The sequence below is a fragment of the Rhodoblastus sp. genome (assembly GCF_019449565.1).
GTDB lineage: Bacteria > Pseudomonadota > Alphaproteobacteria > Rhizobiales > Beijerinckiaceae > Rhodoblastus.
Genome location: NZ_JAGRPM010000070.1, coordinates 1 through 57671, shown reverse-complemented (window position 1 = coordinate 57671; position 57671 = coordinate 1). Strand labels below are relative to the sequence as shown.

Here is a 57671-nt window from a genome sequence, read left to right as displayed (position 1 = left end):
GCTCGAGGGCGGCTTCCTGTTCAACGCCAAGGGCATGCTGATGATCGAGCTGCCCGGCCCCCGGCTGCTGATAATGATGAAGGCGACGCTGATGCTGCCCCGGCCGCCGGTGGGGGGAGACAGCGAAGGCCTGCTGCTCGCCGTCATCGAGATCAGCAAGGATCGAATCAGCCTCGGCCTGGTGCTGGAATATGGAATCCCATTCCTGCTTGAGCTGCGCGCGCCGCTGGACTCGGAGTTTAATTTTAACGATCCCCCAAACTGGCGCCTCGACGCCGGATCGGTGGAGAAGCGCAACTTCATCTCGGTGCGGTTCATGTCGTCGATCCGCGCCGACGGCTATTTCATGGTCCACGGAAACGGCATCAAGTCGCCGCTCGGCGAGCTCGGGGGCTTTGCCGTGGCCGCGGGCATCCAGGCCGCCCTGACCTGGGGGCCGGAGCCGATCGGCCTTTACGTCCGCGTCGGCGTCGGCGCGGATGTCGGCATCAGCTTCAAACCGATCATGATGATAGGCCGCCTGGTGCTGGAAGGCGAGCTGCATCTGTTCGTCGTCAGCGTCGGCGTCAAGGCTGAGGCGCTGCTGCGCATCACCGAACTTTCCTTCTATGTGAAGGCGCGTGTCGAGGGGCACGTCGATTTCTTCTTCTTCGAGGTGAGCGGCGGCGTCACCTTTGAACTCGGCGATGCGGATCTGCAGCCGCCGCAGCCGGCCGATCTGATCCGCGCGCTATCGCTGCACAGCCGCAGCACGACGCAGCTGCTGCCGGGGCAAGCGGCCGATGCCCAGGTCGATGGGAGCCTCGGCGAAGCGCTCCCGGACGGCGCGGCGCCGAATTTCACCGTACCTATCGACGCCGTTCCCGTGCTGCAGTTCGAGATGCGCGCCCATGTGCGGCCAGACGTGGAATTACTGGGAAATCCCGTCCACTCGCTGTTGCCGCCGCAGGAATGGGTCCGCCGGGGGCCGCGCCTCTACCGTTACGAAGTGACCGCAATCAGCCTCGCCTGCGACAAGCCGGGGGCGGCGGTGCAGGGCGGCGACACGCCGATCGTCTGGTGGGACCGGTCGGGCAATCCGAGCTTCTCCGACGACAGTGCAGTGCAGCTGGCGCTGCTCGACTGGATTCCCGACGCCACGCCGGCCGCGGCCCTGCGCACCGACAGCCGCGACAAGCAGATCGTCGACCGCTGGGGAACCGCCTGCGCCGAGGCGGCGCCCGAGACCGGCGTGCTGTGGACCTTCCTCGCCTGCGGCCAGGGGCCGTCGGAGAGGGGCTGGACGCTCACGGGCGTGCCCTATCCGGACGATCCGGGGAAGGTTCGGTCGCAACCGGCGCCGCTGGTGATGAAAGTGACCGAGCCCTGGCGCACAGGCGAACTCACCGACGGCTTCCTAGAGGTCCAGCCGGCCATCGTGGCCGTCTTCGGCGCGGGCGGCGCGCGCTATCTGCTGGCGCCGAAGACGGGACCCGAACTCAGGAAATGCGTCGACGGCAATAAATTCGTCGATGCGTTGTTCGAACGCCATCCTCCGGCTGACATCCGCGGCCTCGCCGACGCGGTCCGCCTCGATGCGGGCGAGGTGCGGCAGTTACGGGCGCTCACGGTCGCCGACCCGGAAGCGGGCAAGCTGATCCTGCGAATATTGGACGCTGGCGGCGGCGTGATGTCGGAGGAGTCGCCTCCCGCCTCGCCTATGCCCTCCCGTTGGCAAGATCCGGCGGGGCCATGGTGGGGCGTCGTCCAACCGCTTCTCAACGCCGCCGCCGACATGCGAAAGTTTTTCTTCGACGCGGAATTGCCGGAAGGCGCGGCCTTCATCGAGATCGGCTTCTCCTATGCAAATGCGCAGGCCCAGCAGGAGCCGCGAAGCTATTGGGGACTGCTCGCCTGCGAAGCGGTGACGGCGGCCGAAATCGCGCGAAGGGACTGGGACGAAGACCGCCAGCGCGAAAAGCGGAAAGTCATCGAGGGCGCGCTGACAGGCGACCAGAGCAACCGGGCGTTGCTACACCCGGACGCGGTCTACACCGTCACTGTCGACTACGAAGTGACCGCCGCCACCGCGGACAACAAGGGCCAGCCGATTGCCCAGACGATCGCGACCTCCCAAGGCCATCAGACATTCTGCTTCAAGACGGACGTCAGCCCGCCCGAGCGGCTGGAGCCGCGCGTCATGGCCTCGGCGCCGGCCGAGGCGGAGGAAGGCTTCTTCTACAAAGACCTCGTCCGGCTGGTCTTCTCGGGCGGCGAAGTGCGCAAGCTCTACGCGGCTTACGGATGCGGCCTGTACGCCGTGGTCAAGGCGGCGTCGGGCAGGCATCCGCCCTCGAACGACCGTTTCGGCGCTGGCGTCTTCTCGTTCGCCGGCGGGGCCGTCGCCGCCGTTCCCATCGCGACGCTGGCGATGAGCCCGTTCGAGGATTCGCTGCGGGACGCGCTCGCCGACATGCCCTGCATCGACGCCGCCAACGACGCCTCGCGGCACGAAGTCGTGACCATCGACATTCCGCTGGAGCCGAGCACCGGCTATGTGCTCGACCTCGAGGCGCGCATCACCGACGCGCCGCCAGCACCAACTCCCTACCCGATGTTTCGCCGCTCGTTCCGCACCTCGCGCTACGCCGACGCGGCGGCCCTCGCAGCGGACCTTGCGACGCGCAAGGCAGGGCACCGGTTCCTCGCCAACGTGGCGGCGCTGACGAGCCTACCGGCCGGAACGACGCCCGACGTCGGTTTCGAGGCGGTCTTGAGGGCGGCCGGCTGGGGCGAGTTCCGCCGCGGCGGCGAGCCGCGCACGACCGTGATCTGGACCGGCGGCGCGGGCGGACTGGCGCAGCCCGTCGCGATCTTGATCGAGTCGGCGGAGGCGACATGGCGGCGGCGGCGGGTTCCCGTCAAGCAGGTCAACAACGGCGTCACCTCCTACGTCTACGACATGCAGACCTGGCTCGACATCGTCGAGGCCGGCGGCCAGCCGTCGGTGTCGAAAATCGTGCAAGCCAGCGACGGCGCACGGACGCTCGCCATCCTCGGCCCGAACGCCCGCGGCAAGCGGGTCGTGCTGCAGCTCAGGCGGACGCAGCACCCACTCTACGAAGGCGGCGGCGGTCACTCGTTGGCGACGCTGGCCGACATCCAGTTGATTGCGCCGTGGGAGGGCCACGCATGAGCCAGCGGATCGTCGTGGACGGCAGGCTGCTGACGCTGCGCGCCGCAGCGCTGCAATGGGGCGAGGAGCCCGGACGGGGCGACGCGCGCGGAACCAGCCCAGTGCATCTGCGCTGGATGATCCACCGCATGCTAGGGCTACCGCTCCAGCCGTTTCAGATCTGGCGCATGTCCTATCCGGGCGGCGCGCGCAGCAAGCAGGACCTCGCCGACAACGGCGATTGGAAGTTGGTCGAAATCGTCGGCCTGCCGATCAACTCCGACGAGTGGGCCGTAACCGGCTATTCGCGCGATCCGCAAGGCCTGGTGGACGCCGGGCTGCTAGACCCAGTCGAAGCGGCGCGACAGAGATTGATCCGCGGCGCGCCGCCGAAGGGCTGGCCGCCCTTCGGGCCGGATGGCGACTCCGTGCCGGCCTGGGAGAAGCCCGACGAAAACGGCTACCTCGACGCGCTGCTGCGCGGCGAGTTGCTCCCCGGCCTTCGCGACGTGCTGTTGGGGGAGCCCGTGCCGGAGCGGCAGCAGACGATCCATGTCGACATCGAGCGGCCCGTCGACGAACTCCGGCCGCGCCTGCTGCTCAACAATGTGGTCGGGTCTTTCTCCGGCGGCGACAAGCCCCGCGGCTCCTGGCGGCCGTTGAGCGTGATGGCCATGGCCGCCGGCTCCGACCCGCTGGCGGCGCTGGCGCTGGGCTTTGGAACCGCCATCGACACGGAGATGTTCGGCGAGGAGATTTACATGGTCACGGTCCGCTGCGCCGACGGCCAAGGGAACGAGGCCGAGCTGGCCGACATCGCCTTGGGCGGCGCGCTGATCCAGCGCGTGCCAAAACCGGCCGGACTCGCGACGCATCTCGCCAGAACCACGCGCCCGCAGCGGCTCGATGGCATCCGGCAGGAGTCCATCGGAGTGACGTGGGATCGGCCCCCGACGCAACTCCCGCCGCCCGCGCTGGCCCCGGAGGTCCCGACCGCCGTGGCTTATGCGGTCGCGCGGGTCGATCGGGGGCGCCTGTTGCTGACGCGCCGCCCGCCGGACGTTCAAGGGTGGCTCTCCTTCGTGCCCGGCAAGCCGATCAACGCCGACCCTATCCTCTTCCTCGACCACAATCTCCGCGGCGACATCGACAGCCACGGCGTCGAGCACGCCAATCCGTTGGCCTACAAGGCCGATTATGCGGTTGCCGCTCAGGACATATTCGGGCGCTGGAGCGACTGGGAAACCGTCTCCTATTCCACCGCGAACGAACCGCCGCAACGGCCGACGGTGATCTCCGTCACCCTCGACAACGCTGGCCGGCTCATGGTCGACTTTAGCTGGGACTGGTCAGACCGCAGCCCGCAGTTCATCGAACTCCAGGGCGTCTGGACCGACGCTCCCGGCGCCCCTGTGGCCTCGGTGAAGATCACATTCGCGGGCGGGCCGGTGGGCCAGGCCGTGGGCGGCGGCGCGGTCGCGCCTCTATCGGTAGAAAGGACGCCTTGCGGCTGGGGGGTGGAGCAAGACAGCGACGACGCCCCGCTGCCGTTCAGCTGGACCGGCGTCGTCGGCTCGGAGCCTGGAACCCGATACTATCGCTGGACGACGCACGTCGATCTCGCCTTTACGGACGCGCGCTGGCGGGAGTTCGGCGTCGCCGGCCGCGGACAGCAGCGGCTGCATTTCGCCTATTTCGGCAGCGGCTCGACGTGGAACATCAGCCCTTGGTCCGCTCCGGCGACGACGCGGGTGTGGGACGACCGGCGGCCGTCCTTGCCCGCCGTATCGTGCGAGGCGCCTCTCTGGGCGTCGCTTCCGGACGCGCTGGGGATCGCCCGGTTCGTGCTCGAATGGCCTGCGGCTCAAGGCGCAGCGGGCTACATCGTCTACGAGGCGACAGAGACGGCGCTCCTAAGCGCGAAGCGGCAGGACCAAGGGCCGGCCGAAGGTCCCGAGAAGGCGGAGCCGGACACGACGATCAGCTATGCGGATAGGCTGCGAGACCTCAAAACCGGCTTCAGCATCGGCGCACATCAGAAGATGTTCCGGCGGGTCACGAGCCCGCCACTCGCCGGACTCCGCCTTGAAGTGTCGCTGCCCCGCGGCAGCAAGGTGATCCACTTCTTCGCGGTCACGTCGGTGACGGAGAACCAGAAGGAGAGCGACTTCCCGGCCGCCAACAATCAGTTTTTTGCGGTCGCGGCGCCGCGTCTCTCCGATCCTCCGACGCTCGGGCTTTCGGTCGCGCCGGCGGCCGGCGACGCCGGCCATGTCGACGTGCGGCTGGAGCTGGCGGGCGGCGAAAGAGCTTTCGTCGAGCTCTATCGCACAACGGTCGCCGACGCCGCGGCCGATGTCGGCTCGATGGGGCCGCCGGTGGCGAAAATCGACGTCGCGGGAGCGTATACTTACGCCGACGCCACGGTGACGCCCGGCTGGTTGCCCCAGCGCTACCGCGCGGTCGCCTGGTCGGTCCGCGACGACCTGCTCGGATTGGTGGAACGCCGCTCCGCCCCCACGCCGCAGGCGGTCGTTCTCGTGCCGCCGCCGCCGGCCCTCGAAAACCTCGCGGGCAACCAGCCGCTTTCGACCCCCGTCGACTGTTTGGTCGTGTGGACCGCGCCATCGCTGGCTGCGCCCGCGCCGAGCGGCGCGACCGCCGTCGTAGAAGTTCGTGGGCCCGACGCGAGCCAGTCGCTACAGCAGCGCTTCTCCGCCTTGCTCAGCGAAGCGACGCGGCTTGGCTCGGTCAATGACCTTCCGGCCCCCGCCGTCGGCGCCGGAAAGCTCTTCGCTTTCGATAATGGCGTCTATCGGGCTTGGGTGAAGCGGCCGGCCGCCGACGCGAAGATTGCGGTGACCGTCAAAATGATCGATCCGCTCGGCGGCATGGCGCGTGGGACGGTTGTCGTGGATCCGATCCCGCCGGAGCAGCAGACCGTGATCGTGCCGGCGTGGCAGACGCTCGAGCAGGTCCTTAATGGCGACGATATGGGAATGGACATTCTGTCCGCGACGGAACTGGGATTGCGCGTCGCGTTCATCTACCTGCAGCAGGTTCCAGGCTTCGCGGACAATCAGGTCATAACGATCGCGCCGCGGCCCGGCGCGCGTGTGGTGGTCGGCAGCCTCGTCACAGTGAGCGTCAATCAGCAGGGCTGACCACGCAGGCGGTGTCTGCGACGGAGAGACGCCGCCCTTCGTCAGTTCACTTCCCAGTCGAACGGGGGAGGAGTGGTCGTGGGGGTAACGCCCGCCGCCAGGGCGCCCTGACCTGAAGAGGGGACCGTGTTGAAATCGAAATTATCGAGGTGCGCCAGGTAAATCGCAAACCCGGCGACGCCGGGGACCGGCACCCAGAGCTGCAGGATGAGTGCGCTCGCGTCCCAACGCCATTCGCCCTGACTGACACCTTGCCCTGAAAGCTGAGCGAAGTCGCCCGACCAGGCGCCTGTCGGCGAAGGGGCCGTCAATTGAGCGGTGTCCCAGGCGATGTCGATAAACAACGTGCCCGGAACCCAACTCGGCATAATCTTTATGGTAGCGCCCTTCTGCACAAATGCCTCCAAATTGGTCGTGAGTTGGAAAACAGCGCGCGTTTGGCCTGCTATCGGTGAATCACAATATACCGTTCAGACCGAACACATCAGGCATCAATGTTGTCATCCGTCGGCGGTGGTAGAATTACCCCGTAATACGTCTTTTTGGGCGCCGCGCCATCCGCCGCAAGCGCCCGACCTCATGGCCGATGTCAGCGGCGGTGAAGGCTCAAGATGATTAATCCTCCACCATTCGCGCATTCGCGAAATTGACGAAAAACCGCACCTGCGCATCGTGATGATGGGCGAACACGAACACGCGGCGTACTCGCAAGCTTCGAATGGTCGCCGCCCGGGGACAAAGCCGATCCGGGCGTGTTCAATCGAGGGCCGCCGATTGTGCGGCCGGCCCGTCCTTGTCCCATCCTTGCCGTTGCCGATGATTTCTACAAAATTCCACTTCCCGCCGTATTGAGACTTTTGGGGGGCGATCGGCGAAATGCCGCCTTGGGTCACGAAGAGACTTACGCCGCGCGCTTCCCGGGGGTCTGCTCGGCGCCACAAGCGGAAGTTTGAAGTTGCGTGAGGGAGCTCGCGCATCGTCAAGTATAGCGGAAGTTCGATCTATCGAGTTGCGGCGGCGCAGTCTGGCGAAGCCGCAACCGATCCCTCACAGTTCTGCGTGCTTGGAAATGCTGAGCGCGTCGTCCACCTCGATTCCAAGATAACGGCCCGGTTTCCGGCATCACCCCAAATAGCGCGCCCGCAAATGCTCTTCGAATGCATCGGCGTCCAGCGCCGAACCGGTGGCATGGCGCAGCAAGTCATTAAATCCGTAGCGGCTGCCCAAGGTATGAACCTTGCGCGTGAGCCAATCCTGCAACGGGTCCATGCTCCCCTCGCCCAAAGCCACATCGATCGTCGGCTCCTCGCGCCTTGCCGCGGCCATCAATTGCGCTGCGGCCATCGCGCCAAGCGTGTAACTGGGGAAATAGCCAAACGCGCCGTCGTACCAATGAATATCCTGCAAACAGCCTTTGGCGTCACTGGGCGGCACAATGCCAAGCAGTGATTTCATTCCGTCGTTCCACGCGGCAGGCAGATCATCCAGCCCCAGGTCCCCGCCAATCAACGCCTGCTCGAGCCGGAAACGCAAAATCACGTGCGCAGGATAAGTGACTTCATCGGCGTGCACGCGAATGAATCCGCGATGCACCCGCCGCCACAGCCGCGCCAGATTGCCCGCCTCAAACGCCGGATCCGGCCCGAACGCCGCCGCCAGCTCGGGGGCCAGAAAGCGCAGAAACGCATCCGACCGCCCCGCCTGCATCTCCACAATCAGGCTTTGGCTTTCGTGCGCGGCCATCCCCGCCGCCTCGCCGACCGGTTGACGCGCCCAGGCGGCTGGCAAATGCTGTTCATACAGCGAATGGCCGGTCTCGTGGATCACACCCAACACCGCGCCGGTGAAATCGGCCTCGTCATAACGCGTGGTGATGCGCGTATCGGTCGGCGTGCCGCCCGTAAACGGATGCGCTGAACGATCGAGCCGCGCATGCGCGTAGTCAAGCCCGATGCGCTCGGAAAGCTTTCGGCACAGCGCCTCCTGCCGATCGGCCGGGAAGGGACCGGCTGGCGCGAGGGGCGCCGGTCTGGCCGCCTGACCTCCCTCAATTTCCTCCAGATTTTCTCGCAAAAACGTCTCATACCGCGCAAACACCGGCGTCACGTCCGCCGCGCCAACGCCAGGCTGGAAATTATCCATCAACGCGTCATAAGGCGTGCAGCCAGACTTTTCGGCCCACAACCGGGCCGTTTCCCGCACCAGCTTCAGCACCTCGCCCAAATACGGCTTCACGCTGGCATAATCGGAATCCCGCCGCGCCTGGCGCCAGACTTTCTCGCATCTGGAATTGGCGCGCGACCGCGCCTCAACCAGTTCGCCCGGCAATGCCGTAGCGCGCGCATGGGCCCGGCATATCAGACGCAGATTGGCCGCTTCCCATTCGTTGGAAGGCTCCTGGGCGGGCTCTGAAGCCGCCGCCAGCCATTCTCCCGTCGCCGGATCAGTGAGCAGCTGGTGCGACAGGCCGGCAAGCGCCGCAAGCTGATCGCCCCGCGCCGCCGCCCCGCCTGGCGGCATCATCACCGAGGAATCCCAGGCCAGCACGGACGAGGCTTCATGGATGATCGCAATGCGTTCGAAACGGTGCTTGAGTTTGGCCAGAGCAGACACGATTTCAGGGCCTTTCGTGCTTGGAGGCAAGCATGATCACGTCGATCAGCCACTGGCTGATCCAGATGATGGCATAATTAAATGATTGTTAGGCGGTCCGGGAAACCGTTCGACAGCGCCGGGGGCGCGGCGCGTCGCCACCAGCAACGAAAGCTTCGGGTAACGCATGCCCTTCCCCCGGCAGCATCCACTGTAACGCCGGTGCGCCGGGTCGTCACCGATGCTACACCAATTGCGCTGATCGGGGCGATTGATTTGCGGTAGCGCCATAGCCATGAACAGAATGGAGACGGGCATGATCCGTGAGATATTGAAGATGGGCGATCCTCGACTTTTGCAGGTGGCGGGGCCGGTTGAGAACATCCATGATCTCACCCTGAGGGCAATTATCGCCGATATGTACGAGACCATGCACGCCGCGAATGGCGTCGGCTTGGCCGCGCCCCAGATCGGCGTCGGCCTGCGCCTGATGATCTTCGGCTTCAACGAGAACCCGCGATACCCCAACGAGAAGCCTGTTCCAGTGACCACGCTCATCAATCCATGGCTCGAAGTCCTGACCGAGGAGACGGAGGAGGATTGGGAAGGCTGTCTGTCGGCGCCTGGCATGCGCGGGCTCGTCCCGCGCGCGACGCGCATCCGTTACGGCGGCACGATGGAAGACGGCAGCGAACTCGCGCGCGAGGCTAACGGGTTTCACGCGAGGGTCTTTCAGCACGAATTCGATCATCTCAATGGCGTGCTCTATCCACAGCGTATTAAGGACATGACCAAGTTCGGCTTCATCGAAGCCTTGTTCCCCGAGAGCGAATTGGCTGCCCTCGAAGCGGACTGAAATGCGCTCTCTTCTATCGCGGTCGCCGCCCCGACAACGTCAAGAGATTTGATTGCTCCTGCACACAGACATCTGCCGTTCCAAATGGTGGCTGTACGCCGGCTCTGCGCCAGTTGCGGACCATTGACCAAAGTCGATTGGTTGAGCCGGCTCGTCGCTTAAGCGGTCGTTCGCTAAGGGGTGGATACCATGCGATTCCTTCCCTCTATGCTTTGCTTTTCCGGAGAGGAGTCGATCTCCGCGAAGTTAAATGCTCCGCGATGGAAGGGGCCGGCCTACGCGAGAGTCATTGCGATCCAATCATAGATCGGGGAGTATCGGGCGGCTCCGCTACGACATTCTCGGCGCAAGTATGAAAATGCGGAGGGGGGACGCCGAAGATACCATGAAAACCGGATTTTGGCGTTTTTACCTTTGGCTTGGCCGCCTCCTGCGCGGGCCGGAGCCATCTGCCTGGACCAGGGTGTCCGAAGGATCGAAAATCGGCGATATCGCGATCCCCGCGATCATCATCGCCATCCCCTTGCTCGCTTTCGGATACCTGATCCTGAACTGGCTCGATGCCGACGACGCGGTCAAGCGACGTGAAGCGCAGGAGCGAGCCAGCGCCGAGGCTCGCAAGGTTGAGACCGTCGCACGCACCGCGCTCGACGCCAAATCGCAAGCGATCTTCGAAAGGATCGAAGCCGTCCGCAAACAGGAAAATCCGATCGGCCAGTTGCGCCAATTGATCTATTCCCGAGAGATTTCCTACGTCCTGATCCGGCGCGGGACTGATCTCGTTTTTCCCACAAGCGAAGAATGGGCGTTTCCTTACATTGAAGATCAACGGCGTCAGTTGCTCTCGGTCGCGGCCGATCTCTATTCGCGGATGGACCCACCCCAAGGCTGGTATGCGGGCATTTCGGGCATCGTCTTTTTTCGGTGCAATCGCATCGAAAAGGAAAGCGTCTGCTTTGCCCTGGACGAAGCGGCCTTGCGCCCCGACCTCGTGTCCGCCCTTAATTCGGCCGCCGAGCAAGCGCCCGATTGGGCCATTTTTCTTCGCGACAGTTATAATCGCGATTTTTGGACCAACAGACCCGGTTTCGTCGGCGATGGCTATACCTTTCCCATGAGCGGCCCCTTTCAAGGATGGACGCTGCAAGTCAGCGGCCTAGCGCCGGCGAAGACGAGCCCCGGGCGCCTTGTTGCGATGAGCATCCCCTTCGCGCTTTTCTGGATCTATTTTGTCCTGAACCTGAGCAAGCGCCAGTCGGAGAAACTTGCCCTGGCTGAACGACGAAAGGCCTTCCTGGACAAAATCGCACATGACCTGCGCACGCCGCTCTCCAATTTGAAGCTCTATTGCGAACTGGTCGCGCAGGAATCACAGGGGAACCCCCAGGCGGAAGACCATTGCGCGATCCTCTCGGCGGAGGTCGACCGTCTCGACCAGGTCGCCGCCAATGCGATGGCCTTTGGCCGTTCCGAGCCTCCGCAACGGCGCCAGGCCGTACCGGATGATTTGGTGCAGCTTTCGCTCGAACGGTTCAATCTTCGCTTCGCGTCCTGCAAAACCATTTGCACGATCGCGGCCAGCGAGACGACGCCTCTTGTCTTTGACCTGAGCGCATTCGAACGGATCCTCGTCAATCTGCTCGATAACGCCTGCAAATATGCGCCCGGCGCCATTGTGGTGGCGACCCGTTACGAAGCAGGATTCCTTCACCTGGAGGTCTCGGATAAGGGGCCCGAAGTGACGCCATCCGCCGCCGCCGAGCCGTCGGGCTCAGGTCTCGGCCTGTCGATCGTCCGCGAACTCGCCGAGGCGAATGACGGCCACGTCACTTTGGTCAATGGACAGCCAGGTCTCCATGTGATCGTCACTTTGAAAGCAAACCGTGCGAAGGGACGACTCGCTTGACGCTGCTCGTGGCTGAGGACGATGTCCATCTCCTGAAAGGATTGCTTGAACTGCTGACTCGCGCGGGTTTCGATTGTATCGGCGTTGTGGATGGCGAGCGCGCACTCAAGGTTTTTCGGGAAAAAAAGCCCGCGCTTTGTCTGTTCGATGTGCTGATGCCAGGCATTGATGGCTTGTCGCTTTGCCGTGAAATCCGTTCCCTGGACCCACAGGTTCCCATTCTGCTGCTGTCCGCGAGGGACGCGGAGATCGATCGTGTGCAGGGGCTGGAAATCGGCGCCGACGACTATATCGTCAAGCCATTCGGTCCGCGCGAACTCGTGGCCAGGGTCAAGGTCGCCCTTCGCCGTCGAGGAAACGATGTCGCTGCGCCCGACGATCCAGACAAGCCGTTCGTCATGGGCGACATCCGAGTGGACGTCGCTGCCCTGCGCGCCTTTCGCGGTGAACATGTCATCGATCTCACGCGCCGCGAAGCAGTGCTGCTGAAAATTCTGTTCGAGCGAAGCGGCAGGCCAGTGCCGCGCAATGACCTGCTCGATCTGGCCTGGGGCGAGAATTTCATGCCCGACAGTCGCGCCCTCGATCAGTATATCTCCACACTCAGGCGCAAAATCGAGCGCGATCCCGCAAAGCCTGAGATCATCAAGACGGTTCACGGCGTCGGCTACCGTTACGATGCGGAGTCCTGATCAAAGCCAGGCAGGCTGAGAATTGTCTTACAAAATTTATGGGTCCGCCTGACCCCTTCCGCCGCGAACGCGATCATCCTCTTCATTGCTCGGGCGTGACATCGCCTCGACCTTTCCCGGCCCCGCCGAGGGAAGCCGTCGTTGATTTCCGCGCGTGCGTCGGAACTTCAAAAAATGAATCGCAGGGGAGGAAACAGGCAATGTGCGTGGCATGTCTCGGTCTGAGAAAACCGAAAAATGAAATCACGGAATCCGAGTTCCGATCAGGTTTCGCTTCGCTCCTGGCCAAGGCGCCGCCGGATACGGTGCGCGACTCGGCTTTCTTCTCGGTTCCCGCCAATCAGCCGCCCTGGTTCGATACCGGTCTGGAGCTTCAGGCTGGCGAGCGCGTGAGCCTTTTTCTCGTCGGAGAAGCGGTTCTCTCGCGCGACCTCAACCTGTCCTTTCATCCGGACATGCAGCTCTGGTATCGCATCGGCGACGCCGGGAACATTTTCAGGGGCACGCGCAACTCGCACACGTTTACGGCCGACAACGCCGGGCGTTTGTTTCTCGGCAGCTATTTTCCGGGCGAATGGGCGACACGCACCGGCGCCGTCTCGGTCGGAACGGAAGCCTATCGTCTGATGGAGGGCGGCCTTGGCGTCTTTATCGTGCGCTGGGCCGGGCAGCCCCTGGAAGGCCTGAAGCGGCTGGCCGCGCTCGGGGATGTTGGCGGTCTCCTCACTTCGGAGATCGACCGGCTGGAACATGCGGTCAAGCCGCCGCACGGCTGGGACTATCTCTGGTTCCTCGGCCCTTCCGAAATCTATTCCGTCGGTCAGATCGCGCCCAGCCAGCGCCCCTCTATCGCGTGCCATACGCATCGCGACGCGGCGATATTGCACAAGGACGTTTCCGTTCCTCTGACCAGCGACCTGCGGCTGCAATGGTCCTGGAAGGTCGACGCCCTGCCGTGCGATGGACCGGAAAACACGCTTGAAAATCACGATTACGTCAGCATCGCCGTCGAGTTCGACAATGGGCAGGATCTGACCTTCTTCTGGAGTTCGCAACTTCCGGTCGATTCCGGCTTCCGCTGCCCCATTCCCACCTGGACGGCGCGCGAGACGCATGTCGTCGCGCGATCCGGCTCCGGCGATCTGGGGCGCTGGTGCGACGAAGAGCGACCCCTTCATGCCTATTACGAGCGCTTTGTCGGGACGATCGGCAGACTCGACGACGAGCGGGATCCAAGAGTCGTGGCGCCGCCGACCAAGGTCGTCCGGGTTTGGCTGATCGCCAACACAATGTTCCGGCAGAAGGAAGGACGATGTGAATTCGGCGCCATCGAACTCGTGTCGGACAATGCTGTGGTGACCTTGAACTAGAGCCGACGCCGACGGCCGCTTCATGCGGTCGAAACCCGACCCGAGGCAGCCAGGGGAACGAGATGCCATTTCGCAATGCCGCGACTCGAACGCTGGCTGTTTCCGTTTGGGCGATCCTTCTCGCATCGCCATGCGTGGCGATTGACCGAGTGAAACTGCAAGAGTTTTTCGCCGCGCCTTACTCCGTCGGGGCGCGTGACGGCGAGCTTCCAATCTGGCCGATTTTCAAAAGAACACCGTCCCGAGACGAACTGATTGCCTATGTTTTCGAATTTACCGATTTCGAGGCCGCGCCGGTCTCGCCAGACGCAGGGATCGACAGGCTCGTTGCCGTTCGCCCGTCGGGCGAATTCCTCGAGGTTCAGGTGATCGGCGCGGAGCCGTCGCCGATATGGAATTGGTTCCGGAAAAAGTCTGCCTTCGACTTCATCCGGCGAGATCAGGCCGGCGCATTGAAGCTTGAGGCCGGCGCAGCTTCAGGCGCTTCTCCTCAAGAAGCTATCGAGCGTTCACGCGATTTCGTGCGCGCGCGGTTGTCGATTGCGGCGGAGTCGCCCGGGACTCCTCTCCCGGAAGCCATCTTCCGCGAGCCTTCGGCCGCGACCCGAATAGCTCTGACCGCTCTTGCCGTTTCCATCGTCTTGTTCCTGGCGGCGCTGTTTCGATGGCGCGCACTGGTCCTTTCGCCCGTCTACGAAGAGCGCCAAGGCGAGCTCGCTGCTGGGTCGCCATCTTCTCTGGAGTTCGACGCATGCAACCGAGCCGTCGCAACCTTTTGAAACTGGCGCTATCGGCATCGGGGCTTGGCGCAGCCGCCTCAACGGCGGCCCTCTCTCGCGATTGCCCCTCGTTGCGGCGCGCCGGCGTGGCCTTTGACACGGGCGTCGCGTTGACGGTCGTCGGTCTCGACGAGCGCGACGCCGAAGACGCCCTGGACGCCGGTTTTGCGGAAATTCGCCGGCTGGAGCAAATTGCGGGCCTGACGAGGCCGGGCAGCGACATATGCCGTCTCAACGCCAATGGTCGCCTCGCCAACCCCGATCAGGCGCTGCTGGACATGCTCGCGGTCGCCGACCAGGTCCATCGTGCAACCGATGGCGCTTTCGATGTCACTTTGCAGCCCTTGTGGATTCTCTATGACGCCTATGCGAAGCGCGGCGAATGGCCTAGCGACGCGCAATCGGCCCCGGCGCGCGCGCTGATCGGGCAGGCTGATGTGGCGTTCAATCGCGACGAGATCGCTTTCGCGCGCCCCGGCATGGCGATCACCCTGAATAGTCTGACGCACGGATACGCCGCCGATCGCGTCGCGCGCGTGTTCGCCGAACGCAGCGTCCAGCACGCCTTCGTCGATACCGGAGAAATGGAGTCGCTTGGTCACGGCGCCGCGGGCGGGCCCTGGAAAGCCGGAATCCAGCACCCGCGCCAGCGCGATAATCTGCTCGGCTCTCTCCCCGTCAGCGGGTGCATCGCGACGGCGGGCGACTACCAATATTATTGGTCGGAAGATTATTCGCGCAATCACATTCTCGATCCGCGCAGCGGCGCCTCGCCCAGCTCTTTCGCCTGCATTTCGGTCATCGCCCGGACAGCCGTCCTCGCCGACGCGCTGTCGACGGCGGTCTGCGTCGTCGGCCCGGACAAGGCGGTCGATTTGCTGCGGCGTTTCCAGGCGGAAGCCTACGGACTGACCAAAGACGGTTCGGTCTGGTCCTCGCCCGGCTTTCCGCGTGACAGCCTGGCGTGAAAACGCGCCGCGCGCTTTTCACGGCGCATCAAGGCCTTGGCCGGATTTTATCGAAGGGAAGAAGGGATGATCGGTCGCACCCTGGCGGCGGTCGCCGGACGCTGTTTCGGCAAAGCCATCGCGCTCGTTTTGGCGGCGGCCTGCCTCTCGCCGACCTGGGCGGGGACGCTCACGCGGGAACAGGTCCAGCAGCGTTTCAAACTTCCCTACGAAGTCGGCGAAAAACTCCCCGATCTTCCGGTCTGGCCCGTCACCAGCACTTTGGAGAAAGAGGTGGGCAATGTCGCTTATGCCTATGAAACCTTAGATATTGCGCCATTGCCCGGCTTCGAGGGCACGCCGATGAATTTCCTGGTGACCCTCGACCGCAAGGGGGAATTTGTCGATGTCGAATTGCTGTCGCAGCGCGAACCCGTCTTCACCTTCCGAGATCTCGGCGGCTATGGCGACACGTTCTTGCGGCAGTTCATCGCGCAATATACCGGCAAAAACCTCAACCAGCCCTTCATTATCGCGACGGATTCGGCACGAAACCCCGGCGGAGTCGGCAAGGATCGCGGCGGCGTCGCCATGCTCGACGGCGTCGCCAAGGCCACGACCTCGGTCCGCATCGTCAACCAGACAGTCCTGACGTCGGCGCTGGCGGTCGCGCGCGCAAAACTCGGCTTTGTCGATCGCGGCGCTCTCGGGCCGCCGGCCAAGGTTCGCCGCGATGAATTCGAACGGGTCACTTTTGCCGAAATGCTCGACAAAGGCATGATCCGACGGCTCGTCCTGACCAATCGCGACGTCGAAACGCTCTTTCGTGGAACCGACGGCGCCGGGGCCGACGAAGAGGCGCTCGCCCGGCCGGACGATAGTTATGCCGATCTCTATATCGCCTACCTCAATGCGCCAACAATTGGCCGCGCCCTGCTCGGCGACGAGGGTTACAAGGCGCTGACGGATCGGAATTTCGACAATCGTCACCTGTGGTGGATCGGTGTCGCCGGGCGCTACCAGATCGTCGACGACGACTTTGTTCCTGGCGCCCAATCGCCACGTCTTGCGCTGCGGCAAGCCGGCGGCTTTCTCGATTTCCGCGACCAGGGCTTTGAAAATCTCGAAACGACGGCGCCGGTAAAATTGCAAATGTCGCGGGTGTTTGGCTTGCGCGGAGACTCGGATGTCGATCCCGGTTCGCCGGTCGAACTTATCGCCACGCTCACCCGCGCCAAAGGGCAGATGCTGCCGATTTTCACCCATCAGCAGGTCGTGCTGACCTATGCGCCGCCGCCCTATCTTTTTTCTTTTCCGCCCAAACCGATTCCAGAATGGCTGGCGGCCTGGAAGGGTCGGTGGATCGATATTTCCGTGATCGCCTTTTCACTCGCGCTGTTGACGGCGGCGCTCGCCCGGCCGCGCTGGCTCGTGGCCAGGCCGGGGCGGCTGCGGGTTTTCCGGCTGGCCTTTCTGGCCTTCACGCTGGTCTTTCTCGGTTGGCATGCGCAGGGGCAATTGTCGATTGTTCAAGTCACTGGCGCACTCAAATCGCTGAGCTCCGGCGGCGGTCTGACCAGCTATCTCTATGACCCGGTGTCCTTGCTGCTCATCGGCTTCACCGTTCTGACTTTCGCGATCTGGGGCCGTGGAACTTTTTGCGGCTGGCTCTGCCCCTTTGGCGCCTTGCAAGAATTCGTCGGCCTGATCTCCGAAAAATTGCGCCTGCCGCAAGTCAAATTCCCGGCGAAATACGGCCGGCAACTCGGAAATTTGCGTTACGTCGTTCTGGCGCTGTTGGCGTCAGCGGCGGTGTTTGCGCCGACGCTTGGCGAAAGCCTCAATGCGGTCGAACCGTTCAAGACCAGCATCACGCTCGGCTTCAACGCGAGCTGGCCGTTCGTCGCCTATGCGCTGGCGCTGCTTTTGGTCGCGGCCTTTTATTTCAAGTTTTTCTGCCGGTTCATTTGTCCGCTTGGCGCCGTCATGAGCATCGGAGGCACGTTGAGGCTCTTCCACTGGATCCCGCGACGCCCGGAATGCGGGAAACCCTGCCAGTTATGCAAAATCGAATGCCGATATGATGCGATCAAACCAAAGGGCGACATCCGCTACGACGCCTGTTTTCAATGCCTCGATTGCGTGGAAATCTATAACGACGTACGTCGCTGCGTGCCTGCCGTGCTCTACGAGAAACGAAAGAAGACCTTGATCATTAAGAACGGCGCTTAGGCGACGCCGCCATACGCCTGTAAAGAAGCAGATGACCGCTTCGGCCGCGAGCGGCCCGTCGGCAACGCGTTTTTTGAATTTCCGCCTTGGGTCATGAGCGCTGGTTCATTTCGCTATCGGAACGTCCGCTGAGAGTGCGAGAGCCGCCGGCGGGTCGTAGGTTCGAGCCCTACAGCGCCCAAAATGCGCGACCTTTGACTTGTGCCCCACACTGTGACCCACTGCGGTCGAAGCGTGAGCTGAACCCCCAGAAGAACAAGGGATTTGGCTGAACGGATGAGTTTCCCTCCCTCTCCGCCAGCCTTGCCATTTTCCCAAGATTCTCCAGGATTGCTATAAAATCAGCATGTTCACGCCGCCAACTGTGACCCAGCGGGGTGATCGCTTTTTCGCGAGAAAAACGACACAGGAATTCAAGGTCGATTGCGATTCCGCAATCGAAGAATCCGACTAGATCCGGCGATCGCCCCGGAATACGGCGTGGAATGCTCTGCCCAAATCGACGATTGTGCCGGCCAGCGCCTCGAGGAAAACGCTGGGCCGGCGCACGGCCGGCCGCCGGTCCCTCGAAGCACTTCGACGCACCTCTGCCCGAATATCAGCTGCCGCGAGGGCTTTCTGCTTCATCCATTGCGGTGAGCGAGATGGCGGTGTGCGCATACGCGGCCCCAGCCCGCATTTCGACAGCAACCCAGATGGCCTCCATCATTTCCTCTTGCGTGGCGCCATGGCGGAGCGCCGCTTTCGTGTGCCCTTTGATGCAATAGGGGCATTGAGTAACGTGCGCCACAGCAAGAGCGATCAACTGCTTGGCCTTCGCCGGCAGCACGCCGTCAGCAAAGACCTGTTGGCTAAAGGCTTGGAAGGCTTTCTCCGTTTCGGGGCCGAGAGACCGCCGTTTCTGGGAGAGTTCACGCGACAACGCGGGGTACAAGGATTCAGACATTTCGATATTCCTCGCTGATGGGGTCCCCAAATGAAGCCCCGTGCCGGTGGTCAGGCGGTTGCGACCGCCTCCGCTTCGCCGGCTTGCGGCGGCCAAGCGCGCTCGGCTCGTTCTCAAACAGCCCGGCTGTAGGCGCCTCCGCTTGAGGTCAAGTAAGCGTCGAATGCTGAAGCGACCGTCCGAACGAGGATATGTGAATTCGACGCGATCCGAACCACGTTTCCGTCAAGGTGGACAATCCCGTCCGCGACCAGCGCCTGAAGCCGCGGCGCGGTTCCCATGAGCGCCTCGGGTCTTGTCTGATGACGAGCGCAGACCTGTGCGAGGTCCACCTCGAAATCACACATCAGGCGCTCGATCAAATCAGCCCGCAACCGATCGTCCGCCGTCAACCCATACCCCTTGGAAGTAGGGAGTTCTCCACGGAGCACGCGTTCCGCATGACGTCCCAGGACAACTTCATTTTGAACATAACCTTGCGGCAAGCGGCTAATGGCCGACGCCCCCAAACCGATCAGAACGTCGGATGAATCGGTCGTATAACCCTGGAAATTCCGATGAAGGAGGCCGGCGGCCTGCGCTTGAACCAGACTGTCGTCAGGGAGGGCGAAATGATCGAGGCCAATGCGCTCATATCCAGCGGCGACAAGAGCTTGCGCGATGGCCGCAGCCTGATCAAGGCGGGCTGCGGCATCGGGTAGAGCGGCTTCATCGATTTTCCGCTGATGCTTCTTGAATGTCGGGATGTGGGCGTAGCCAAACACCGCGAAGCGATCCGGCCGCAGGGCCACGCATTGCTCGACGGTTTCAACGCATGACTGGACGGTTTGGTGGGGAAGGCCGTAGATCAAGTCGAAGTTGACGCCACGCACGCCGGCGGAACGTAGGCCAGCCGTCGCCGTCGCGGTCTGCTCAACGCTCTGAACCCGATTGATCGCTTTTTGCACAGTGGGGTCGAAGCTTTGGACGCCCAGGCTTGCGCGGTTGACGCCGGCCCTGCCCAACGCCGCAGTCATGGCGCACGTCAACCGCCTGGGATCGATCTCGACCGCGATCTCGGCGTCAGCAGCGATCAGGAACTGTTCACGCAGCAGGCCGATAAGATCGGTGAATTCCTCAGGCGTCACGATGGTCGGCGTTCCCCCGCCAAAATGCACATGCCGGACAGCAAGCGGATTCGCAAGCTTGTTCGAGACAAGTTCGATTTCCCGGCGCAGGACGGTCAGGTAATCGGCGATCGGCGCGTCACGTTGCGCCACTGTTGTGTGACAGCCGCAATACCAGCACATGGATCGACAGAATGGAACGTGCAGGTATAGCGAGGCCGTCGCGGTTTTTTCGATCGAGGAGAGCCAGTCGGCGTGGATTGCGGCGGATACCACGCCCGTGAAGTTTGGCGCGGTGGGATAGCTTGTGTAGCGAGGCAGCCGCTCCTCGCGATAATGATCTGTCATTCGCATATCCAAATCCGATCTCCCCCGCAACGGCGCGCCCCAGGTTCATTGCCTCGTCGCGTTCGTGCGATCTCTCCCGACATTGACGGTTCGCATTCCCATAAAGCGGCCGGTTTCAGGGGTCTTTGTGCGGCGACAAAAAAACATGCATTTTTTCTGCTGCGAGGATTGCGGGGCCTCGGTAGGCGCGCAGACATGCGATTGGTGACATCCATCAATTTTCTTACACAAGGCGAAAGCAGAGCCTTAGTCCTTGAGCATTCGCCTTTTTTGCTTTGTAGCGGCGAACGCGCCCTGTAACCTTGCCTGCCGACAAACAGGCCGAGGTCGGAACTTACGCTCCGACCACGACGGCGCGCGAGTCGCCGCGGTGGATGATCGAAAAGCTCGATTCGGAGATTTTTTGTTATGGCGCAAATCGACCGCTCGCTCATCGCGGCTTTGCCGTCCTTTGTCGGCATGGGGCCTGAAGCGCTCGACGACGTGTTGGCTCAGGCGCGGCCCTTGCGCGCCCCAAAAGGCTCCGCGGTCTTCAACCAGGGACAAAACGCCGAGGAGTTTTTTCTGCTGCTGCACGGTCGGCTACGCGTGACGCGCATCACTCCACAGGGCGAGCAGGTGGTCGTGCGATTTGTCGGGCCGGGCGACATGTTTGGCGTCGCCATGGCGATCAAGAGCGAGATTTATCCCGGCACGGCCACCGCAGTCGTCGATTCCCTGGCGCTGGTTTGGCCTAATTCCGCCTGGACAGGACTGATCTCCCGTCATCCGGCGCTGGCGCTCAACACCATGGGGACGCTAGGCGCGCGTTTGCAGGATTCACAAACGCGAATTCTTGAAATGTCGACGCAGCAGGCCGAAAAGCGCGTCGCCCATGCAGTATTGCGGCTTGTCAATCAAGCAGGCCGCAAGACCGACGAAGGAATTTTGATCGATTTTCCGATTTCTCGGCAGGACATCGCCGAAATGACTGGCACGACACTGCATACCGTCAGCCGCATCTTCAGCGCCTGGGAGGAAAAGGGGCTGGTCAAGGGCGGCCGGCGACGCATTCTTGTGTGCGACCCGCATGGCCTGTTCATGCTGACGGAGAAAGCGGACTAGCGAGCAGTTCTTCGAGCAGCCGCTCCGCATCGACGCAATGTTCGCGAGCGGCGTCGGCGACGGTATGGAACTGTCCAATTGGACAGCCGACACATCGAAGCCTTCTGCGAAGAAACACCTTGATCGTCGCCGGACGCCATCGCATCACGTCGTCTACAAGGGTCTCGATATCTATCTCACGAGATTTCGGATCGGTTGACATAGGCGGAAGTCTGACCTGCTCTCGCTGGCGTTTCGTTGTGCTGGAGCAAGCATAACTGATCAAGCTCCTTCATCGCGACGTCTGCGGATCAGTCATGATCAGATCCACTTATTTGGTCCTGGCTATGGTTGTTCCCGATCCACGCCGCTTCGTATGACGCCGTAAAAAAACACATGGGATCGAGTGCATCCGCCCGGTCGGACCTCTTCACTACCTCTGGAGCGTTCGTCAGGCGGCGCCCATCCCCAAAAGCGTATTGCTGCGCGCGCCGCCGGCGGTCGCGAGACGCGTTACGATATTGCTCGCGCGATTTTGCGCTTCCGCGACCAGCGCTTCGTCATCCGATTTCTCGGCGATCGAAGCGTAGCGATCAAAACATTCTTCAAGGATTCGCAATCCGTCGGCGACGCTTCGTAGGACCGACGCCGAGTCAGCTTGGACGCCTGCCGAGCAGCGCAACTCATCTTCCGACAGACGCTGAAAAATCGCGGCGTCGGCATCCTCGCCGTTGGCGCGAAGAGCGTGCGCAAGCCCCGCATGCGCCGCCGCCGCTTCCGCGTCCCAAAGTCGAGCCAGCGCTCGCAATTCGTCAACATTCGTGGGAATTTCGAAAGTCGCAGGCCGTTTCTTATGAAAGGCGCGGCGACGATACTGACGAAGCAGCGCCGCGTGCTGCAATTCCTCAAGCGCGAAATTTTCAGCCATGGCTCGGATTTCGTCACTTTCCGCTTCGGCTGACAGATAGCTGTAAAAGGCGAAGGCGCGTTCCTCATTGCGGACCGCGAAAGCAAGCGCTTCATAAGCTCCCAGTTCGGCGCCGCGAGCTTCGTCCTGATCATAACCCGGCGGCGTCTCCCATTTTACATGTGCGATATCCGGTCTGTGGCCAAGCAGCTCCAGACTGCGATCGCCGATCTGGCTCGCGTGCCGATCCTCCATTCCGGCAAGGCTGTCGAACAGGGCGGTCATTTCCATATCGCCCTGCCGCGCCATCCGCGCCGACAGGCTGCGATAGCGGGCCGCGGCCTCGCGCTCCAAAGCTTCCGCCACGGCAAGGAGGTCATCGGCGGAGCGCACTCGAACGTTGACATGTCCCGTGTCGCCCATCATTCATCCTTCCGAAATTTAAGCCGCTGCGCCAGCCCGCTAACGCCTCTGTATGCTTACCCCTTCTGCACGAAGCGGGAACCGTCGGGGCGGACAAAATGAGCGACCAGTCCAAGTTTGCGCACAATGGGCGCCGTCGCCTCTTCCGGCATCAGAGCGAAAGCGGTCGAAAGCGCGTCCGCCTCGGTCGTCGTCGCGGCCTCGACCGAAACCGATAGCCAGCGCCAGCTGGTGCGGCCGGTTCGCGGCTCGAACAGATGATTGAATCGCCCGCTCGCATCGAACATCGTGCCATAGCCGCCCGACGTCGCCACGGCGCGATCGGCGAGCGGAATGCGCTGATCCAAATGCTCGGGGGCGCGAGGGTCCTCGAGTCCGACGGACCAGGGCTCGCCCATCGGATGAGTCCCCAGCGCATAGATTTCGCCCATATTGACCATTGCGTGCTCGACGCCGCCCGCACGCAACAGGTCGACGACGCGATCGGTAATATAGCCCTCCCCGATGCCGTTCAGAGTGACGCTCATCTCTGGCCGCGCCAAGCGGATGCTTTCCGCGTCCACCAACAGCGCGTCCTGTCCAATACGCGCAACGGCGGCGGCGATCGCCTCGGCGGGAGGACCTCCTGATGAGGCGTCGGGCCGAGAAAAATGCGCGGCATAGAGCGCCCACAGAGGCTGCACCGTCACATCAAAGGCGCCGCCCGTCAGTTCGCCATAGCGGCCGCTTTCGGAAAGAACCCTGACCAGATCGAACGGCGGATTTTCAATGTATCCGTCGCGATTGAGACGCGATAACGCGCTGTCGGGACGATAGAGGCTCATCACCCGCTCCAGGCGCTCGACTTCCGCCAGGCTCGCAGCGATCAGCCGATCCGCTACCGCGGGGTCGGGGTGGTGAATTTGCATGGTGGCGTCGGCGCCCAGAGCCGCGCCCGACCAGACGCGGAGGAAAGAGTTTTTCGAAGGCGCGGCGCGGGCGGCGGCGAAGGGAAGGAGAGGCAGTCCGCCAGCAGCGGCGGCGATGGCGATAAAGCGCCTGCGCGTGGCGTGCATCATTGTTCTCCCGAGTTTGAAGCCAGAATGTAATCGCGCGGCATGTCTTCGAACCCGACGATCCTGCCGCCCTCCGCCTCGACAAATTTTCTCGCGGCGTCGGCGGCCCCGAAGGGGATGGCCTCGTCGGTGTTCATCCCGCTGCGACGCCGGCTTCCGATCACAAATAGCGCCTTGTTTGCCTCGACCCACATTCCGGGTTCCGGTTGCTCCCAGTTTTTCACCCGCGCCATGTCGTTGACATAGATCGCTTCAATCGCCTTCGGCATTTCCGGCAACATGACAAAGGCGAATGCGTCCCGGACAGTGGCGAACCAATAGGGGTCCGGCAGGCCCCGAATGAAGATCTGGGCTTTGGGACCGGCATGTTCACTCAGCGACATGCCGCAGAACTGCGCGACCGAAGCATCGGAGATTTCACGAGGCGGCGGCGCGGCGGCGGCGTTCCGATTCTGCTTGCAGGAAGCAAGCAACGGTGCGGCCAGCAAAGCGAGCAAGACCGTGCGGCGTTTCATACCTGTCTCCGTGCAAACAAGGCGACGGACGCTGCCAACGGCGCGACCATCCATGCTGCAAGGGCTCCCATGAGCGTCCACGGGCCGAGGCCGGCGCCGGCGCCAAGCCCAGCGACTCCCGCAAAGCCGCTTACATCATTGCTCGTCGTCAGATTGAGCAGCCGATAAACATCGGCCGGGTTGAGAAGCAGCAAAACATTCAACATTTGCGGCGTCACATTGCGGCCTTGGTCAACAACCAGTCCGCCCAACAACGCCATATCGTAGAGCAACACAAAGAACAGCCAGACGCCGATGGCGATGCCGCCGGCCGTCCCACGATCACGGACCAGGGCGCTGATGAAATAGCCGATGGCGATGAACACGCCGCCGAGCAGGGCGGAGGTCCCGATCATGAATACAAAGGCCGACCAGGCGTCGGAATTGTCGTTTCCGGCCAGTTGCAGGGCCAAACCTGCGAAGCCATAGCCGATCACGGTCGCGAAACCCAAAATGGCGAGATGGCCGAAGAATTTGCCGAACACCACCTGCCAGCGCGCCACCGGATAGGAGAGCAGCAAGGCCATTGTGCCGCGATCAATCTCTCCGACAATGGCGTCATAGGAAAGCAGCAAGGCGATCAATGGAATTAGAAAAATCGTCAGGCTCGACAGGCTGACGATCGTCACGGCGAGGGCGCCGGTCTTGACCGCGCCGGTGGGAGCCGAACCCAGAAACGCCAAGGTTAGCGCCAGCGCCGCGAGCAAAGCCGTTGTCGCCAGCACCCAACGGTTTCGCATCCCGTCGCGCCATTCCTTGCCCATGATGATGAAAACCTGCCTCACTCCGCCCCCTTCTGGAATTGCGCATAGAGTTCATCGAGCGTCGGGCGCAGAATTTCGATCTGGCGCGCAGATTTCGGAAGCTCGCGCAAAATGGCGGCGACTTCGTCCTCGGCGCAGGCCCGCTCCAACCGTCCGTCGGGCGTCGACGCCCAACCAGCAAATTTATCGATCTCGGCGCCATCCGCACGAAATCGAATTCGCGGCTGGATCGCGGCGAGGCTGCGAAGCTCGGCAATGCCGCCGTCGGCGACCTTCCGTCCCCGATTCATCACCACGACGCGATCGACCTGCCCCTCCAGCTCCGCGAGGGCATGGGACGACAAGAGAATCGTCGCGCCATCTCGGCGAAGCTCGCCGACGATCTCGTAGAAACTTTGCCGTAACGCGGGATCGAGGCCAGTCGTCGGTTCGTCGAGCAACAAGGCGCGCGGATTGCCGAGCAGAGCCTGAGCCAGCCCGAGGCGTTGCCGCATTCCTTTGGAGTAAGTTCCGACGCGCCGATCCGCTGCCGCCGCAATGCCGACCCGTTCCAGCAAAGCCTTGTTTCCGGCGACCGGCTGGCCTTTCAGTCGCGCATAGAACGCCAGCGTTTCTGCGCCCGTCAGAGACGGATGCAACGCGACATTTTCAGGTAAATACCCCAACTCACGCCGGGCTGCCGCAGCCGCCCCGGCGGATGGATCTTCCCCAAGAACCTGAACGCTGCCGCGCGTCGGTCGAATGAGTCCGAGCATCATCTTGATCATCGTGCTTTTGCCGGCGCCGTTATGGCCGACAAGCCCGACGCATTCCCCGGCCCGCAGGTTCAAATCCACAGCGTCGACGGCCAGTTGCCGCCCATAAAGGCGTGTGACGGCGCGCAGGACGATAGTATCCCGGTTTACGAACTCGTGTCTCATGGCGTCAACCGCTCCATGGACGATGGCCGAGTCGGTTTCATCAGAGGCGCAGTGTCGATCACCCCACCCGGGTGAATCGCTGGAAATCGCGCCTGCGCCCAACGCACGATCTGAACAGCAGGACTGTTCAGCAGAAGCTTTGCGGTGGGCGCGCGCCAGATTACCTGGTCCATCAGGTTGTTCGGGCGGTAGGCCGTATCGGCGATACCGTCGCCATTCAGGTCAAAAGCCGGATTGTCGCTGTAATAATTGCCGCGCCCGCGGACCGACCAGTCAAGCAGTCTTGTGCCAACATACATCACTTGGGTGCGATTGTTGACGAAGGCGTTTCCGGTGATCTCATTGCGTTCGGAGCCTGCGGTGAAGTGAATGCCGATATTGCACCCCTCGAACCAGTTGCCTGCGAACCGGTTCTTGTTCGCGTTGTAGATAAAGACGCATTTGTCGCTGGCGCGCGTGACATTGTCTTCCACGCGCGAATTATTGGCATAGTTGAATAGGAAGCCGTGATCGCGATCCTTGTCGGAGACGTTTTCATGAACGTCCAGGCGATCCGAAAACATCAAGACATAGCCGACTTCATTGCCGGTCGAAAAATTCGCGACCACATTGCTGTCGTTGGTGTACATGAAGTGCACCGCGAAACGCAGATCGTGAAACGTGTTGCCGCGCACGATGTTGTTTTTGCTCGACACCGAAAAGACGCCGTCGCGGCCATAACGTATATCGTTGTCGACGATGGCGGAGCCGGGCGTGTTCCACAGCGAAACCGCCGGACCGCGTTCGGTTCTGCGTAACCGCTGCAAGCCGTAGATCTGATTGTGGCTGACGATCACGTCATGCGGCCCGTCCAGATAGATCGTGATCAGGTTATCGGTGAGATGATTGTCTTCGATCCGCGCGCGATCGCCCGTGCGATCGACGAAAATGCCGGAGTTCTTGCCGATCAGCGAAAGTCCGGATCGTTGAATGTTCAGGCCGCGAATGGTCGCTTCCGGGGCCACAATGGTAATGACGTTCCCCGTTTCATTTCCATCGAGCGTTGCGCCGGGCTCTCCCTCGATCGTCAGCCCGGGCTTGTCAATGACCAACCCGCCCTTGAAGACGCCCTTCGAGAGATGCAGCGTATCGCCGGGCGCCGCGTGAGAGAGCGCCTCGACGACGCTCTCTCCTTCGCCCACAGGAATAATCGCCGCCCGCGCCGCCGCCGCCGCAAGGACGGCAGCGGCGAAAAGCGCCGCCTTCAGCGGAATGCGCGAACGGCTCATGGTCAGCCCTGCTTCGGGTGAACCAGCATGCGCCCTGACATTTCCATGTGCAGGGCGTGGCAGAACCACTGACAGTACCACCAATGCACGCCGGGCCGGTCCGCCTTGAACGTGACCGACGCAGTCGCCAGTGGGCTGATCTCCATGGCAATGCCGTAGCGCACCATGGTGAAGCCGTGAGTCACGTTTTCGATGTCGTCCATGTTGGTCAAGAAGACCGTCACTTCATCGCCTTCGTTCACCTCGAACTTTTCGAGGCTGTATTTGGGCGCGTTCGAGTGCATATAGACGCGCACCTTTTTGCCGTCCCGGATGACGTCGGCCGCCGTCTCCAGCTTCACGCCGTCCTTGGCGGCCCACTCCCGCGCGTCCGCGAACATCGGATCGTCGCGTTTGTAGATGCTGATCGGGCTGAGCTTCGACTTGTGCACAATGTCCAGATCGTGCGGCTCGGCGAAGGCCGGACCGTCATGCACGATTTTCATTTCCTCGCCAGAAATGTCGATCAGCTGGTCATTGTTCGGCTTCAGCGGGCCAACGTTGAGGAAGCGGTCCTTGGAGAATTTGTTGAGCGAGAGCAGCCATTTGCCGTCGCACTCCTTGGTTTCGCCCATCGACGAGTGATTGTGTCCCGGCTGATAATGAACATCCAATTTCTGGATGATCGGATCGACCTTTTCGCCCGAGAAGGCGCGCCGCGCCTTGTCGAGGCTCCATTTGCAGACCTGGCTGTCGATGAACAGAGTGGTATAGGCGTTGCCCCTGCCGTCGAAAGCCGTATGCAGCGGTCCGAGGCCGAGTTCCGGCTCGGCGATGATGACGTCGCGTTCCTTGATCTTGCCCGCGAACAAATCATCGATCTTGCGTACGTCGATCACGCTGACGGTCGGTGACAGCTTGCCGTTGATGACGACATGGATGCCGTCGGGGGCGGTGTTGCAGCCATGTGGCGAATTGGGGATCGCTACATAGCGCGCATATTTCGCCCCCGAACCATGGCGGCCGTCGACGATTTTCACGCCATTGGTGACCTTGAAATCGCCGTCCTTGATGGCCTGTTCGATCGCCTTGATGTTGAAGATCACCGCCCAGGCCTGCTCGTGATCCGTCATTTCATCGGTGGTCACGCCCTTGTTCGGGTTGTAGCAGGTTGAGAAGGCGTATTTGCCCTGGTAGTCGGCGTCGGTATTGTCGAGATTGCCGTCGACCAGCACCTGCCAGGCGACCTCCATCTTGTCGCCGTCGACCGCCGTGAACACCGACCAATAATTTTTCGGATCGTCGAGCACCGAGCCGTCATTGGGGATCGGGATGATGTGCTCGCTATTGCAGAAGATATAGCCGGTGCGCGGATATTTCTGCGGCCGCAGGCCATGGATGTCGGAGGCGTTGGGGACTTCGATGATCTTGTCGACCTTGAAAATATCCAGCCTGATTCGGGCGACGCGGCAATTGGCCTTGTCGTTGACGAATAAATAACGCCCGTCATAGGTCCCGTCGGTGAACGAGACATGCGGATGGTGCAGGTCGCCGTTGTGATAGTCGCCGCCGCGGCTCTCAAGGAATTTCCTGGTCGCAGGCGTCAACCCCTCGGTCAGGATTTTCTTGCTTTCATTGGTGATGCCCCAGCCGGTGGCGCTGTCGCGGTTGAAGACCGGAATGCGGACCAGCTCACGCATCGACGGCATGCCGAACACGCGCACCTCGCCGGTCTGGCCGGAACTGCTGAATCCGTAATATTCGTCGAGATCGCCGGGCTTTACCTCGAAGTTGAGAGTCCCGGTTTTGGCGGCCTTGGCCTCTTGCACGAGGTTCAGGTAGGCGGCGCCGCCCGACAGTGCGGCGGCGCCGACTGCGGCGGTTCCTCCCAATATGCCGCGGCGGCTGACGCTCGGCGTGGGTTCCTCGCCTTTTGGATCGTTATGCTGCTCGGTCATGGTTTCCTCCCTGGGAATCGGTTCTGCGAGAACCACATTGAAAAAAGCGTCGCGGCGACGGCCGAGTCGTTCACGACGATGCGTGCTGGTCGGCGCTCTGCGCCGAGACCTTGGTTTTGGGTGGAAGAGAAACGTGCGAAGCGCCTGCGCCCGACGAAGCAGAATGCCTTTCGCGCTTGAGACGCCGCTGAATCATCACCGGGCATTTCTGGTCGTGGTGATAAAGCATCTGGCAATGGAGGCATTGAATGCATTCGTTGGGATTGATGTGTCCTTCCGGATGGATCGCCTGCACTGGACATTCGTTTCCGCATCTCTGGCAGGGAACGCCGCATTCCCTATAGCGCCGGAGCCAGTCGAACAGGCGAAGGCGCGCCGGAATGGCGAGGGCCGCGCCCATGGGGCAGACGTAGCGGCAGAAAGCGCGTTCGACGAAGAGGCTTGATGCGACCATCGCTCCCGCATACAGCGCAAACGGCCACTGGCGCGCGAACTTCAGGATGATCGCCGTCTTGAACGGTTCGACTTCCGACAGGCGTTCGGCAAGCCCGAGATCGCTCAGCGAAATGCCGAACAGCACCAGGAAGATGATGTATTTGAGGGCCGTGAGCCTTTGGTGGACGCCAAAGGAAATTTTCAGCTGCGGAATGTTCAGCCGGCGCGCAATTCGATTGGTCAGTTCCTGCAAAGCGCCGAACGGGCACAGCCAGCCACAATAGGCGCCACGGTTCCAGAATAGCAGTGAGGCGGCGGCCGCGAACCACAGGATAAAGATCAGCGGGGCCATCAAGAAATAGTCCCAGCGAAAATCGGTCCGCAACGCGCTCAGAAAGGCAAGGACGTTGACGATGGACAATTGCGCCTGCGCAATCCATCCGATCCAGACCAAAGTGAACACCAAAAAGCCCAGGCGAAGGCGGTCATAGAACACCGGGCGCCGCACGAGCCAATCCTGGAAGAAAAAGATCACGGTTAGCAAGGCGAGCGCCCCAACCAGTACGCTGATCTCGCCGGTCTTGGCTCTCCACATGGCGTGCCACATTGGCGGTTCGGTCGATTGCGCGTCTGTCGCCGCGGACGGCGCGGGCGCATTGACCGCGGCGGCGGCCGCAGTTGTGGGAGGCGCCGGCTTGAGATAGGCTTCAGGCAATTCATAATTCACATCGAAAGTCAGGAACGCCTTGTCACGGGACCCATAGGCGCGCTGCGCCAGCAATTGGAGCCGCCATGGTTGCGCGGGGTCGAGCGCCGTTCCCGCTGGCACGCGGAAAAGATCGACATCACGGAAACTCGGCGCGCCGACGGCGTGAATATCGCCGATCCGCGTGTGGTCGCGATCCCGGAAGCGGATGCTGCTGTCGCCCTGCAGAACCTCGAAACGATCGAATATTCCGCCGCGCACATAGCCGGAGCCCTTGAAGGAATAGGCGCCATTCGACGCGACCAGGATCGCCTGCTGGCCTGGCGCCAGCGTCTTTTGCAGCGACGCAAAGCCGTCCGCGCCAAGCAGGCTCTTTCCGATCGCGGGAATGGAAACGGGAGCGATATACAGATCAATGAAAGTAGTCGCCGGGTCTGCGTCCTCGGGGTGCTCGACGCCATTTTCATTGCCGGTGCGTCGGAACGCCTCCGTGACCTCTCCGACGGACAAGCTCAGCCGGCGCACCGCGCCCCCGCTCACGAGCGCATTCCAGTCGGCGGGAGCCGCATGAGACGGATCCAGTTCGCGAACAGCTGCAACGGCCGCAACCGGGCCGCCCATGCCTTCTGCATTCGCGACCTTGATCGCCGCCCGCACCATGCTCTCGGCGATCACGGCCACAGTCACGGTCGCGCCGCTGACAATATCCACCGCCGGGCGATCGGACGGCGCCGAATGGCTGATGGCCAGCACGTCCCGACCGACGTACCCGCGAATGAAGGTTTCGATACGCTCGGGAGGAATGCCGATCAGCACGATCGGTTCGTGATGCGCCATCAGACGCGCGCCGGAGATCTTTCCGTCCGTCGACAAGCCTTCGAGGATCTGGATCGGCTGGCCGGAATAGCCGGTCGAGTTGACCCAATCCGCGTTAACGAAAGCGTAGCCAAGCAGCCTGTCGCCCGCGAAGATTTTCGCGGTCGGCGGGCTACCTTGAACAGGTCCATAATGGTCCGCGCCTGGCGCGAACTCCGCTGCGGGAACCTGACCGATATATTGCTGAAGTTGACTGGCGAGAGCGAAACATGGGGCCGCCGCCGCCAGCCATAACAGCACACCCAAAATGATTCCGAAGAGCCTTGCGATTGCCAGCACGGTTCATTCCGCCTAATCGATACTATGCGCGCAACAACACTCGTCTCACGAACGTATCGCGCGAGACGTCTCTAAACAGTTGGCGAATGAAACCGCTGGTTACGCGCACAAAGCGAGCGCCAGCGACTTCCGACTTTATTTAAGAGTTGCGAGATAGGCGATCACGTTTGCGCGATCGTCCGGACTCGGAATACCCGCGAAGGCCATTTTGTTACCAGGGATCGCCGCTTTGGGATCGGTCAGATATGCGTTCAGCGCCGCCTCGTCCCAGGTCTTGTTGGCCGCTTTCATCGCATCGGAATAATTGTATCCGGCCACTGACGCCGAAGGCCTACCAACGACACCGAACAAAGACGGACCGAGTCCGTTTTTCCCCGCGACCGCCGTGTGGCACACCGCACATTTGCTGAATACTTTTTTGCCGGCGTCAGCATCGCCCGCCGCGTTTGCAGCCGTCGCGAAATTGGCGCCAAGGAGAACGGACGCGAAGAGAACGGCATATTTCATCGATGTGACCTTTCAGGAAACTTGTCGATACCCTTACATGCCGAAACGAATCCGCCTTCGGCGACGGACATTCGGAACGACATGATTTGGCCTCGTACTCTTGTCGCAGTGAGACGGCGGCGACAACTCCGTGGCACAAACTATTCGTAGTGGTATTTGCGAAACCGCAAACTCAGTGAAAAACGTCGTTCGCTGTCACCACAACCCCCGCATGACAATGTTCGTTCCGCGATTCGACGGAGCGATCACTCGGTTGCGGCAGCAGGATTTTCGAATCTGCTTGCAGATCGACACGTCCTACAAACCTTGCGAGCGCAAACCGAAACCGTCTGATCGGCGCAAACGGATACTGTTTGATCGACGTTTTCTTCAAGACATTGGCGATATCGTGCACGCTTTGTCATCATCGTCAACAATATTTGGAAAATCCAAGGATTAGTTGATAATAGTCAAGACTTAAATCGCAAGATGAAAACACGCCGCTGCATTTAATCACTTCTCGTTGCATGTGCGAAGCGGCCCGCCGCGCTTTCCCGGCGCCTTTAGGGGGCTACGAAAGCCGCGAATAGCGCGGCCGCCTCAACCTCAGTCCCAAAGTCTCCGGCGAAGGCTTGCCAAGCCGCTAGATTGCGGCGCGGTACGCCGATATAAACGGGGACCTCCAACGCTAGCGCATCGGAGATGATGCACCGGAAGCCGCCGCCTTCCGCTTCCGACTTGCCGAACTTGTTCAACAGGATCAGATCGCAATCTGGCAGGCTGGAGAGTACAAGGGCGCAGATCCGCGCCAGACCATCATGATCGAGGCGACAGCCGCGCGCCAAGGCGCCGCGTTCTTCCGAAATCTTGATTGTCTGACCCGTGGTCAGGTCTTGAAGATGCATGTCGCAGCGCCGTCCGAGCGCAGGCGCAGCGGCAGGCTTTTCCATCACCCCGCCGAGCCGGAATCCCGCGCCTCTCGCGTGTTCGGCGATCGCCGCGAAAATTTTGCCGATATCGAAACTTTCCTCATAGACCAACGCCGTGAGCGGATTGGACAGCACATCGACTGGAAAGCGAGCCGAGAGAAACCGATCGTTGTTTTCGATTGCGTTCATGGGGTTTCTCCGCCGCCAGTCCTATGCGCCGCACAAAATTTCGTTTCCTTTCCGTCGCGCGCGATCGCCCAGTCCATCATCCGCCGCAGGCAGACGACTCCGGGGTCTGCGGCGCGGTTGAGCGCCGACACAAGCGAGAGCCAATCTTCTTCCTGGGCGCCCGAAGCAAAGCGCTCGACCGACGCGCTGGCGTACTCGCCCAAAGCTTCGCCATGTTCGGCGGCGACAGACGAGGCGCGCTCCTGCCATTGCGCGTCGCCGAGTTCGGGAAGCAGTCGCGCGACGAAATTTTCGTCGTCGAATTGCCTCAGGATTTCGCCAAGGCTCACGACATGCTCCGTTGGTCTTCCGCCTTGTCCGGCGACAGGACAATCCCTTCGATTTTCGCCTGTTGGGCAAGATGGGCGATATAGCCGGCGATTGCCTGGCGAGCGCGCGTTTCATCGAGAAAGGCTGAGATGCGCTCCCGCACCAATTCGAACGGCAGGGTCACGCCTTCGATCTTCCGATCGAGCCGCAGCACGTGATAGCCGAAGCGCGTGCGCACGGGTTCGTCCGATATGTCTCCGGGCGCCATGGCGAAGAGCGCGCGCTCGAACTCGGGAACCATCTGGCCTCGCGTGATCTGACCCAGGTTGCCGCCGTTCTCGCGCGAGGGGCAGGCTGAACAAGCGCGCGCGGCGCCGGCGAAGCCGGACGGATCGCGCTTGAGAGCAACAATCAAGTCCCGCGCAGCCTCCTGCGCGGTGGCCTCGCTCTCTGGGTTTGCAGCGATGAGAATATGCGCGGCCTCGTAGATATCGGCCGAGCGGAAGCGCCGCAAATTATTATCGTAATAGCGGCGGCAACTGTCCTCGTCCGGCGCGTCCTGTGGCGTCGCGCGGGCGATCAGGGCGCGGATCAGCGCATCCTCATCCGTCTCCCGCCTGCCTTCGTCATCCTGTTCCGGCGCGAGCGTCACACCAAGCCGCCGCGCCTCTTGCAGCAACAATTCACGAATGGCGAGCGCGCGCCCTGCCGCCGCGAAAGCCTGTGCGGGCGTCCCGGCGCGATGGTTCTGCGCCTCTCGCGCAATCAGCTGATGCGGAATCGTCACGCCATTGACGCTAACGTTTTTACGGCGTGGGAACGCTTCCAATTTTTCGGCGGCGCAGGCGCTCATGGTCGTCACTCCCCTGCCGGCAGCGTCTTGCGGCTGCGCACGATTTGATAGCCCTGACGGCCGAAATACCATACGGGCGCAGACCAGATGTGTACGAGTCGAGTAAAGGGAAAGAGCAGGAAGATCGTCATGCCCAACACGAGGTGCAGCTTGAAGATCGGGCTGACGTCCGAGACATTGAGCCAGGCGTCGGTCTGCAGCGTCAACACGCCCTGCGCCCAGTTCATGAATTTCACCATTTCATGGCCGTCCAGATGACCGAGCGACACAAAGATGGTGGACAGGCCGAGCAGCAGTTGCGCGAACAGGATCAGCAGAATCGCGATGTCGCTGAAGGACGACGTCGCGCGAATGCGCGGATCGGTCAGCCGCCGATGCGTCAACAGCACGATGCCGACAAGGCACATCAGGCCCGCTGTTCCGCCGACGACGATCGCCAGCATCTGCTTGAAGGAATGCGAAATACCGAGCGCGTCGAAGATGGCGATGGGCGTCAGCAAGCCGACGCAATGGCCCAGGAAGATGACCAATATGCCGACATGGAACAGGTTAGAGCCCCACATCAATTGCTTGCGGCGAAGAAGCTGCGACGAGCCGGAGCGCCAGGTATATTGCTCGCGGTCGAAGCGGACCCAGCTCCCCAACAGGAACACGGTCAGGCAGAGATAGGGATACCAGCCGAACAGCAGGTGATTGACATAGTCAGCCATGACGACCGTCCTCCGTCGCTTGGTGGGAAGGGGAAAAAGTGAAATTTGTGCGCGGCGTCTTGTCCTGGACCACGCCCGGCGCAGGGCGACGGGCTTGGCGCAATTTCGCCGCGAGCGAGTCGTGGCCGCAATCGCCGTCCACCGGCGCGCCGAAATCCACCGGCGCGTCCTCATAGGCTTCGTCCAGCGCCTCGAAATCGTCAGGTTCGGGATCAGGCTCCGCGCGGAGAACCGCGAGCAGGGCCGCGTCGGGCTGAACCTGCGCCATGGCCGCCAGGGCGCGGAACACGGCCTCGTAGAGCGAGGCGCGCTTGCGCAGCCGTTCGGCCAGGGCCGCGAAGACATGCGCCGGTTCGCCGAGCAGAGGCAGCGCCTCGGCGGGTTCGAGCGTGGAGAGGAACTCCAGGAACAGAGGCGTGAAGTCGGGCAGTTCATTGGCCGCGCCGAGGAGGCCCTTGCTCTCATAGAGCGCGCGCAGATCCACCATGGCCTGGCCGCGATCGCGGCTTTCGCCATGCACATGCTCGAACAGGTGCAGCGATAGCGACCGCGTGCGGTCGAACAGCAGGATGTAACTTTCCTGCAAATCATAGAGATCGCGGCCGCGCAGATCGTCGACGAGACGAAGCAACGCCGCGCGCTCCGTTGCGGGCATGAATTTCTCATTTTCAATCGTCGCGCGGATTTCCTCCAGCGCCGCGACGAATTCCGCCGTCGGATAGGAGAGCAGGGCCGACAGAGCCTTGAAGATTTTCATCATTCGACCTCCATCGGCGTCTTCACTGACGGTTTTTTCGGACCGCCGAACAGATTGACCGGCGTCTCGCCGCCGGAGCAGCCGTTGCCGAAGGAGAAGCCGCACGAGCCGCGCAACTCCAGCGCATCCTCGCTCGATTCGCGATGCGCGGTTGGAATGACGAAGCGATCCTCGTAATTGGCGATCGCCATGATCTGGTACATCTCCTCGATCTCCGCGGGCGTCATTCCGACCTGCGCCGCGATCTTTTCATCGATGACGCCATCAATCGTCTTGCTTCGCATGTAAGCGCGCATCGCCAGCATGCGCTCAAGGCCCAGCGCCACCGGCCTCTCATCCCCCGCCGTCAGCAAATTGGCCAGATAACGCAACGGAATGCGCAGCGACCTCACGTCCGGCATGGCGCCGTCCATGCCCATCTTGCCGGCTTCGGCGGCCGACTGGATTGGCGACAACGGCGGCACGTACCAGACCATTGGCAGGGTGCGATATTCGGGATGCAGCGGGAAAGCGATCTTCCAATCCATCGCCATCTTCCACACCGGCGATCTCTTCGCCGCTTCCAGCCAGGCGTCCGGCACGCCGTCGGCGCGCGCCTGCGCGATCACCGCCGGGTCATTGGGATCGAGGAAGACCTTCAATTGCGCCTGATAGAGCTTTTTCTCATCCTTTTCGCTCGCCGCCGCCTCGATGCGGTCGGCGTCATAGAGGATCACGCCCAGATAGCGGATGCGGCCGACGCAGGTTTCAGAACAAACCGTCGGCTGTCCCGCTTCGAGGCGCGGATAGCACAGGATGCATTTCTCCGATTTGCCCGACGACCAGTTGTAATAGATCTTCTTGTAGGGGCAGCCGGAGACACACATGCGCCAGCCGCGACATTTGTCCTGGTCGATCAGAACGACGCCGTCCTCCTCGCGCTTGTAGATCGCGCCAGAGGGGCACGAGGCGACGCAGGCCGGATTGAGGCAATGCTCGCACAGGCGCGGCAGATACATCATGAAGGTGTTTTCGAACTCGCCGTACATCTGCTTCTGTACGCCCTCGAAATTATAATCCGCCGAGCGCTTGGAGAATTCGCCGCCGAGAATTTCCTCCCAGTTGGGCCCGCCCTCGATCTTCTCCATCCGCTCGCCGGTGATGAGCGAGCGCGGTCGCGCGGTCGGGAAGGCTTCGAGTTCCGGCGCCTTTTGCAGATGCTCGTAATCGAAGGTGAAGGGTTCGTAATAGTCGTCGATTTCCGGCAGGTCGGGGTTGGCGAAAATATTCGCCAGCACCCGCCATTTGGCGCCGATCTTCGGCTCGATCGAGCCGTCGGCCTTGCGCGTCCAGCCGCCGTTCCATTTCTTTTGATTTTCCCAGTCCTTGGGATAGCCGATGCCCGGCTTGGTCTCGACATTATTGAACCAGGCGTATTCGACGCCCTCGCGGCTGGTCCACACGTTCTTGCAGGTGATGGAGCAGGTGTGGCAGCCGATGCATTTGTCGAGGTTGAGCACCATCGCGATTTGTGCGCGGATTTTCATCGAACTTCTCCCTATTCCGCCGCAGTGGTGAGCGGACCGCGCGATGCGCCATGTTTGCTTTCGTCGAACGGCTTTTCGAGCCAATCGACCTTCGACAATTTGCGGATGATGACAAATTCGTCGCGGTTGGTGCCGATGGTGCCGTAATAGTTGAAACCATAGGCCTGCTGGGCGTAGCCGCCGATCATATGGGTCGGGTTGAGCACCACGCGCGTCACCGAATTATGGATGCCGCCGCGCCGTCCCGTGGTCTCCGAACCCGGCACGTTCACGATCTTTTCCTGCGCGTGATACATCAGGCACATGCCCTGCTTTACACGCTGCGACACCACCGCGCGGGCGACCAGAGCGCCGTTGGAATTATAGGCTTCGATCCAGTCATTATCGACCAGCCCGGCCTGTTTGGCGTCGACCTCGCTGATCCAGACGATCGGCCCGCCGCGCGACAAGGTGAGCATCAGCAGATTGTCGGTATAGGTCGAGTGGATGCCCCATTTCTGGTGCGGCGTGATGAAGTTCAGGACGATCTGCTTCTCGCCATTGGGGTGCTTGTCGATCACCGGTTTTATCGCGCGCGTGTCGATCGGCGGGCGATAGACGCAAAGGCCGGCGCCGAAGGCGCGCATCCACAGATGATCCTGATAGAGCTGCTGGCGCCCGGTCAGCGTGCGCCACGGGATCAGCTCATGCACATTGGTGTAGCCGGCATTGTAGCAGACATGCTCGCTTTCGAGCCCCGACCAGGTCGGCGCCGAAATGATTTTTCTCGGCTGTGCGACAATGTCGCGGAAGCGGATTTTCTCGTCTTCCTTCGGCAAGGCGAGATGGGCGTGTTCGAGGCCCGTCGCCTTGGACAGCGCCTCCCACGCGCGCACCGCGACCTCGCCATTGGTCTCCGGCGCCAGCATAAGTATGACTTCAGCTGCGTCGATGGCGGTGTTGATTTTCGCCAGTCCCTTCGCGGCGCCGTCCTCGAGAACCACGCCGTTGAGATGTTTTAAGTGCTCGACCTCCTCGCCCGTCTCCCAGGAGATGCCCTTCACATTATTGCCGACCTTGTCCATCAACGGGCCGAGCGAGGTGAAACGCTGGTAGATATTGGGATAGTCGCGCTCGACGACCGTCACCGCCGGCATGGTCTTGCCGGGAAGCGCGGCGCACTCGCCCTTCTTCCAATCCTTGACATCGAGCGCCTGCGCGATCTCGCCGGGGGAATCGTGCATGATCGGCGTCAACACGATGTCCTTCTCGACGCCGAGCACTTCGGGCGCGACCTTTGAAAAGGCCTTGGCGATGCCTTTGTAGATTTCCCAGTCCGAGCGCGACTCCCACGCCGGATCCACCGCCGCGCCGAGCGGATGGATGAAGGGATGCATGTCCGAGGTGTTGAGATCGTCCTTCTCGTACCAGGTGGCGGTCGGCAGCACGATGTCGGAATAGACGCAGGTCGTGGACATGCGGAAATCCAGCGTCACCAACAGGTCGAGCTTGCCTTCCGGCGCCTGCTCGCGCCAGGCGACTTCTTGCGGCTTGGCGCGGCCCTCCTCGCCGAGATTCTTGCCCAGCACGCCATGCGAAGTGCCTAGCAGGTGCTTGAGGAAATATTCGTGGCCCTTGCCCGACGAGCCGAGCAGATTGGAGCGCCAGACGAACAGGTTGCGCGGCCAGTTTTTCGGATTGTCCGGGTCCTCGCAGGACATTTTCAACTCGCCGGAAACGAGCCCCTGCGCGACATAATCCTTCGGCTCCAGACCCTTCTCCGCCGCCTTGGCGGCGAGGGTGAGAGGGTTCTGTTCGAGCTGCGGCGCGGACGGCAGCCAGCCCATGCGCTCAGCGCGCACGTTATAGTCGATCAGGGCGCCATCCCACGGGCCGGCGGGCGCCGTCGGCGAAAGGATGTCCTTCGGGTTGACCGTTTCGTAGCGCCATTGATCGGTATGGGCGTAGAAGAAGGATGTGCCGTTCTGCTGACGCGGCGGGCGGCCCCAATCCAGCGCAAAGGCGAGCGGCGCCCATCCGGCCTGTGGTCGCAGTTTTTCCTGCCCGACATAATGCGCCCAGCCACCGCCCGACTGGCCGACGCAGCCGCACATGACCAGCATGTTGATCACGCCGCGATAATTCATGTCGCAGTGGAACCAATGGTTCATGCCCGCGCCGATGATCACCATGGAGCGGCCGTTGGTCTTCTCGGCGTTCAGCGCGAACTCATGCGCGACTTGAACGATCTTGTCGCGGGACACGCCCGTAATCGCTTCAGCCCAGGCCGGCGTATAGGGAATGTTCTGGTCGAAATTGCTGGCGACATTGTCGCCGCCAAAACCTCTGTCGAGACCGTAATTGGCGAGGAAGAGATCATAGACCGAAGCGACCAGAACCTCGCCCTCGGCGGACTTCAGTCGCGTCGCGGGAATACGCCGCTCCAATATGCTGGCGTGATCGGAACTGGCGAAATGTTCGTGGACGATATTGCCGAAATAGGGAAAGGCGACATCCGCCAGTTCATGCTGTCGATCCTTCAAGGACAGCATCAGATCGACAGGCGTCCCGTCCGAGCTTTTGGCTTCGAGATTCCACTTGCCTTTTTCGCCCCAGCGGAACCCCACGGAGCCGTTGGGCGCCACCAGTTCGCCGCTCTTGGCGTCGAAGGCGAGCGTCTTCCATTCGGCGTTGTTGGTCTCGTTCAGCGCCCCGTCCAAATCGGAAGCGCGGAGAAAGCGGTCAGGGATGAGACGCCCGTCTTTTTCGACCAGCCGCACCAACATCGGCATGTCGGTGTAGCGCTTGCAATAATCGACGAAATAATCGACCTGCCGATCGATATGGAACTGACGCAGGATGACATGGCCAAAGGCCATGGCCAGGGCGGAATCGGTCCCTTGTTTCACCGAGACCCAGATATCGGCGAATTTCGCGGCTTCGGAATAGTCCGGGCAGATCACCGCGCTTTTGGCGCCGCGATAGCGGGCTTCGGTGTAGAAATGTGCATCCGGCGTGCGGGTCTGCGGTACGTTGGAGCCCCAGAGCAGCAGGAAGCCGGAATTATACCAATCCGCCGATTCCGCCACATCGGTCTGCTCGCCCCAGGTTTGCGGCGAGGATGGCGGCAGGTCGCAATACCAGTCGTAGAAAGAGAGACATGCGCCGCCGATGAGCGACAGGTAGCGCGCGCCGGCCGCATAGGAGACCATCGACATGGCCGGGATCGGCGAAAAGCCGATAACGCGATCCGGGCCGTGCTTCTTCACGGTATAAGCGTTGGCGGCGGCGATGATCTCGTTGACCTCGTCCCAGCTGGCGCGGATGAAGCCGCCGTGACCGCGCTTCGTCGTGTAGGACTCGCGCTTGGCCGGATCCTCGACGATCGACGCCCACGCCGCGACCGGCGGCTGAACTTTCCGCGCCTCACGCCATAATTTAACGAGGCGCGAGCGCACGAGAGGATATTTCACGCGGTTGGCGGAATAGAGATACCAACTGTAACTGGCGCCGCGCGGGCAGCCGCGCGGTTCGTGATTGGGCAGTTCCGGGCGTGTGCGCGGATAGTCGGTCTGCTGCGTCTCCCAGGTGACGATGCCGCCCTTGACGTAGATTTTCCACGAACACGAGCCGGTGCAGTTCACGCCATGGGTCGAGCGCACGATCTTGTCGTGCTGCCAGCGCTTCCTGTAGCCGTCTTCCCAGCTGCGGTCCTCATTGGTGGTGACGCCATGCCCATTCGAGAAAGGCTGTGGCGCCCTCTGGAAAAAGGTCAGACGGTCGAGAAAGTGGCTCATCGCTCAAGCTCCAGATCTGGATTCGCGTTTTGATTATTCTGCTGGCGTCGGCGCGGCCGCCCGACGTCCCTCGACGTCGTGGAGCAACGCGCCCTTGCGGGTGTAGACCGCCCAGGTGACCACGACGCAGATGACGTAGAATCCACAGAAGGCCCAGAGCGCGCCGCTCACCCCGCCGGTGAGCGAGATCGACGTGCCGTAGGATTTCGGGATGAAGAAGGCGCCATAGGCGGCGATCGCCGAGGTGAAGCCGGTGATCGCGGCGGATTCCTTCTCCGCCTGGCGCGTGCGCTGGGCGGCGTCCATCTGCGGCTCCAGCCGCGCAATCTCCTTGCGCATGATGTTGGGGATCATCTGGAAGGTCGAGGCGTTGCCGATCCCGGTCATCAGGAACAGGAACAGGAAGCTGGCGAAGAAGCCCCAGAATGCGCCCGGCTGGTCCTTGACCCCGATGAACCAGATCACGCCAAGCACGCCCAGGATCATGCCGAGGAACACGCCGAGCGTGACCCGCCCGCCGCCCCAGCGATCGGCGACCCAGCCCGTTCCCGAACGCGCCAGCGCGCCGACCAGCGGGCCGAGGAAGGCGTAGGCCAGCGCGTCGACCTGCGGGAACAGGATCTTGCTCAGCAGCGGGAAGCCCGCCGAAAAGCCGATGAACGAGCCGAAGGTGCCGGTATAGAGGACGCACATGATCCAGTTGTGGCGGCGAGTGAAGATCACCGACTGTTCGGCGAAACTGGCCTTGGCCGAGGCGATGTCGTTCATGCCGAACCAGGCGGCGAAAGCCGACAGAGCGATGAAGGGCACGAAGATGAAGGCGGCGTTCTGGAGCCAGAGCTGGGTCGCCTTGTCCGCCGCGCCGACCACCTGCGGCGCGCCGCCAAGCGAACCGAACACGCCATAGGCGATGATCAGCGGCGCGACGAACTGCACCGCGCTGACGCCGAGATTGCCGAGGCCCGCATTGAGCGCCAGCGCATTGCCCTTTTCCGCCTTGGGGAAGAAGAAGGAGATGTTGGCCATCGAAGAGGCGAAATTGCCGCCGCCGAAGCCGCACAGCAAAGCCAGGATCAACAGCACGACATAAGGCGTGTCGGGGTTCTGCACGGCGTAGCCGATGCCGATCGCCGGGATCAGCAGAGACCAGGTCGCCAGCGTCGTCCACAGCCTGCCGCCGAAGACCGGCACCATGAAGGAATAGAAGATGCGCAGGGTCGCGCCGCTCAAGCCCGGCAAAGCGGCCAACCAGAACAATTGATCGGTCGAGAATTTGAAGCCGACCAAAGGCAGTTTCGCCACGACCACCGACCAGACCTGCCAGATGGCGAAGGACAGGAACAAAGAGGGGATCGACAGCCACAAATTCTTGCGCGCGATCGCCTTGCCGGTCTGGTCCCAAAAGCTCTTGTCTTCCGGGCGCCAATCCTGCAGCACCGCGCCGGACAAGGCGCCGACATGCGCAGGCGTGTGGACCTCCTGCATTTCGGGAAGCTGCGGCAGCCGTTGCAGTTCGACGGCGCTCGCGGCGCCGCGCTCCATGGCGCGGATCGAGAAATGCATCCAGACCAGCGCGCCCGAGACGAGCAAGAACAGCAGCATGAAACAGCTGGTCCACAGGCCCGTCAGGTCGAACAAGGCGCCGAAGGCGATGGGCAGCACGAAGCCGCCAAGGCCGCCGATCATGCCGACCAAGCCGCCGACCGCGCCGACATTTTTGGGATAATATACCGGGATGTGCTTGTAGACCGCAGCCTTGCCCAGCGCCATGAAAAAGCCGAGCACGAAGATCGTCACGATGAAGCCAGGCAGGCCCATCGCGAGATGGAAGGCCTTGTCGCCCTGCGCCGTATGGACGATGTAGTCCGTCGGCGGATAGGACAGAATGAAGGTGCAAAGCACGCCGACCATAAAGGTCCAGTACATCACCGTGCGCGCGCCATAGCGGTCGGAAAGATGGCCGCCATAAGCGCGGAACAGGCTGGCGGGCAGCGAGAACATCGCCGCGGTCATGCCGGCCGTCTTCAGATCGACGTCATAGACCTTGATCAGATATTGCGGCAGCCATAGCGACAGCGCGACAAAGGCGCCGAAGACGAAGAAATAATACAGCGCGAAACGCCAGACCTGGACATTCTTCAGCGGCTCCATTTCCAGCCAGGCGCTCGGCGGCTTTACGCCGGTGCGGCGACGCTCGGCCACCACCGGATCTTCGCTGGTGGTGAACCAGAACACGACCGCCATCAAGGCCAGGGCCGCCGCCCAGACTTCGGCGACGCCCTTCCAGCCGAACGCGATCATCACGAAGGGCGCGCAGAACTTGGTGACCGCCGCGCCGACATTGCCGGCGCCGAAAATGCCGAGCGCCGTGCCTTGCTTGCCGGATTCATACCAGCGCGAGACATAGGCGATGCCGACGGCGAAAGAGCCGCCCGCAATGCCGACGCCAAGCGCCGCCAGCAGGAATTGCGGATAGGTTTGCGCGTAAGTCAGCAGGAAAGTCGCCAGCGCCGCAGCGAGCATGACGACGGTGAAAACCCGCCGCCCGCCATATTGGTCGGTCCAGACGCCGAGCGCCAGGCGGATCAGCGAGCCGGTGAGGATCGGCGTGCCGACCAGCAGACCGAATTGCGTCTCGTTGAGGCCGAGGTCTTTCTTGATCTGGATGCCGATGATGGCGAAAATCGTCCAGACCGCAAAACAGAGGGTGAAAGCGATGGTCGAAATCCAAAGCGCCCGGCTTTGATCTCCGCGTTTGATTGCAGTCTCGGACATTTTCAATCCCGCATTTTGTCGATGACGGTAATGCCTTCGATAATGTGGGAAAATTGCATTCCATCGAACGGGTCGCCTTGACTGCGATCAACTGGATGATTGGAAAAAAACGAAATAAATCGCATGACGATATCGGTCAGGCCAGCCCTTATCTATTCATTGGGCACAGACGTTAAATTGCAAACCGCCGCTTGATAAAAATCAAGAACGCTCGAGCTCAACCCTTGTATTACTTACGAAATGGATATCGACCGAATGCTGCACGAAAAGGATACATCCAAGCTTGCCAAACTCGCGATCTTTTCGGGATGCCGGAAAGAAACGCTCACGCTTTTGCTTCAAGGCGCCTTCCTGCAAAAGATACCAGCGCGAGTGGAGCTTGCACGCGAGGGCGAAAATGCCGATTTTCTGCATGTGATCATCAGCGGCACTGTCGAGCTTTACGCTACTTGTCGTGACCGCGAAACAACCATAGCGGTAATCGGGGCGCCCCACACGTTTATCGTTGCGGCCGTCGTCCTGGACCGTTTCTATCTCAAATCCGCGCGAGTGCTCCAACCGGCGAAAATTCTGATGATTCCTGCGTTGGCCGTCCGCAAAGCGATGAAAGAAGACACGGCTTTCGCGGTTGCGATCGCCACCGAACTCGCCATCGCCTATCGCAACCTCGCCGAGGACCTGAAGAATCAAAAATTGCGGTCCGGTTTGGAGCGGTTGGCCAACTGGCTTGTGTTGCGCGACAGGGAGACCGGCGAAACGCACCGTTTCGTCATTCCCTTCGAGAAAAAAGTCCTGGCGGCGCGTCTAGGGATGACTCCGGAAGCACTCTCGCGCGGCTTTGCCGCGCTTGCCGCATACAAAGTGGCGATCACAGGCTCGGAAGTTGCGATTCATGATCCCGAAAGCCTTACGCTCCTGGCCAAACCCGACCCGCTGATCGACGATTCGCATATCTGAATTCGTCGCTCCGAAGGCCTGGTCTTGAAACGCATCCATGCGCGACCGATCGCGAAGGGGCTCATGACATTCCCGCGAGACTTGAGAGTGCGAAACGGCGCGGAGGCGCCGCGCCGAACGATCTCACCGGGACATGCCAATCACACGGCGGAGACGTTGGGTCCTTTCGCTCACAAACCAAAATCGCCATCATCATTCGCCGCACGAACCACATCGCGCAAATGGCCCAGCAATTCCGGTTCGGCGTCGAGCTCGCCCCATTGTTCGAAATGTATGAGCGACTCCAGCGGCAGCCGTCGCCGCCATCCAGCCGCCTCCAGTTCCGGTCGCGGATGATAGCCTTTGACTTTGCCGACACAGAGATAAGCGACGGGCACGATGCGCTTGGGAATGTTGAGAATGCGCTGAACGGTCCCATTGTCGAATATGCTCACCCAGCCAACGCCGAGCCCCTCCGCGCGCGCCGCGAGCCAGAAATTTTGCGCGGCGCAAACGGAGCTGAAGAGGTCCATGGCGCGAATATGAGTCCGCCCGATCACGGCCGGCCCCGCCCGGTCGCGATCGCAGGTGACGCAGATATTGATCGGCGCCTCCATGATCCCCTCGAGTTTCAACGACCGGTAGACGTCGCGTTTGTCCTCGGGAAACATCAGGGCCGCCTCGCCGTGCGCCTTCAAGAAAGCGTCGTGGACGCGGCGCCGAATTTTTTCATCGCGGATGACGACGAAGCTCCAGGGCTGCATATATCCGACCGATGGCGCATGATGCGCCGCGAGCAGAAGCCGGCTGAGCGTTTGGTCGGGAACCGGATCCGGCAGGAATTCGCTTCTGGTGTCGCGCCTTGTCAGGATCGCGCGATAAAGCCCGGCGCGTTCGGCGTCAGGCAAAGGCAGGGCTGGCAGCAAAGCAGAATCGTCCATCGTCATTCCCCTTGATGGCGCTTTCGTCGCGCTGTCCATGCGCGACGAAAAATGTCCTGCCGGCCGGTCTTCTGACTGGGCTCATCCCGACGAAACGCCTTCCCGGCAAGGCCAGTGGCTTGTGTTTCGTCAGTCCCCCTCACAGCGCTGGGCGCGTCGCGGAATTTCACCGCGTTCCCGATTCTCCCGCACGATTTTTCTCCGCGCGGACACCGGCAGGAAAAGGCTCAATATCAAGTCTTCGGCCAGCCGCCAATGCGGCGGATTAGCGTCATTTTGGCGTGTTATCGAGAGGCCGCCTCCGAAAGATTTTCCATAACGGCGCTTCGCATGACCTCCGGCGCCGTAGTCCCCTTGAACACAAAATCGGCTGTCCGCCGCGCGAGCGAGGGCGCGAGCAGAAACCCATGCCGGAACAAGCCATTTATGAAGATCACGCGGTCCTGAACGATGATCCGCGGCAGGTTGTCGTGAAAAGCCGGACGAAGATCCGACCCCATTTCGGCGATCTCTGCCTCTGCGAAGGCAGGGTGAATCGCATAGGCTGAATTCGCCAGTTCAACGATAGAGCGGACGGTGACGCGGGCGCGCTCCTCATTCTCGATCATGGTCGCGCCGATCATGACGCGATGTTCATCGCGCGGGACGACATAGACCGGGTGGCGCGGATGCAGCAGCCGGATCGGACGCGAAAACGAGAGGTCGGGAGCATTGAGAACGAGCATTTCGCCTTTCACGCCGCGAAGGCCGGCAAGCTTCCCGCGCGCCGCGTAGCCGGTGCAGTCAATAGTCCATTCCGCCTCGCCCTCCGCCTCAGCCGAATCGAAACCGAGACGCAGACGCACGTTCGCCATAGCCGTCAGGCGTCGCGCGAGCGTGTCGAGAGCGACGCGCGGGTCGAGATGCGCTTCGCGCGGAAAATAAAGCGCGCGCGAAAACCGCCCGGCGAGGTCGGGCTCCAGCTCCGCGATGCGATTGGCTCCGATCTCCTCGAATTCCTGGGTCCGCCGGGTAAAGAGGCGCAGTTCGGCCTGGTCGCGGGGCGTCGCGACGACAAGGCTGCCCCGCGCCAGAGCGACCGGAATTGTGCGCGTCCAATAGACGAGCGCCTCCATGCCCAGCCGGGCGACCAAGGGCTCGGCCGATTCGAGCTCGCACCAAGGCGCCACCATGCCGCCGGCATACCATGAGCAGCCCCGTCCCGGCGCTTCCGCGCGTTCGATGATTTCTACCAGCGCGCCGCGCCGCGCGAATTCATAGGCGGCGGTCAATCCAGCGACGCCGGCCCCGATTATTCTTACGCGCATGCGAACGCCCTTTCCGCCGGAAGCGATCAGACATGCGCAAGGTTATGGGGGAAGGCGCGCCAAGAAACGGAGCAGCGTTCGCCATCCCTCCGCCAGCATGAACTGGATCAGGTTCTCAGGATCGCCGCGCCGCGCTCACGCGCCAGCAGCCTCTCAGCTTCTTGCCGAAGCTCTCCTTGGCCATGCGGATATTAGCGAAAGGCGAGGCGGCGGCGTCAAGAATGGAAATGCGTCCCACGATCCGGAATCGCCAGCGTGTTTGCGCCAGAACAAACAACGCCGCCGCCGGATGGCGCCATTCGGCCAAAATCCCCTGAAGCGACAGCGCGTCATCGTCCGCTTGCATTGTAGGACCTTCTGGAAATGACCGCACTTCGCGCCACGCTCCCCGCAGGCCGGACGCCGCCCTTCGTTCCGTTCTTCGCCTTGGCGGCCCTGGACGCCATATTCGGCGGCGGCGCCTGGCTTTTGACGTTTACGGGCGCCGAAGCGCCCCAAATTCCGTTCTCCGACTTCGCCAATTGGCATTCGCGCGAAATGCTGTTTGGCTATCTCGCCGCAGCGCTCTCCGGCTTTTTTCTCACCGCTCTCCCCCGCTGGACCGGTCGGCCCGTCCCGCTCTGGAGCGTTCGCGCGATTCTGGCCATGTGGCTCGCCGCGCGCGTCGCGCCATTGCCGCCAAATCCTTTCGCTGTCATTGCGGCGGCGCCCGGCATTGCCCTGGCCGTCACGGCGGCGTTCCAGGTCGGCGCGGCAAGAGATGTACGCAACGCCAAGACCGTCGCCTTGTTGGGATTATATGCCGGTGCGGGCGCTTGCTGCGCCGGCGCCGCCGCCGGTCCAGCGAGGGACCTGGCGATGCGGCTGGCTATCGCCGCGATGATCGGGCTGGTCATGATCGTCGGCGGACGCGTTCTGCCGGCGCTGACGATCCGCTACGACGCCCTGTGCGGCGAAGCGCCGCTTCCTCACGTCGCCCGAACGATCGAGCGTTTCTCCGCCGCATGGGCGGCGGCGGCGCTGGTCAGTTGGCTGGTCATCCCAGATGGCGGAGCGCTCGCCATCGTGCTTGGCTGCGCGGCCATCGGTCAAATCTTGCGCATGGCCGGCTGGCTCGGACGGCGTACTGCATCATCGCCACCGCTACGCATCCTTTACATCGCATATGCGTCAATCCCGGCCGGCTTCGCGCTCCTGGCGGCCCACGCGTTTGCGCCGGAACTGATTCCCGAGAGCGCCGGCTTTCATATGTGGATGGTTGGAAGCTTCGGCGGCATGACGCTGGCGATCATGTCGAGCATGATCCGCAAGCGAAATAATCTCGCCTTTACAACGTCCCGCGCGGGCGCCGCGACGGCGCTGTTCTGGCTCGCCGCCACACTCTGCCGGATTGCCGCCGCTTTCGTTCCATCGCCGGCCGGCTGGCTTATCGCCGCCGCTATCGCCTGGGCGGCGGCGTTCGGACTGTTCCTGTTTGATTTCCGCGCGGCGCTGTTGCGCGGGCTTTTCACGCGCTAGGGAAGAATGCGGCGCCGCAATCACCGAACAGAAAGCCGTTGGAAAATTCCGCCTCCGGGGCCGCCTGACGTAGAAGGGCCAATCCGTCTTCCGGCGAAATCTCGCCGCTGGCCGTGGCGGCGAAGGCGCGCGTGACCGCGACGAAATCGCCGCTGTGCGGTGAAAGGCGCAGCGACTTCACGCCTGCTTGCGCCAGCCGGTCGAGATCGCCGATCAGATTCCCATATTTGTGCGACAGGGTCTGGACGCCATTAACCGCCAGGAATTCGGCGCCTTCGAGTGTGCGCACGGCGAGTCCGTCCAGATCCTTTTCGCAGACGAACCGGCAGGAGTCCTTGCTCAGCCCGTGCGCGCGGGCATGGTAGCAGCGGCCCGAAATGGCGAGAGGAATGCGGCCATAGGCCCACACTTCCACTGCGGCGCCGTTCACATTCGCCGCCGCGACCAAGACCTCGACCGAGGCAAAAGGCAGCTCCGGCGGCAGACAGAATCGTCTCGCTCCTTGCCTTGCGAGAAAGCCGAGCGTCGCTTCGTTATAGACATTGACCAGCGGCCCGATCGAGAACGACGTTTCCGGTCGCACAAAATTCATCAGGGTCAGGTCGTCGATCTCGACTTCGTGCTGCGTCTGCTCGAACAATTCGCGCGCGGCGCGTCTCTCGCGGTCCAACGTGACGAGCGCCAGCGAAGCGAGGACGACGCTCTTACCGCCGCGCTCAAGCCGTTCGATCGCCGCCGGAATGCGATCCGCATAGAAAGGCTCCCGCTTCGAGCAGACGCTTTCACCGATCACCACGCGATCGACCGGCGCCTCGTCGGCGATGCGCGCGTAAAAATCAGCGAAGGCCGCCGCCGACCAGTTGAATTGCAGCGGTCCCAGCGTCGATTCGAATCTTTTTGTCGTCACGAATCCAGTCCTCGTCTCCAGCCCCGCTCATCGCCAGGTCTTGCGATAGGCGCCGGAAGTGGTTTGTTGTCCTTCCGTCAGTTCGCGCAATTCGCCGGCGGCGATGGGCCGACCGGCGGCATAGGCGTCGAGCGCCCTGCGAAAACTTCGAACAACGGCCTCGGTATAGGCCCGGCTTCTTTGGCGTCCTTCGATCTTCAGCGCGGTGACGCCAGCCTCCGCCAATTGCGGAATGAGCGAAGCCGCATCGAGGCTGACCGGGTCTTCAAAGACGTGGCCTTTATAGTCTCCGGCCTGGAAACATCCCTTGCACAGGGTTGGATAAGGCGCAGCTTCCGCCGCCGAAACGCGGTGAATGGCGAAGCCGCCGAGACGAGAAACCAGTTCGTCGCCCTCCTGGCGATATTCGACATGACTGGCCGGAGAACAGGCGCCATTCATGTTGGGCGATTTTCCGGTGGCGTAGGACGACAGGGAACAGCGCCCCTCAGCCATCACGCAGAGGCCGCCGAAAACGAAAACCTCGGTTTCGACATCGATCTCACGATTGATCGCCGCGATTTCCTGCACCGTCAACACACGCGGCAGCACCACGCGTCTGGCGCCAAACACGCGCGCGTAAAATGCAATCGCATCGGCATTCGCCGCAGCCGCCTGGACGGAAACATGCAGCCTCAACCCGGGGTGGCGCCGCGCTGCGTCATCGAGCAGGCCGAGATCGGCGAGGATGACAGCGTCGGCGCCCAGACGGGCGGCGTCGTCCACCGCCTTGCTCCACCGCCAGAAGGCGCCGGCGCGCGGAAAAGTGTTGATGGCGATCAGCACCTTTGCGTCATGCTGATGCGCATATTTTATCGCGGCCGCCATTTCCTCACGCGAAAAATTCAGGCCCGGGAAATTGCGGGCGTTGGTCTCATCGTTGAAGCCGCAATAGACGGCGTGGGCGCCGGCATTGATCGCCGCGCGAAAAGCGGCTGGCGTTCCGGCGGGGCAGATGAGTTCGAGGTCCTTCGCGCGCGCGCTCATTCCGACCGCTCATTTTCGGCGCGCGTCAAAGCGACGCCGCTCCAGCCGCCCACAAACGCAGCCAGTCTGCGCACGGGACGGGACGCTAAAAGCTCCAGCGGCCCGAACAGAGCGGCCGCCTCGCCCGCCAGATCGATCTCTTCATTATCGATGGCGTTGCGCAGGGCGAGCACCGCCTCCGTATCGCCCTCGATGATCAAATCGCGGGAAAAAAACAGGGCGTCGCCGTCATAGGCGCCATGCACGAGGCCGAGCAATCCGGCGAACGATCCAGCGATACGCGCGTCCCAGGAGCCAATGTCGTCGCGGCGCAGGGCTTCGAGCCGGGGCGCCTGGGGCTGCGGGGCGAGCAGGAAAACAAAAGGCAAATCGGTCGGATCGATCAGAAAGCTTTTGCCGGCCTGCTCGCCAAGACGCGCGAACAACGAGGGATGGCGCCGGCCAAGGCTTTTGGCGAGACGCGCGCCAGCCAGCGACAAGGGCGCAAGTGGCGCGAAGCGCAGCGCAGCCGCGCCGGCCGCCGGGAAACGAGGAATGATTCTGGCGTTCGACATGAAGACCATAAATCAGACGCCGTTTCGGGGCGCATTAACTCCGGTCAAGGCGTCGACGCTTCTTTTGAGGCAGGAGAACGCCATGACCTTTCGAGATCTGCCCGTCTTTCGCGATTTGCGCTCCTTCGCCCGGTTCCTCGAACAGGGAAAATCTCTCGCCCGCATCAGCGAACCGGTCAGTCTCGTCCACGAAATGACCGAAATTCATCGCCGCGTCCTTGCCGCCGGCGGACCGGCGCTCTGGTTCGACAAGGCCACTTCCCACCGTGGCGCGGCCTCGATGCCGGTCATCGCCAATCTATTCGGAACGCCCGAGCGAGTCGCCGCCGGCTTCGGCGTCCGACTTTCGCGCATCCGCGAATTGGGCGAATTGCTGGCCGCTTTGCGCGAGCCCGCGCCGGTCGATGGCCTGAAGGACGCCATGAACCGCTGGCCAATGTTGCGCGCGGCTCTGACGACGCGCCCGCAAAATGTCGCCCGGCCCGAGTGCCAATCACAGAGCTGGCTGGGCGGCGACGTCGATCTTGGAAACCTGCCGATCCAGACCTGTTGGCCCGGCGAACCCGCGCCGCTCATCACATGGCCGCTTGTCATCACCCGACCGCCGGATAGCGACGCCGAAGAAACGGCCCGGATGAACCTTGGCGTCTATCGGATGCAGGCGCTGGGCAAGGACCGCGCCATATTGCGTTGGCTGGCGCATCGCGGCGGCGCGGCTCATCATCGCGCCTGGAGCCGGCGCGGCGAGGACATGCCCGTCGCGGTCGCGATCGGAGCCGATCCGGCGACCATTCTCTCGGCGGTTCTACCACTGCCCGAAACGATTTCGGAATTGCGTTTTTCAGGCGTGTTGCGTGGGGAACGGCCTCGCGTCGCCCAGGCGCTGACCATTCCCATGCTGGTTCCCGCCGATGCGGAAATCATACTGGAAGGTTTCGTTTCCGCGACCGAGACCGCGCCGGAAGGGCCTTATGGCGACCACACAGGCTATTACAATTGCGTCGAATCCTTTCCCGTGATGCGGATCACCGCAATCACCATGCGGCGCGATCCAATTTACCTGACCACTTTCACAGGCCGGCCGCCCGACGAGCCTTCTGTGATCGGCGCCGTTCTCAACGATCTCGCATTGCCGACCATGCGGCGGCAGATCCCGGAAATCGCCGATGTTTGGCTGCCGCCCGAAGCCTGCTCCTATCGCATGGCGATCGTCTCGATCCGCAAATCCTATCCGGGCCAGGCCCGGCGGGTGATGATGGGCTTGTGGGGCATGTTGCCTCAATTCAATTATACCAAGACGATGATCGTGGTCGACGAGGACATCGACGTCCGCAACTGGACCGACGTGGCATGGGCGTTGGCGACCCGCATGGACCCGTCGCGCGATCTCGCGATTCTTTCGGGCACGCCAATCGACTATCTCGATTTTGCGTCGCCCGATCCCGGATTAGGCGGCAAGTTGGGTATTGACGCGACCAACAAGATCGGCGCTGAAACGCGCCGTGAATGGGGCAAGACGCTATCGATGTCGGAGGAGGTCCAGCGACGCGTGGACGCCCTATGGCCATGCATCGCAGCGAGATTCGCGAAAGGGTTGGCATGATGAAGCCGCATGTCGTGGTCGGGCTCAGCGGCGCTTCCGGCGCCGCGATTGGTTTACGCATCGTCGAAATTCTCGGCGATCTCGGCGCCGAAATTCATCTCGTGGTTTCGCGCGCCGCCGAGCGGACATTGCTGGAAGAAGTTGGCCCTGACGCCATGTCGCATCTGCGCGCCTGCGCGCATTATTGGCACGGCGTCGACGATATCGGCGCCAGCATCGCCTCGGGCTCTTTTCCAACGCGGGGCATGATCGTCGCGCCCTGTTCGATGCGGACCTTGGCGGCGATCGCGCATTGTCAGGCCGACAATCTGCTGGTTCGCGCCGCCGACGTCCATTTGAAGGAGCGTCGTCCGCTGGTGCTTGTGGCCAGGGAGACTCCTCTGCATCTAGGCCATTTGCGCGCGATGGCAGCCACGACCGAAGCGGGCGCGATCGTGATGCCGCCGGCTCCGGCATTTTACCTGAAGCCGGCCAGCGTCGCCGAGATCGTCGACCAGATCGCGAGGCGCGCCATCGACCTCTTGCGCTTGTTCGAACCGGTCGCGTCTCAATGGCGCGGACCTGCGGAACAACGTGACGCAAACCCTTTTCTTGTCGCCTCGACGCCATCGTTCGATTCAGCGAAAGTTGATGCGATCAAGCGAGTCATTCCACAGGAACGCAAAGAATGAGGCCCGAGCGGCGGCTCTCCGGCATTCGGGTCCGGAACGAGGCGTTTGTCAGAATCGAGGCGCTTTTCCAGGCCCGCGAAGGTGAAAATCTTTGGCGCGCGCAGATAAGGCCGGCTGAAATGGTCCAGGTCGGCGACCGCCTCCGCTTTGGCGACTCCTCGGAGAACCTGGCCTGTTTTCTCGGCTTTCTCGACGCCGAAATTGTCGAAAAAAACAGCGACACTGTCCTGCTGTCCTTTCACTTCACCGGCGCAGCCCTCGACGAAGCGCTCGACCGACTGGCCGAACCGCCGCCTTGAGATGTCACGACGTCGGTGTGGTCAATCGTTGCAACTCCGGAAGCTGTAAACTTGCTACATCTGCCGTAACGACGTGGATTTTCTTAAGCGTATAGGTCTTGCCGTCGACCGCGAATTCGATTTTATCGCCAATGCGCACGGCCTCGATCAATGAGCCTGGATCGACATCACTTTTTCCATTTGAGCCCCCACCGTGACGCCCGGAGATCCGACCTGGAAGAGGACTTTAACAATACTATTCCTTTGGATCGTAAAAAGGCGGCTCGGGCTTGGCCAATCGATCCAGCGCCGCCGGATCGCGAATTTCGACGGCCGCACGTCGCACATGGACATCGTATTTGCCGAGCGTCGCCAGCCCCCGCGAAAGCACTTCCGGAACCATGCCGAGTCGCGCGGCCAGAGTTCTTTTGTCAAAGGGAATGGCGAAGTGGTGACGCCCACCGGTTTCTTGGTCTCGATCCAACATCCAGTTCGCTAATCGTTCGACGGCGGAAAGAAGCGTCTGCCGCCTGAGTTCGCTCGTAACCACGCGATAAGAATGCGCCAGTTCAATCGCCATTTTTCTGGAAAACAACTCGTCGTGATCAAACGCCTCGCGCACGCAATCGGCCGGGATCATCAGAATCTCGGCTGGCTCAAGCACGCGCGCCGATGTCAAATGGAATCGATTCGTAATAACCGCCGCGACGACGAAAGCGTGCGGCGGCTCGATCACGGCAAATTCTGTCTCCTGATTTCGATAGCGCGAGAAAAGCTCAATTGAGCCGCCGATCACGACATGAAGAAAATCAGCAGGGGTTCCTTCGAGCGCAATGATTGCGCGAGACGAGAATTTTTGCCTGACGCTGCGTTGCAACATCAGTTCGATCGTCGATTGCCGACACCCATCCCAAAGCGGATGATTCGCCAACTCACTGGCTTCTCGCGAGGGCGTCAGTCGAGAACATTCTGATTGAAGCGCCAGCACTTCTCACGCTCCCAATGCATTCGGCCCATGCGAGCCATATGTCCGCCGGCAATCACACGGGATCGGCGGCCGATTCGCGCGCCTGTAAGCTCGATCGCAACTGGACCGTATTCATCATCCCGCTTCGCCCGCATCGGGCATTGACTTTGGTTAGCTTCGACGCGGATGTTTCGCGAATTCTCGCCAAACATCGATGATCGACGTCTGATATCTTTGGATATGTTTTTTGGCGCCGATAAACGCCGCCGCATCGGTGAATTGCGACGGCCTGTTTCGGATCACGACGATCAATCGAGAAAGCGTGGGAACAGGATGTTGTTTTCCATATGGATATGATCGGTCAGGTCGTCGGAAAGTTTGCGCACCCCGTTATATAGCGCTCTCCACGATCCACAGGCGCCTTCGGGCGGCCGCATGTCATAGGTGAGCACAGCAAGCGCCTCCAGGACTTCGCCATGCCCCACATGTTCGGCTTGCATCGCCGCAATCGGCGCACTGACCATAGGATGTCCCGCGAGGATCATCGGAAACAGGATCGCCTCCTCCTTCTGCATGTGCGCGCCCAGGGTTTGGTCCATTTCCGTCAGAAATTCCGCCAGTCCTTTCGGGCACTCTGGATGATCCGCGTGAACTTTTTCGACCCGCCGCGCCAATTGGATGAGCTCCGGAAGCTCACGCCGATGCGTATCGTGATACCGGGAAACGATGTGATCAATAATCGCCTCGGGATCATTGGGCGTTTCAGTTGGTTGCGGTATTAATCCGGCGAGTTGGCGCTCGATAGTGGCAAGATCGGCTCCGCGTCGTTCCACCGCGGCGGCGAGCGAAAACCCGCCGTTGCAGCAATAGTCGAGCTTGTGTTTACGAAAAATGGCGATCGCGCCGGGCAGTTTCACCGCGATCTCTCCAATCGGAGTCGCGCCGAAATTCAACTGCAGCAAGTCCAAATCCGTCATCGTCGGCCTCCTTGCGAACAAAGGAAACTCCCGTCGCATCACCGATCTTCGCACTTCGCCGACACGCCAATCGTTGCGCGTCCGCAAGCTCCCGGCGATTGAACGATCCGTCGTCAGCGCGCTGAGACATTTTTCAGCACGGCGCGATTGTTGGAAAGTGCGCCGCTCCCATGGATTCCACCTGATGGGGGTGGTAAGAGGCGGCGTCCGCGTAAGATAAGGCATCCAGGCTTGCTTCGCGCGCCATGTCAGCTGGATCAGAACAGCAGGCTTAGACGTCATGTCGAATTCAAAAAATCCTGAAACGATCGCGGCGGTCAATGGCGTCGCCGCCGACACTGCATTCGGCGCGGTCACGCCACCGATCATATTGTCCAGCACCTTTGCTTTCGCCGGCTTCGACCAACCGCGCGCCCATGATTATACGCGAGCAGCCAATCCGACGCGTGAAATGCTCGCGGACACGCTCGCCAAACTTGAGGGCGGAGCCGGCGCCATTGTGCTGTCCTCCGGGATGGCGGCTGTCGATCTGGTGTTGTCCCAACTCGCGCGCAGCGATCTGGTCGTCGCGCCCCATGATTGTTATGGCGGCACCTATCGCCTGCTCGCGGCCCGCCGTGACCGGGGACAATTCGATGTCGCCTTCATCGACCAAGGCAATGAGGAAGCACTCGCGGCATCGTTGCGACGCTGTCCGTCCCTGGTGCTGATCGAAACGCCGAGCAATCCTTTGATGCGCGTTGTCGATATCCGCGCGATCGCGACGCGGGCGCATGCGTCCGGCGCAAAAGTCGCCGTCGACAACACATTTCTTTCGCCCGCGTTGCAGCTTCCAATAGCCCTGGGCGCAGACTTCGTCATTCATTCGACCACCAAATATCTCAATGGCCATTCCGATGTCGTCGGCGGCGCGGTCGTCGCAGCGGACAAGGCGGATTTCGAGATTCTTTCGACCTGGGCCAACATTACCGGCGTGACGGGCGCGCCGTTCGACTCCTATTTGACGCTGCGCGGATTGCGCACGCTGTTTCCGCGAATTCGGCAGCAACAGCAAAGCGCCGCCGCCATCGCAAGCTTCCTTGAGCGGCGCCCTGAAGTGAATGTTGTCCACTATCCCGGCCTGGCCTCGCATCCCGGGCACGAAATCGCCAAGGCGCAACAAGCAGGCTTCGGCGCCATGCTCAGCTTTGAACTGGCGGGCGGGTCCGAGGCGGCGCGCCGCTTCGTCGAGGCCGTGGAAGTGTTCACTTTGGCCGAATCTTTGGGCGGCGTTGAAAGCCTTGTCGCGCACCCCGCGACGATGACGCATGTCGGAATGGCCGCGGAGGCGCGCCTCGTCGCGGGCATCGGCGATGGACTGCTGCGACTGTCAGTCGGTCTTGAAGCCGAAGCCGACCTGATCGCCGGCCTCGCAATGGGTTTGGCCGCCGTCGCGGACGGCAAGAAGCAGGAGAGCCGATCATAAACATCGATTGCCTTGCGTAGACACTCTTCGCGGCGAAATGCGTCCGCTCCGATGATCACGCGACGTGAAGTCATTGCGGCACGCACAATATCCTCCCGCTCCGCAGCGGCGGCGCAGTTGCTGCACTAGGCCGCCGCCAGCGTGGCAGGCCGGTTGTGGCGATTACAGCCTCGTCTGCTGGCCATTTTGGCTTACGCGGCATCCGTTCTGCGTACTCCGCTCTTTCCGACCCCGGCTTTACTTGAAATTTCGCCGCAACATATGAAAAAACGCGTCGGAGCTCTCAACAAAAGCTGCGTTGTAAGAAATCCGTAAGCTAGCCGCAATTTTGCGTCGGCCTCGAAAAGAGGTACGACGCAACCTATTGTATTACAAATAATTTTTGCAACGTTTATCATTTGAAAAGTGGCCTTTGGCCAGCCCGGGACGCTTAACTAAAATCAAGCTGCGTTTTTCGCATCGCTTCTATGCTTGAAATGGCGAGCAAAACTGCCGCCGCCGACCATCAACAAACATTGGGGAAACGCGATGAACTGGATTGAACCCGCCTATTGCGACGTTCGCTTGGGATTTGAAGTGACCGCCTACGTCTTCGTGCGTTGATCAATGTTGGAGAGGCTGCGACGCCTCTCCTTCTTCCCCGCGAGGACTGCATGGAACCGGACAAGCCTTTGCGTCTGGAAGACGCCGTCGAACTCAACCCGACGCATCATTTCCGTTGGGAGGAGCCGCAGCAGGCATATGTCCTGCTCTATCCGGAAGGGATCGTGAAATGTTGATTTCCGTTTGGAACTGACCCGGGATTTTCACTGAGAAGTGACCCGCCTTTTTATGTTCCTGCGGTCAGGTTTTGGTCAAGGCATTGGCTTTCTCCTTTCGTCCTTTTGCGGTTGCGGCGCTGGCCTTGAAGCG

General features: G+C 61.8%; 47 protein-coding genes, 1 tRNA gene and 2 riboswitches (1 of these 50 running past the window's edge). Of the genes, 18 read left to right on the top strand and 30 right to left on the bottom strand.

Annotation, left to right across the window (positions count from 1 at the left end):
- Both QZ409_RS16200 and QZ409_RS16195 read left to right on the top strand, forming a co-directional pair.
- Positions 1–3175, top strand: the 3' portion of a protein-coding gene (locus QZ409_RS16200; protein ID WP_296713362.1) for a hypothetical protein. It extends 1841 nt beyond the left edge of the window; only the last 3175 of its 5016 coding nucleotides appear in the window; the start codon falls outside the window, past its left edge; the stop codon is at positions 3173–3175.
- Entirely contained in the window at positions 3172–6318 is a 3147-nt protein-coding gene (locus tag QZ409_RS16195; protein WP_296713360.1) for a hypothetical protein, read from the top strand. Before QZ409_RS16200 ends, QZ409_RS16195 begins: the two co-directional genes overlap by 4 nt.
- 41 nt (positions 6319–6359) lie before the next feature.
- Here QZ409_RS16195 and QZ409_RS16190 read toward each other — a convergent pair whose 3' ends face one another.
- Positions 6360–6713 (bottom strand): hypothetical protein, encoded by a 354-nt coding sequence (locus QZ409_RS16190; RefSeq protein WP_296713358.1) that lies wholly within the window; start codon positions 6711–6713, stop codon positions 6360–6362.
- 727 nt (positions 6714–7440) lie between these two features.
- Complete coding sequence (locus QZ409_RS16185) at positions 7441–8931, bottom strand: carboxypeptidase M32 (RefSeq protein WP_296713356.1); 1491 nt, start codon at positions 8929–8931, stop codon at positions 7441–7443.
- A 295-nt stretch (positions 8932–9226) separates the two neighbouring features.
- On the opposite strand from QZ409_RS16185, the gene def reads away from it, so the two are divergent.
- The 8 genes from def (at position 9227) to QZ409_RS16145 (ending at position 17873) form a co-directional block, all read left to right on the top strand.
- On the top strand, positions 9227–9766 hold the full coding sequence (gene def, locus QZ409_RS16180) for a peptide deformylase (RefSeq protein WP_296713353.1): 540 nt from the start codon (positions 9227–9229) through the stop codon (positions 9764–9766).
- 385 nt (positions 9767–10151) lie between these two features.
- Entirely contained in the window at positions 10152–11672 is a 1521-nt protein-coding gene (locus tag QZ409_RS16175; protein ID WP_296713351.1) for a HAMP domain-containing sensor histidine kinase, read from the top strand.
- Positions 11669–12364, top strand: coding sequence for a response regulator transcription factor (locus QZ409_RS16170; RefSeq protein ID WP_296713349.1), 696 nt, complete (start codon positions 11669–11671; stop codon positions 12362–12364). Before QZ409_RS16175 ends, QZ409_RS16170 begins: the two co-directional genes overlap by 4 nt.
- A 200-nt stretch (positions 12365–12564) precedes the next feature.
- Positions 12565–13734, top strand: a complete 1170-nt coding sequence (locus QZ409_RS16165) for a DUF3047 domain-containing protein (protein WP_296713347.1) — start codon at positions 12565–12567, stop codon at positions 13732–13734.
- Positions 13735–13796: 62 nt separating this feature from the next.
- A complete protein-coding gene (locus QZ409_RS16160) occupies positions 13797–14513 on the top strand; it encodes a hypothetical protein (RefSeq protein WP_296713345.1) in 717 nt (238 codons plus the stop codon).
- The gene (locus tag QZ409_RS16155) at positions 14486–15481 is read left to right on the top strand and encodes an FAD:protein FMN transferase (protein ID WP_296713343.1); all 996 of its coding nucleotides are present in this window, start codon (positions 14486–14488) and stop codon (positions 15479–15481) included. The genes QZ409_RS16160 and QZ409_RS16155 overlap by 28 nt, the downstream gene beginning before the upstream one ends.
- A 66-nt stretch (positions 15482–15547) precedes the next feature.
- A complete protein-coding gene (locus QZ409_RS16150; protein ID WP_296713340.1) occupies positions 15548–17692 on the top strand; it encodes a 4Fe-4S binding protein in 2145 nt (714 codons plus the stop codon).
- 95 nt (positions 17693–17787) lie between these two features.
- Positions 17788–17873: transfer RNA gene (locus tag QZ409_RS16145), tRNA-Ser, on the top strand.
- Between the two features lie 417 nt (positions 17874–18290).
- Here QZ409_RS16145 and QZ409_RS16140 read toward each other — a convergent pair.
- Together QZ409_RS16140 and hemN are read right to left on the bottom strand one after the other, a co-directional pair.
- Positions 18291–18638, bottom strand: a complete 348-nt coding sequence (locus QZ409_RS16140) for a carboxymuconolactone decarboxylase family protein (protein WP_296713337.1) — start codon at positions 18636–18638, stop codon at positions 18291–18293.
- A 113-nt stretch (positions 18639–18751) separates the two neighbouring features.
- Positions 18752–20098, bottom strand: coding sequence for an oxygen-independent coproporphyrinogen III oxidase (gene hemN, locus QZ409_RS16135; protein ID WP_296713393.1), 1347 nt, complete (start codon positions 20096–20098; stop codon positions 18752–18754).
- A 402-nt stretch (positions 20099–20500) separates the two neighbouring features.
- On the opposite strand from hemN, the gene QZ409_RS16130 reads away from it, so the two are divergent.
- Positions 20501–21196 carry a Crp/Fnr family transcriptional regulator gene (locus QZ409_RS16130; protein WP_296713334.1) on the top strand — a complete coding sequence of 232 codons (696 nt, stop codon included), beginning with the start codon at positions 20501–20503 and terminating at the stop codon, positions 21194–21196.
- On the opposite strand, the gene QZ409_RS16125 is transcribed toward QZ409_RS16130, so the two are convergent.
- From QZ409_RS16125 to QZ409_RS16040, 18 genes are all read right to left on the bottom strand, one after another.
- The gene (locus tag QZ409_RS16125; RefSeq protein ID WP_296713333.1) at positions 21171–21398 is read right to left on the bottom strand and encodes a DUF1858 domain-containing protein; all 228 of its coding nucleotides are present in this window, start codon (positions 21396–21398) and stop codon (positions 21171–21173) included. The two genes, QZ409_RS16130 and QZ409_RS16125, sit on opposite strands and share 26 nt — an antisense overlap.
- A gap of 228 nt (positions 21399–21626) precedes the next feature.
- Positions 21627–22508, bottom strand: a complete 882-nt coding sequence (locus tag QZ409_RS16120) for a ferritin family protein (protein ID WP_296713331.1) — start codon at positions 22506–22508, stop codon at positions 21627–21629.
- Between the two features lie 53 nt (positions 22509–22561).
- The gene (locus QZ409_RS16115) at positions 22562–23563 is read right to left on the bottom strand and encodes an FAD:protein FMN transferase (RefSeq protein WP_296713328.1); all 1002 of its coding nucleotides are present in this window, start codon (positions 23561–23563) and stop codon (positions 22562–22564) included.
- The gene (locus QZ409_RS16110; RefSeq protein ID WP_296713326.1) at positions 23560–24129 is read right to left on the bottom strand and encodes a nitrous oxide reductase accessory protein NosL; all 570 of its coding nucleotides are present in this window, start codon (positions 24127–24129) and stop codon (positions 23560–23562) included. Before QZ409_RS16110 ends, QZ409_RS16115 begins: the two co-directional genes overlap by 4 nt.
- A complete protein-coding gene (locus tag QZ409_RS16105; protein ID WP_296713324.1) occupies positions 24072–24899 on the bottom strand; it encodes an ABC transporter permease in 828 nt (275 codons plus the stop codon). The genes QZ409_RS16110 and QZ409_RS16105 overlap by 58 nt, the downstream gene beginning before the upstream one ends.
- A complete protein-coding gene (locus tag QZ409_RS16100) occupies positions 24896–25798 on the bottom strand; it encodes an ABC transporter ATP-binding protein (RefSeq protein WP_296713322.1) in 903 nt (300 codons plus the stop codon). The genes QZ409_RS16105 and QZ409_RS16100 overlap by 4 nt, the downstream gene beginning before the upstream one ends.
- Positions 25795–27066 (bottom strand): nitrous oxide reductase family maturation protein NosD, encoded by a 1272-nt coding sequence (locus QZ409_RS16095; RefSeq protein ID WP_296713319.1) that lies wholly within the window; start codon positions 27064–27066, stop codon positions 25795–25797. Before QZ409_RS16095 ends, QZ409_RS16100 begins: the two co-directional genes overlap by 4 nt.
- A gap of 2 nt (positions 27067–27068) precedes the next feature.
- Positions 27069–29003 (bottom strand): TAT-dependent nitrous-oxide reductase, encoded by a 1935-nt coding sequence (nosZ, locus tag QZ409_RS16090; RefSeq protein ID WP_296713315.1) that lies wholly within the window; start codon positions 29001–29003, stop codon positions 27069–27071.
- 70 nt (positions 29004–29073) lie between these two features.
- Positions 29074–31299 carry a NosR/NirI family protein gene (locus QZ409_RS16085; RefSeq protein WP_296713312.1) on the bottom strand — a complete coding sequence of 742 codons (2226 nt, stop codon included), beginning with the start codon at positions 31297–31299 and terminating at the stop codon, positions 29074–29076.
- 135 nt (positions 31300–31434) lie between these two features.
- Positions 31435–31806, bottom strand: a complete 372-nt coding sequence (locus tag QZ409_RS16080) for a cytochrome c family protein (RefSeq protein WP_296713310.1) — start codon at positions 31804–31806, stop codon at positions 31435–31437.
- 542 nt (positions 31807–32348) lie between these two features.
- Positions 32349–32903, bottom strand: a complete 555-nt coding sequence (locus tag QZ409_RS16075) for a DUF2478 domain-containing protein (protein ID WP_296713308.1) — start codon at positions 32901–32903, stop codon at positions 32349–32351.
- Complete coding sequence (locus tag QZ409_RS16070; RefSeq protein WP_296713306.1) at positions 32900–33232, bottom strand: hypothetical protein; 333 nt, start codon at positions 33230–33232, stop codon at positions 32900–32902. The genes QZ409_RS16075 and QZ409_RS16070 overlap by 4 nt, the downstream gene beginning before the upstream one ends.
- On the bottom strand, positions 33229–34065 hold the full coding sequence (locus tag QZ409_RS16065) for a peptidylprolyl isomerase (protein ID WP_296713303.1): 837 nt from the start codon (positions 34063–34065) through the stop codon (positions 33229–33231). Before QZ409_RS16065 ends, QZ409_RS16070 begins: the two co-directional genes overlap by 4 nt.
- Positions 34066–34070: 5 nt before the next feature.
- On the bottom strand, positions 34071–34775 hold the full coding sequence (narI, locus tag QZ409_RS16060; RefSeq protein ID WP_296713301.1) for a respiratory nitrate reductase subunit gamma: 705 nt from the start codon (positions 34773–34775) through the stop codon (positions 34071–34073).
- On the bottom strand, positions 34768–35535 hold the full coding sequence (narJ, locus tag QZ409_RS16055; protein ID WP_342394853.1) for a nitrate reductase molybdenum cofactor assembly chaperone: 768 nt from the start codon (positions 35533–35535) through the stop codon (positions 34768–34770). Before narJ ends, narI begins: the two co-directional genes overlap by 8 nt.
- Positions 35532–37058: a nitrate reductase subunit beta gene (gene narH, locus QZ409_RS16050; RefSeq protein ID WP_296713300.1), complete on the bottom strand. Its 1527-nt coding sequence runs from the start codon at positions 37056–37058 to the stop codon at positions 35532–35534. The genes narJ and narH overlap by 4 nt, the downstream gene beginning before the upstream one ends.
- A gap of 11 nt (positions 37059–37069) precedes the next feature.
- Positions 37070–40834 (bottom strand): nitrate reductase subunit alpha, encoded by a 3765-nt coding sequence (locus QZ409_RS16045; RefSeq protein ID WP_296713298.1) that lies wholly within the window; start codon positions 40832–40834, stop codon positions 37070–37072.
- A gap of 33 nt (positions 40835–40867) precedes the next feature.
- Positions 40868–43609: an MFS transporter gene (locus QZ409_RS16040; protein WP_296713297.1), complete on the bottom strand. Its 2742-nt coding sequence runs from the start codon at positions 43607–43609 to the stop codon at positions 40868–40870.
- A gap of 255 nt (positions 43610–43864) precedes the next feature.
- Here QZ409_RS16040 and QZ409_RS16035 point away from each other — a divergent pair, with 255 nt between their 5' ends.
- A complete protein-coding gene (locus tag QZ409_RS16035) occupies positions 43865–44566 on the top strand; it encodes a helix-turn-helix domain-containing protein (RefSeq protein WP_296713295.1) in 702 nt (233 codons plus the stop codon).
- A gap of 170 nt (positions 44567–44736) precedes the next feature.
- Here QZ409_RS16035 and bluB read toward each other — a convergent pair whose 3' ends face one another.
- Both bluB and QZ409_RS16025 read right to left on the bottom strand, forming a co-directional pair.
- Positions 44737–45486, bottom strand: a complete 750-nt coding sequence (gene bluB, locus QZ409_RS16030) for a 5,6-dimethylbenzimidazole synthase (RefSeq protein WP_296713293.1) — start codon at positions 45484–45486, stop codon at positions 44737–44739.
- A gap of 43 nt (positions 45487–45529) precedes the next feature.
- Positions 45530–45718: riboswitch (cobalamin riboswitch) on the bottom strand.
- Positions 45719–45770: 52 nt separating this feature from the next.
- The gene (locus QZ409_RS16025; RefSeq protein ID WP_296713291.1) at positions 45771–46793 is read right to left on the bottom strand and encodes an FAD-dependent oxidoreductase; all 1023 of its coding nucleotides are present in this window, start codon (positions 46791–46793) and stop codon (positions 45771–45773) included.
- 67 nt (positions 46794–46860) lie between these two features.
- Positions 46861–46980: riboswitch (TPP riboswitch) on the bottom strand.
- Positions 46981–47156: 176 nt separating this feature from the next.
- Here QZ409_RS16025 and QZ409_RS16020 point away from each other — a divergent pair.
- Complete coding sequence (locus QZ409_RS16020) at positions 47157–48311, top strand: NnrS family protein (protein WP_296713290.1); 1155 nt, start codon at positions 47157–47159, stop codon at positions 48309–48311.
- Here QZ409_RS16020 and QZ409_RS16015 read toward each other — a convergent pair.
- Genes QZ409_RS16015 through QZ409_RS16005 form a run of 3 tightly spaced genes read right to left on the bottom strand, consistent with a single transcriptional unit; the run spans position 48301 to position 50807 of the window.
- Positions 48301–49218 (bottom strand): U32 family peptidase, encoded by a 918-nt coding sequence (locus QZ409_RS16015; RefSeq protein ID WP_296713288.1) that lies wholly within the window; start codon positions 49216–49218, stop codon positions 48301–48303. The genes QZ409_RS16020 and QZ409_RS16015 overlap by 11 nt on opposite strands.
- A 27-nt stretch (positions 49219–49245) precedes the next feature.
- Positions 49246–50244, bottom strand: coding sequence for a peptidase U32 family protein (locus QZ409_RS16010; RefSeq protein WP_296713286.1), 999 nt, complete (start codon positions 50242–50244; stop codon positions 49246–49248).
- Complete coding sequence (locus QZ409_RS16005) at positions 50241–50807, bottom strand: SCP2 sterol-binding domain-containing protein (RefSeq protein WP_296713285.1); 567 nt, start codon at positions 50805–50807, stop codon at positions 50241–50243. The genes QZ409_RS16010 and QZ409_RS16005 overlap by 4 nt, the downstream gene beginning before the upstream one ends.
- 73 nt (positions 50808–50880) lie before the next feature.
- On the opposite strand from QZ409_RS16005, the gene QZ409_RS16000 reads away from it, so the two are divergent.
- From QZ409_RS16000 to QZ409_RS15990, 3 genes are read left to right on the top strand one after another with little or no spacing between them, the layout of a single operon-like run.
- Positions 50881–52401, top strand: a complete 1521-nt coding sequence (locus tag QZ409_RS16000; protein ID WP_296713283.1) for a UbiD family decarboxylase — start codon at positions 50881–50883, stop codon at positions 52399–52401.
- Positions 52398–53072 carry a UbiX family flavin prenyltransferase gene (locus QZ409_RS15995; protein WP_296713280.1) on the top strand — a complete coding sequence of 225 codons (675 nt, stop codon included), beginning with the start codon at positions 52398–52400 and terminating at the stop codon, positions 53070–53072. The genes QZ409_RS16000 and QZ409_RS15995 overlap by 4 nt, the downstream gene beginning before the upstream one ends.
- Positions 53069–53371 carry a hypothetical protein gene (locus tag QZ409_RS15990; protein WP_296713278.1) on the top strand — a complete coding sequence of 101 codons (303 nt, stop codon included), beginning with the start codon at positions 53069–53071 and terminating at the stop codon, positions 53369–53371. The genes QZ409_RS15995 and QZ409_RS15990 overlap by 4 nt, the downstream gene beginning before the upstream one ends.
- Positions 53372–53375: 4 nt before the next feature.
- Here the strand turns inward: QZ409_RS15990 and QZ409_RS15985 are convergent, their stop codons facing one another.
- From QZ409_RS15985 to ytfE, 3 genes are all read right to left on the bottom strand, one after another.
- Positions 53376–53522 carry a hypothetical protein gene (locus QZ409_RS15985; protein WP_296713276.1) on the bottom strand — a complete coding sequence of 49 codons (147 nt, stop codon included), beginning with the start codon at positions 53520–53522 and terminating at the stop codon, positions 53376–53378.
- Between the two features lie 84 nt (positions 53523–53606).
- The gene (locus QZ409_RS15980; RefSeq protein ID WP_296713273.1) at positions 53607–54338 is read right to left on the bottom strand and encodes a helix-turn-helix domain-containing protein; all 732 of its coding nucleotides are present in this window, start codon (positions 54336–54338) and stop codon (positions 53607–53609) included.
- 287 nt (positions 54339–54625) lie between these two features.
- Positions 54626–55615, bottom strand: a complete 990-nt coding sequence (ytfE, locus tag QZ409_RS15975) for an iron-sulfur cluster repair protein YtfE (protein ID WP_296713271.1) — start codon at positions 55613–55615, stop codon at positions 54626–54628.
- On the opposite strand from ytfE, the gene metB reads away from it, so the two are divergent.
- Together metB and QZ409_RS15965 are read left to right on the top strand one after the other, a co-directional pair.
- Positions 55575–56759 carry a cystathionine gamma-synthase gene (gene metB, locus QZ409_RS15970; protein WP_296713268.1) on the top strand — a complete coding sequence of 395 codons (1185 nt, stop codon included), beginning with the start codon at positions 55575–55577 and terminating at the stop codon, positions 56757–56759. The genes ytfE and metB overlap by 41 nt on opposite strands.
- Positions 56760–57412: 653 nt before the next feature.
- Positions 57413–57538 carry a hypothetical protein gene (locus QZ409_RS15965; protein WP_296713265.1) on the top strand — a complete coding sequence of 42 codons (126 nt, stop codon included), beginning with the start codon at positions 57413–57415 and terminating at the stop codon, positions 57536–57538.
- Positions 57539–57671: the final 133 nt, after the last annotated feature.

Coding starts and splice junctions, on each gene's coding strand:
- hemN (WP_296713393.1), bottom strand. CDS start 20,098: ATGCGAATGACAGATCATTATCGCGAGGAGCGGCTGCCTCGCTACACA.
- QZ409_RS16080 (WP_296713310.1), bottom strand. CDS start 31,806: ATGAAATATGCCGTTCTCTTCGCGTCCGTTCTCCTTGGCGCCAATTTC.
- QZ409_RS16120 (WP_296713331.1), bottom strand. CDS start 22,508: ATGATGGGCGACACGGGACATGTCAACGTTCGAGTGCGCTCCGCCGAT.
- QZ409_RS16075 (WP_296713308.1), bottom strand. CDS start 32,903: ATGAACGCAATCGAAAACAACGATCGGTTTCTCTCGGCTCGCTTTCCA.
- QZ409_RS16045 (WP_296713298.1), bottom strand. CDS start 40,834: ATGAGCCACTTTCTCGACCGTCTGACCTTTTTCCAGAGGGCGCCACAG.
- QZ409_RS16150 (WP_296713340.1), top strand. CDS start 15,548: ATGATCGGTCGCACCCTGGCGGCGGTCGCCGGACGCTGTTTCGGCAAA.
- narJ (WP_342394853.1), bottom strand. CDS start 35,535: ATGATGAAAATCTTCAAGGCTCTGTCGGCCCTGCTCTCCTATCCGACG.
- QZ409_RS16155 (WP_296713343.1), top strand. CDS start 14,486: ATGCAACCGAGCCGTCGCAACCTTTTGAAACTGGCGCTATCGGCATCG.
- QZ409_RS15965 (WP_296713265.1), top strand. CDS start 57,413: ATGGAACCGGACAAGCCTTTGCGTCTGGAAGACGCCGTCGAACTCAAC.
- QZ409_RS16100 (WP_296713322.1), bottom strand. CDS start 25,798: ATGAGACACGAGTTCGTAAACCGGGATACTATCGTCCTGCGCGCCGTC.
- QZ409_RS16095 (WP_296713319.1), bottom strand. CDS start 27,066: ATGAGCCGTTCGCGCATTCCGCTGAAGGCGGCGCTTTTCGCCGCTGCC.
- QZ409_RS16175 (WP_296713351.1), top strand. CDS start 10,152: ATGAAAACCGGATTTTGGCGTTTTTACCTTTGGCTTGGCCGCCTCCTG.
- QZ409_RS16160 (WP_296713345.1), top strand. CDS start 13,797: ATGCCATTTCGCAATGCCGCGACTCGAACGCTGGCTGTTTCCGTTTGG.
- QZ409_RS16005 (WP_296713285.1), bottom strand. CDS start 50,807: ATGGTCTTCATGTCGAACGCCAGAATCATTCCTCGTTTCCCGGCGGCC.
- QZ409_RS16040 (WP_296713297.1), bottom strand. CDS start 43,609: ATGTCCGAGACTGCAATCAAACGCGGAGATCAAAGCCGGGCGCTTTGG.
- def (WP_296713353.1), top strand. CDS start 9,227: ATGATCCGTGAGATATTGAAGATGGGCGATCCTCGACTTTTGCAGGTG.
- QZ409_RS15990 (WP_296713278.1), top strand. CDS start 53,069: ATGAGGCCCGAGCGGCGGCTCTCCGGCATTCGGGTCCGGAACGAGGCG.
- narH (WP_296713300.1), bottom strand. CDS start 37,058: ATGAAAATCCGCGCACAAATCGCGATGGTGCTCAACCTCGACAAATGC.
- bluB (WP_296713293.1), bottom strand. CDS start 45,486: ATGGACGATTCTGCTTTGCTGCCAGCCCTGCCTTTGCCTGACGCCGAA.
- QZ409_RS16195 (WP_296713360.1), top strand. CDS start 3,172: ATGAGCCAGCGGATCGTCGTGGACGGCAGGCTGCTGACGCTGCGCGCC.
- QZ409_RS16010 (WP_296713286.1), bottom strand. CDS start 50,244: ATGAGCGCGCGCGCGAAGGACCTCGAACTCATCTGCCCCGCCGGAACG.
- QZ409_RS16115 (WP_296713328.1), bottom strand. CDS start 23,563: ATGATGCACGCCACGCGCAGGCGCTTTATCGCCATCGCCGCCGCTGCT.
- QZ409_RS16035 (WP_296713295.1), top strand. CDS start 43,865: ATGCTGCACGAAAAGGATACATCCAAGCTTGCCAAACTCGCGATCTTT.
- QZ409_RS16125 (WP_296713333.1), bottom strand. CDS start 21,398: ATGTCAACCGATCCGAAATCTCGTGAGATAGATATCGAGACCCTTGTA.
- QZ409_RS16065 (WP_296713303.1), bottom strand. CDS start 34,065: ATGAGCGCCTGCGCCGCCGAAAAATTGGAAGCGTTCCCACGCCGTAAA.
- QZ409_RS16140 (WP_296713337.1), bottom strand. CDS start 18,638: ATGTCTGAATCCTTGTACCCCGCGTTGTCGCGTGAACTCTCCCAGAAA.
- QZ409_RS16130 (WP_296713334.1), top strand. CDS start 20,501: ATGGCGCAAATCGACCGCTCGCTCATCGCGGCTTTGCCGTCCTTTGTC.
- QZ409_RS16110 (WP_296713326.1), bottom strand. CDS start 24,129: ATGGATGGTCGCGCCGTTGGCAGCGTCCGTCGCCTTGTTTGCACGGAG.
- QZ409_RS16000 (WP_296713283.1), top strand. CDS start 50,881: ATGACCTTTCGAGATCTGCCCGTCTTTCGCGATTTGCGCTCCTTCGCC.
- QZ409_RS16020 (WP_296713290.1), top strand. CDS start 47,157: ATGACCGCACTTCGCGCCACGCTCCCCGCAGGCCGGACGCCGCCCTTC.
- QZ409_RS16025 (WP_296713291.1), bottom strand. CDS start 46,793: ATGCGCGTAAGAATAATCGGGGCCGGCGTCGCTGGATTGACCGCCGCC.
- metB (WP_296713268.1), top strand. CDS start 55,575: ATGTCGAATTCAAAAAATCCTGAAACGATCGCGGCGGTCAATGGCGTC.
- QZ409_RS15995 (WP_296713280.1), top strand. CDS start 52,398: ATGATGAAGCCGCATGTCGTGGTCGGGCTCAGCGGCGCTTCCGGCGCC.
- nosZ (WP_296713315.1), bottom strand. CDS start 29,003: ATGACCGAGCAGCATAACGATCCAAAAGGCGAGGAACCCACGCCGAGC.
- QZ409_RS16165 (WP_296713347.1), top strand. CDS start 12,565: ATGTGCGTGGCATGTCTCGGTCTGAGAAAACCGAAAAATGAAATCACG.
- narI (WP_296713301.1), bottom strand. CDS start 34,775: ATGGCTGACTATGTCAATCACCTGCTGTTCGGCTGGTATCCCTATCTC.